General features: G+C 68.6%; 46 protein-coding genes and 1 pseudogene. 25 read left to right on the forward strand and 22 right to left on the reverse strand.

Features of this window, described 5'->3' with window-relative positions; translation table 11 throughout:
* The coding region (locus tag AC1D2E_RS16025) for an acetyl-coenzyme A synthetase N-terminal domain-containing protein (protein WP_478198294.1) at positions 1 to 266 on the reverse strand (266 nt) is incomplete at its 3' end.
* A gap of 273 nt (positions 267 to 539) precedes the next feature.
* Here AC1D2E_RS16025 and adh point away from each other — a divergent pair.
* Positions 540 to 2,060, forward strand: a complete 1,521-nt coding sequence (gene adh, locus AC1D2E_RS16030; RefSeq protein ID WP_478198335.1) for an aldehyde dehydrogenase — start codon at positions 540 to 542, stop codon at positions 2,058 to 2,060.
* 11 nt (positions 2,061 to 2,071) lie between these two features.
* Positions 2,072 to 2,479 carry a DUF779 domain-containing protein gene (locus AC1D2E_RS16035; RefSeq protein WP_478198295.1) on the forward strand — a complete coding sequence of 136 codons (408 nt, stop codon included), beginning with the start codon at positions 2,072 to 2,074 and terminating at the stop codon, positions 2,477 to 2,479.
* Positions 2,480 to 2,501: 22 nt separating this feature from the next.
* Here AC1D2E_RS16035 and AC1D2E_RS16040 read toward each other — a convergent pair whose 3' ends face one another.
* Positions 2,502 to 3,344, reverse strand: coding sequence for a substrate-binding periplasmic protein (locus AC1D2E_RS16040; protein WP_478198296.1), 843 nt, complete (start codon positions 3,342 to 3,344; stop codon positions 2,502 to 2,504).
* 9 nt (positions 3,345 to 3,353) lie between these two features.
* Positions 3,354 to 3,893 (reverse strand): cytochrome c-550 PedF, encoded by a 540-nt coding sequence (gene pedF / locus AC1D2E_RS16045; RefSeq protein ID WP_478198297.1) that lies wholly within the window; start codon positions 3,891 to 3,893, stop codon positions 3,354 to 3,356.
* Positions 3,894 to 4,139: 246 nt separating this feature from the next.
* Between pedF and AC1D2E_RS16050 the strand changes: the two genes are divergently transcribed.
* The 13 genes from AC1D2E_RS16050 (at position 4,140) to AC1D2E_RS16110 (ending at position 17,965) form a co-directional block, all read left to right on the forward strand.
* Positions 4,140 to 6,269 (forward strand): sigma-54-dependent Fis family transcriptional regulator, encoded by a 2,130-nt coding sequence (locus tag AC1D2E_RS16050; RefSeq protein WP_478198298.1) that lies wholly within the window; start codon positions 4,140 to 4,142, stop codon positions 6,267 to 6,269.
* A 267-nt stretch (positions 6,270 to 6,536) separates the two neighbouring features.
* Positions 6,537 to 6,611, forward strand: coding sequence for a pyrroloquinoline quinone precursor peptide PqqA (pqqA, locus tag AC1D2E_RS16055; protein ID WP_081781751.1), 75 nt, complete (start codon positions 6,537 to 6,539; stop codon positions 6,609 to 6,611).
* A gap of 82 nt (positions 6,612 to 6,693) precedes the next feature.
* Positions 6,694 to 7,626 carry a pyrroloquinoline quinone biosynthesis protein PqqB gene (gene pqqB / locus AC1D2E_RS16060; protein WP_478198299.1) on the forward strand — a complete coding sequence of 311 codons (933 nt, stop codon included), beginning with the start codon at positions 6,694 to 6,696 and terminating at the stop codon, positions 7,624 to 7,626.
* Entirely contained in the window at positions 7,623 to 8,405 is a 783-nt protein-coding gene (gene pqqC / locus AC1D2E_RS16065) for a pyrroloquinoline-quinone synthase PqqC (RefSeq protein WP_478198300.1), read from the forward strand. The genes pqqB and pqqC overlap by 4 nt, the downstream gene beginning before the upstream one ends.
* Positions 8,402 to 8,677 carry a pyrroloquinoline quinone biosynthesis peptide chaperone PqqD gene (gene pqqD / locus AC1D2E_RS16070; RefSeq protein ID WP_478176763.1) on the forward strand — a complete coding sequence of 92 codons (276 nt, stop codon included), beginning with the start codon at positions 8,402 to 8,404 and terminating at the stop codon, positions 8,675 to 8,677. The genes pqqC and pqqD overlap by 4 nt, the downstream gene beginning before the upstream one ends.
* Positions 8,674 to 9,861 (forward strand): pyrroloquinoline quinone biosynthesis protein PqqE, encoded by a 1,188-nt coding sequence (pqqE, locus tag AC1D2E_RS16075; RefSeq protein WP_478198301.1) that lies wholly within the window; start codon positions 8,674 to 8,676, stop codon positions 9,859 to 9,861. The genes pqqD and pqqE overlap by 4 nt, the downstream gene beginning before the upstream one ends.
* Positions 9,855 to 10,568, forward strand: coding sequence for an ATP-binding cassette domain-containing protein (locus AC1D2E_RS16080; RefSeq protein ID WP_478198302.1), 714 nt, complete (start codon positions 9,855 to 9,857; stop codon positions 10,566 to 10,568). The genes pqqE and AC1D2E_RS16080 overlap by 7 nt, the downstream gene beginning before the upstream one ends.
* Positions 10,569 to 10,593: 25 nt before the next feature.
* Positions 10,594 to 11,571, forward strand: a complete 978-nt coding sequence (locus tag AC1D2E_RS16085; RefSeq protein ID WP_478198303.1) for a PQQ-dependent catabolism-associated beta-propeller protein — start codon at positions 10,594 to 10,596, stop codon at positions 11,569 to 11,571.
* Between the two features lie 299 nt (positions 11,572 to 11,870).
* On the forward strand, positions 11,871 to 13,061 hold the full coding sequence (locus tag AC1D2E_RS16090; RefSeq protein WP_478198304.1) for a type 1 periplasmic-binding domain-containing protein: 1,191 nt from the start codon (positions 11,871 to 11,873) through the stop codon (positions 13,059 to 13,061).
* On the forward strand, positions 13,043 to 13,897 hold the full coding sequence (locus AC1D2E_RS16095) for an ABC transporter permease (RefSeq protein WP_478198305.1): 855 nt from the start codon (positions 13,043 to 13,045) through the stop codon (positions 13,895 to 13,897). The genes AC1D2E_RS16090 and AC1D2E_RS16095 overlap by 19 nt, the downstream gene beginning before the upstream one ends.
* The gene (locus AC1D2E_RS16100; RefSeq protein ID WP_478198306.1) at positions 13,894 to 14,871 is read left to right on the forward strand and encodes a Bug family tripartite tricarboxylate transporter substrate binding protein; all 978 of its coding nucleotides are present in this window, start codon (positions 13,894 to 13,896) and stop codon (positions 14,869 to 14,871) included. The genes AC1D2E_RS16095 and AC1D2E_RS16100 overlap by 4 nt, the downstream gene beginning before the upstream one ends.
* 5 nt (positions 14,872 to 14,876) lie before the next feature.
* Positions 14,877 to 16,979 (forward strand): 4Fe-4S binding protein, encoded by a 2,103-nt coding sequence (locus AC1D2E_RS16105; RefSeq protein ID WP_478198307.1) that lies wholly within the window; start codon positions 14,877 to 14,879, stop codon positions 16,977 to 16,979.
* Complete coding sequence (locus AC1D2E_RS16110; RefSeq protein WP_478198308.1) at positions 16,976 to 17,965, forward strand: FAD:protein FMN transferase; 990 nt, start codon at positions 16,976 to 16,978, stop codon at positions 17,963 to 17,965. The genes AC1D2E_RS16105 and AC1D2E_RS16110 overlap by 4 nt, the downstream gene beginning before the upstream one ends.
* Before the next feature lie 10 nt (positions 17,966 to 17,975).
* Here AC1D2E_RS16110 and AC1D2E_RS16115 read toward each other — a convergent pair whose 3' ends face one another.
* From AC1D2E_RS16115 to AC1D2E_RS16135, 5 genes are all read right to left on the reverse strand, one after another.
* On the reverse strand, positions 17,976 to 20,510 hold the full coding sequence (locus AC1D2E_RS16115; RefSeq protein ID WP_478198309.1) for a TonB-dependent receptor: 2,535 nt from the start codon (positions 20,508 to 20,510) through the stop codon (positions 17,976 to 17,978).
* A gap of 112 nt (positions 20,511 to 20,622) precedes the next feature.
* Positions 20,623 to 21,258 (reverse strand): response regulator, encoded by a 636-nt coding sequence (locus AC1D2E_RS16120; RefSeq protein WP_478176773.1) that lies wholly within the window; start codon positions 21,256 to 21,258, stop codon positions 20,623 to 20,625.
* On the reverse strand, positions 21,255 to 22,148 hold the full coding sequence (locus AC1D2E_RS16125) for a sensor histidine kinase (RefSeq protein WP_478198310.1): 894 nt from the start codon (positions 22,146 to 22,148) through the stop codon (positions 21,255 to 21,257). Before AC1D2E_RS16125 ends, AC1D2E_RS16120 begins: the two co-directional genes overlap by 4 nt.
* An 8-nt stretch (positions 22,149 to 22,156) precedes the next feature.
* A complete protein-coding gene (locus AC1D2E_RS16130) occupies positions 22,157 to 22,498 on the reverse strand; it encodes a high-potential iron-sulfur protein (RefSeq protein ID WP_478198311.1) in 342 nt (113 codons plus the stop codon).
* 10 nt (positions 22,499 to 22,508) lie between these two features.
* The gene (locus AC1D2E_RS16135; RefSeq protein ID WP_478198312.1) at positions 22,509 to 24,305 is read right to left on the reverse strand and encodes a PQQ-dependent methanol/ethanol family dehydrogenase; all 1,797 of its coding nucleotides are present in this window, start codon (positions 24,303 to 24,305) and stop codon (positions 22,509 to 22,511) included.
* A 253-nt stretch (positions 24,306 to 24,558) separates the two neighbouring features.
* Here AC1D2E_RS16135 and AC1D2E_RS16140 point away from each other — a divergent pair, with 253 nt between their 5' ends.
* Positions 24,559 to 26,514 carry a dipeptidyl-peptidase 5 gene (locus AC1D2E_RS16140; protein WP_478198313.1) on the forward strand — a complete coding sequence of 652 codons (1,956 nt, stop codon included), beginning with the start codon at positions 24,559 to 24,561 and terminating at the stop codon, positions 26,512 to 26,514.
* A 61-nt stretch (positions 26,515 to 26,575) separates the two neighbouring features.
* Here the strand turns inward: AC1D2E_RS16140 and AC1D2E_RS16145 are convergent, their stop codons facing one another.
* The 9 genes from AC1D2E_RS16145 to AC1D2E_RS16185 all read right to left on the reverse strand — a co-directional run bounded on the left by AC1D2E_RS16145 (position 26,576) and on the right by AC1D2E_RS16185 (position 38,713).
* Positions 26,576 to 26,905 (reverse strand): cupin domain-containing protein, encoded by a 330-nt coding sequence (locus tag AC1D2E_RS16145; protein WP_478198314.1) that lies wholly within the window; start codon positions 26,903 to 26,905, stop codon positions 26,576 to 26,578.
* Between the two features lie 39 nt (positions 26,906 to 26,944).
* Positions 26,945 to 27,442 (reverse strand): VOC family protein, encoded by a 498-nt coding sequence (locus AC1D2E_RS16150; RefSeq protein ID WP_478198315.1) that lies wholly within the window; start codon positions 27,440 to 27,442, stop codon positions 26,945 to 26,947.
* 144 nt (positions 27,443 to 27,586) lie between these two features.
* Complete coding sequence (locus AC1D2E_RS16155; RefSeq protein ID WP_478198316.1) at positions 27,587 to 28,999, reverse strand: MBL fold metallo-hydrolase; 1,413 nt, start codon at positions 28,997 to 28,999, stop codon at positions 27,587 to 27,589.
* A 2-nt stretch (positions 29,000 to 29,001) separates the two neighbouring features.
* Entirely contained in the window at positions 29,002 to 31,017 is a 2,016-nt protein-coding gene (locus AC1D2E_RS16160; RefSeq protein WP_478198317.1) for a hypothetical protein, read from the reverse strand.
* A gap of 57 nt (positions 31,018 to 31,074) precedes the next feature.
* Positions 31,075 to 32,457, reverse strand: coding sequence for a ComEC/Rec2 family competence protein (locus tag AC1D2E_RS16165; protein WP_478198318.1), 1,383 nt, complete (start codon positions 32,455 to 32,457; stop codon positions 31,075 to 31,077).
* A gap of 14 nt (positions 32,458 to 32,471) precedes the next feature.
* A complete protein-coding gene (locus AC1D2E_RS16170) occupies positions 32,472 to 36,068 on the reverse strand; it encodes a hypothetical protein (RefSeq protein WP_478198319.1) in 3,597 nt (1,198 codons plus the stop codon).
* A gap of 5 nt (positions 36,069 to 36,073) precedes the next feature.
* Complete coding sequence (locus AC1D2E_RS16175; RefSeq protein WP_478198320.1) at positions 36,074 to 37,099, reverse strand: patatin-like phospholipase family protein; 1,026 nt, start codon at positions 37,097 to 37,099, stop codon at positions 36,074 to 36,076.
* Positions 37,100 to 37,195: 96 nt separating this feature from the next.
* Entirely contained in the window at positions 37,196 to 37,693 is a 498-nt protein-coding gene (locus tag AC1D2E_RS16180) for a flavodoxin family protein (protein ID WP_478198321.1), read from the reverse strand.
* 39 nt (positions 37,694 to 37,732) lie between these two features.
* On the reverse strand, positions 37,733 to 38,713 hold the full coding sequence (locus tag AC1D2E_RS16185; RefSeq protein WP_478198322.1) for an alpha/beta fold hydrolase: 981 nt from the start codon (positions 38,711 to 38,713) through the stop codon (positions 37,733 to 37,735).
* Positions 38,714 to 38,827: 114 nt separating this feature from the next.
* Here AC1D2E_RS16185 and AC1D2E_RS16190 point away from each other — a divergent pair.
* Both AC1D2E_RS16190 and AC1D2E_RS16195 read left to right on the forward strand, forming a co-directional pair.
* Positions 38,828 to 39,175, forward strand: a pseudogene (locus tag AC1D2E_RS16190) (pirin family protein); the annotation flags it as partial.
* A gap of 141 nt (positions 39,176 to 39,316) precedes the next feature.
* Positions 39,317 to 39,547: a pirin family protein gene (locus tag AC1D2E_RS16195; protein WP_478198336.1), complete on the forward strand. Its 231-nt coding sequence runs from the start codon at positions 39,317 to 39,319 to the stop codon at positions 39,545 to 39,547.
* Positions 39,548 to 39,586: 39 nt separating this feature from the next.
* Here AC1D2E_RS16195 and AC1D2E_RS16200 read toward each other — a convergent pair whose 3' ends face one another.
* Positions 39,587 to 40,378 carry an IclR family transcriptional regulator gene (locus AC1D2E_RS16200; RefSeq protein WP_478198323.1) on the reverse strand — a complete coding sequence of 264 codons (792 nt, stop codon included), beginning with the start codon at positions 40,376 to 40,378 and terminating at the stop codon, positions 39,587 to 39,589.
* 93 nt (positions 40,379 to 40,471) lie between these two features.
* Here AC1D2E_RS16200 and AC1D2E_RS16205 point away from each other — a divergent pair, with 93 nt between their 5' ends.
* Genes AC1D2E_RS16205 through AC1D2E_RS16225 form a run of 5 tightly spaced genes read left to right on the forward strand, consistent with a single transcriptional unit; the run spans position 40,472 to position 44,906 of the window.
* A complete protein-coding gene (locus AC1D2E_RS16205; protein ID WP_478198324.1) occupies positions 40,472 to 40,672 on the forward strand; it encodes an SDR family NAD(P)-dependent oxidoreductase in 201 nt (66 codons plus the stop codon).
* 34 nt (positions 40,673 to 40,706) lie between these two features.
* A complete protein-coding gene (locus AC1D2E_RS16210; protein WP_478198325.1) occupies positions 40,707 to 42,038 on the forward strand; it encodes a flavin-containing monooxygenase in 1,332 nt (443 codons plus the stop codon).
* An 11-nt stretch (positions 42,039 to 42,049) separates the two neighbouring features.
* Positions 42,050 to 42,970 carry a bile acid:sodium symporter family protein gene (locus tag AC1D2E_RS16215; RefSeq protein WP_478198326.1) on the forward strand — a complete coding sequence of 307 codons (921 nt, stop codon included), beginning with the start codon at positions 42,050 to 42,052 and terminating at the stop codon, positions 42,968 to 42,970.
* Between the two features lie 5 nt (positions 42,971 to 42,975).
* On the forward strand, positions 42,976 to 43,950 hold the full coding sequence (locus AC1D2E_RS16220; RefSeq protein ID WP_478198327.1) for an SDR family oxidoreductase: 975 nt from the start codon (positions 42,976 to 42,978) through the stop codon (positions 43,948 to 43,950).
* Between the two features lie 5 nt (positions 43,951 to 43,955).
* Positions 43,956 to 44,906, forward strand: a complete 951-nt coding sequence (locus AC1D2E_RS16225) for an EamA family transporter (RefSeq protein WP_478198328.1) — start codon at positions 43,956 to 43,958, stop codon at positions 44,904 to 44,906.
* On the opposite strand, the gene AC1D2E_RS16230 is transcribed toward AC1D2E_RS16225, so the two are convergent.
* Positions 44,897 to 45,799, reverse strand: a complete 903-nt coding sequence (locus AC1D2E_RS16230; RefSeq protein ID WP_478198329.1) for an SDR family oxidoreductase — start codon at positions 45,797 to 45,799, stop codon at positions 44,897 to 44,899. The genes AC1D2E_RS16225 and AC1D2E_RS16230 overlap by 10 nt on opposite strands.
* Before the next feature lie 110 nt (positions 45,800 to 45,909).
* On the opposite strand from AC1D2E_RS16230, the gene AC1D2E_RS16235 reads away from it, so the two are divergent.
* Positions 45,910 to 46,791 carry a CoA transferase gene (locus tag AC1D2E_RS16235; RefSeq protein WP_478198330.1) on the forward strand — a complete coding sequence of 294 codons (882 nt, stop codon included), beginning with the start codon at positions 45,910 to 45,912 and terminating at the stop codon, positions 46,789 to 46,791.
* Between the two features lie 298 nt (positions 46,792 to 47,089).
* Here AC1D2E_RS16235 and AC1D2E_RS16240 read toward each other — a convergent pair whose 3' ends face one another.
* The 3 genes from AC1D2E_RS16240 to AC1D2E_RS16250 all read right to left on the reverse strand — a co-directional run bounded on the left by AC1D2E_RS16240 (position 47,090) and on the right by AC1D2E_RS16250 (position 50,172).
* On the reverse strand, positions 47,090 to 48,382 hold the full coding sequence (locus tag AC1D2E_RS16240; RefSeq protein ID WP_478198331.1) for an NTP/NDP exchange transporter: 1,293 nt from the start codon (positions 48,380 to 48,382) through the stop codon (positions 47,090 to 47,092).
* The gene (locus AC1D2E_RS16245; protein WP_478198332.1) at positions 48,379 to 49,122 is read right to left on the reverse strand and encodes an NADPH-dependent F420 reductase; all 744 of its coding nucleotides are present in this window, start codon (positions 49,120 to 49,122) and stop codon (positions 48,379 to 48,381) included. The genes AC1D2E_RS16240 and AC1D2E_RS16245 overlap by 4 nt, the downstream gene beginning before the upstream one ends.
* Before the next feature lie 69 nt (positions 49,123 to 49,191).
* Positions 49,192 to 50,172: a Bug family tripartite tricarboxylate transporter substrate binding protein gene (locus AC1D2E_RS16250; RefSeq protein WP_478198333.1), complete on the reverse strand. Its 981-nt coding sequence runs from the start codon at positions 50,170 to 50,172 to the stop codon at positions 49,192 to 49,194.
* 157 nt (positions 50,173 to 50,329) lie between these two features.
* Here AC1D2E_RS16250 and AC1D2E_RS16255 point away from each other — a divergent pair, with 157 nt between their 5' ends.
* Positions 50,330 to 51,304, forward strand: coding sequence for a LysR family transcriptional regulator (locus AC1D2E_RS16255; RefSeq protein ID WP_478198334.1), 975 nt, complete (start codon positions 50,330 to 50,332; stop codon positions 51,302 to 51,304).
* The last annotated feature ends 128 nt before the right edge of the window (positions 51,305 to 51,432 follow it).

Consider the following 51,432-nt stretch of genomic DNA (forward strand, 5'->3'; position numbering starts at 1 on the left):
GAGGCGTTGAGCTCGCCGTCCTCGAACCACTTGTAGAAAGGCGCATCCGACTCGTCGAGCGTGCGCGTGAAGGGCTTGCTCCACACCACGTTGGCCCTGGCCTGGCGGGCCCAGAAGCCGTCGAAGTCGTCCGCCGCCTCCTTGCAGAGGGCGTCGTAGGCCGCCATGCTGGGGATGCGCGCGCCTGCGCTGGCAGTGGCGTCGGGGGGAAACACGCGGGTCTCGATCAAGACCGATTCGATGCGCTTCGATGTGTTCGTCGTCATTGCTTCGTCTCTCTTTCTTCAGTCGATTGAATCGAACAAAGCGCGCAAGTTCGATGCCCATGCGCGAGCGCGCGGCATTGGTTCAATCTGCAACACCTTGCTCCGCTTCGGCACAGCGCCTGGCGCAGTGCGGCCACGCCGCCGTGGAGCACTCCGATCGAAATCCATTGCCTGACAACGACTTGCATCTGCTGGCATGCGCTGGCACGCGCTGGCCCGCCGATTGCGAAGCAGTCCATGCGTTCCTTCCTCAACTTCAACGGAGATGATTTCATGGACATGGCAGAAATGCGCAATCTCGGCATTGCGAACCCCTACAAGCAGCAATACGGCAACTACATCGGCGGCCAGTGGGTCGCGCCGATCGACGGCCAGTACTTCGACAACCTGACGCCGGTGACCGGCCAGCCCTTCACGAGCATTCCGCGCTCGAACGCCAAGGACATCGAGGCGGCGCTGGATGCCGCGCACAAGGCCAAGGCCGCCTGGGGCCGCACCTCGCCAACCGAGCGCGCCAACATCCTGCTGAAGATCGCCGACCGCATGGAGCAGAACCTGCGGACGCTGGCCGTGGCCGAGACGCTCGACAACGGCAAGCCGCTGCGCGAGACCCTGGCCGCCGACATGCCGCTGGCCATCGACCACTTTCGCTACTTCGCATCGTGCGTGCGGGCACAGGAAGGCGGCATCAGCGAGATCGACCACGAGACCTACGCGTACCATTTCCATGAGCCGCTCGGCGTGGTGGGCCAGATCATTCCGTGGAACTTTCCGATCCTGATGGCGGTGTGGAAACTGGCACCGGCACTCGCCGCGGGCAACTGCGTGGTGCTGAAGCCGGCCGAGCAGACGCCGGCGTCGATCCTGGTGCTGATGGAGATCATCGGCGACCTGCTGCCTCCGGGCGTGCTCAACGTCGTCAACGGCTTTGGCCTGGAAGCCGGCAAGCCACTCGCGTCGAGTCCGCGCATCGCCAAGATCGCCTTCACCGGAGAGACCACCACCGGCCGGCTGATCTCGCAGTACGCGAGCCAGAACCTGATCCCGGTCACGCTGGAGCTCGGTGGCAAGTCGCCCAACATCTTTTTCGAGGACGTGCTGGCGGCCGACGACGCCTTCTTCGACAAGGCGCTGGAAGGATTCGCGATGTTCGCGCTGAACCAGGGCGAGGTCTGCACCTGCCCGAGCCGCGCGCTGATCCAGGAATCGATCTACGACCGGTTCATGGAACGCGCGATCAAGCGCGTCGAGGCGATCACGCAGGGCCACCCCCTGGACACCGCCACCATGCTGGGCGCGCAGGCCTCGCAGGAGCAGATGGAAAAGATCCTCACGTACATCGACCTCGGCAAGCAGGAAGGCGCACAGTGCCTGACCGGCGGCGAGCGCAACGTGAAGAACGGCGAGCTGGCGGCGGGCTACTACATCAAGCCGACCGTGTTCAAGGGCCACAACAAGATGCGCATCTTCCAGGAGGAGATCTTCGGGCCGGTGGTGTCGGTGACGACCTTCAAGACCGAGGAGGAGGCCCTCGAGATCGCGAACGACACGCTGTACGGCCTGGGCGCCGGCGTGTGGAGCCGCGACGGCGCTCGTGCCTTCCGCATGGGCCGCGGCATCCAGGCCGGCCGCGTGTGGACCAACTGCTATCACCAGTACCCGGCCCATGCGGCCTTCGGCGGCTACAAGCAGTCGGGCATCGGCCGCGAGAACCACAAGATGATGCTCGACCACTACCAGCAGACCAAGAACCTGCTGGTGAGCTACAGCCCGAACAAGCTGGGCTTCTTCTGAGCGGGCAGCCCATGGCGTCCGGCACGCAATCGCACGAACCGGCCACGGCCCGGGTGGGTCGCGTGTCCGTGACGCCGGCCGCGCAGGCGCTCATCGAGCGCCTGCGCGCGCAGCATGGCCCGTTGATGTTCCACCAGTCGGGGGGCTGCTGCGATGGCAGCGCGCCGATGTGCTTCGCCCTGGGCGAGTTCATCACGGGCGATGCCGACATCTGCCTCGGCGAGATCGCGGGCACGCCCTTCTACATGAGCCGATCCCAGTTCGAGTACTGGGAGCACACGCACCTGATCATCGATGCGGTGCCCGGCAACGGCGGGATGTTCTCGCTGGAACGCCCGACCGGACTGCGCTTCCTGACGCGCTCGCGGCTGTACGAAGACGCCGAATGGCAGGCCCTGGAGGCGCAGGGCCGGCCGTAGCCGGACCCTGGCCCCTGTCGCTTCAAGGCGCCAGCCAGGCGACGTTGGCGCGTTCGAACATCTTGCGCAGCCGCCCGCTGCCGGCGAGCTCGTCGACTGCGGCTTGCAGTGCCTGCGCCAGGTCTGCCGCGTCCTTCTTCACCGCCATTCCCACCGCCCAGCCATTGCGTTGGGCGCGCGGCGACGGCAGGGGCGCGATCGCGAAGCGCGCATCGCCACGCAACACCGACTCCATCTCCGACGCCAGACCCGCGGCCGCGGCCACCTCGCCACGCTGCAGGGCGCGCGCGGCCTCGGTGCCGTCCTTCCATTGCGTGCTGAGCTGGTTGCGATAGGCTCCGCCATCGGCGCCGATCATCAGCCAGCCGGCCAGCGTCTGCCCAGGAACGGCCACCTTCGCATCGCCCAGGGCCGACAGGGAATCGAGTTGCGGCAGGCGATCGAGCTGCCGTGCCAGCACGACGCGCYCGCGCCAGTACGGCGCAAGGATGCGGGCCTGCGGCGTCTCGTCGATCAGCGGCTTGTCGACCGGCACGTGCATGAGCACGTCGGCCGGACCGAAGCCCAGGTAGTGCCCGCGCCACACCATGTTGCGCAGGTCGTCACCCATGTTCTCGTCGGCGTTGAAAGGCAGCACCGACAGCTTGACGCCAAGCGCGTCCGCCAGCGCCTGGGCCAGCTCCACGTCGATGCCCTTGCCGTCGACGTGGAACGGCGGCATGTCCTTGTAGAGCGCCACGGTGAGCGTCCCGCGCTCGCGGATGCGGTCCAGCGGCGCGGCGCTCGAGACCCCTGGAGCGCCGGCCAGGCCGGCCGCACCGAGCCAACGCAGGCAGTCGCGTCGCGACGGCAGAGAGGCGTGCATGGTCGGCTCCTACATCGGCTTGTCGCGACGGGTCTCGAGGTAGGCCTTGATCGACCAGATGGCCTCCTGGCTCATCATGCCTTCGAACGGCGGCATGTAGACCGCGCCGTTGCGCGTGCGGCCGTGGCGCACGGTGTTCAGGAAGTAGTCGTCGATCTCCTTGATGCAGGCGGCCTTCTTCGCGGCATCCTTCAGCGCCGCGCAGTCGTTGTCGATCTTGCGCAGATCGGGAGCGATGCCGCCGGAGATCGCCTCGATGCCATGGCAGCGCGCGCAATTCTGGTTGTAGGCGGAGGTACCGATCTTGATGGCGGACCCATTTCCGCGATAGGGGTTCTCCGGGCGCCACTCCTTGCCCAGTTCGGGCAGCCCGGTGGTGTCCACGGCTTGCGGCGTCACGTCGCCATGCGACCAGGCCAGGGTGGCGCCGGTCATGCAGGCCGCTGCAGCCAACAGCGCGCCGGCCTTGCGGGCCGCCCGGCTCCATGGTGCCTTCTGGCGACGCAGGCTGCTCAGGGGCCGCCCTTCCTTCGGATCGAAACTCGTCATGTCAGTCTCCGTTCATCAAAATGTAGAAACATGGCCGAATCCGCAAACGCCGTGCCACGCCGAGTTGTTGCAGGCAGGTACACAAATTGCGTGGAAAGTCCCGGCATGTGGCATCCTTGCCGTCTGGCAGCCGGCGTGTAACAGCGGGGTTCGGCTTGCGCTGTATCAAAACGGGACACATTGGCCGACGACACAATGCTTTTCGAACGAGACAAGCTGCTCGCATAGAGGCAGAGGAGACAGACAATGGTTGACACCCACCGTGCGCTGGCCACGAGTGCCAGGACCTGGACCACGCCCGCAGTGCTACCCGTCCCCCAGCAGCCGGCGCGTACGGAGTTGATCGAGCAGTGGCATCAACGCTGCTCGGCGCTCGGCCTGACGCGCATCGAGCGGCCCGACTTCGAGCCCTTGACGCGCAGCGATCTCACCGTGGCGCGGGAACGAAACCAGCGCCTGTTCACCCACGCCGCGCCGGTGATGGAAATGCTGTTCGAGCAGATCGTCAACACCGAAAGCATGATCGTGCTGGCCGACGTGACAGGCACCATCCTTCATTCCGTCGGCGACGACAAGTTCCTGCAGCGCGCCGACAAGGTCGCCCTGACGCCGGGCGTCAACTGGGCGGAACACTCCAAGGGCACCAACGCCATCGGCACCGCGCTGTTCGAGGAGGCTCCCACCGTGGTCCACGGCGGCGAGCATTTCATCCACGCCAACCACTTCCTCACCTGCTCGGCGGCGCCCATCTTCGACCCGCGCGGCAACATGCTCGGCGTCCTCGACGTCACCGGTGACCAGCGTTCCTACCACCAGCACACGATGGGCCTGGTGCGCATGTCGGCGCGCATGATCGAAAACCAGTGGTTGTCCGACGACTATGGCAACCGGCTTCGCCTGCACTTCCACAGCCGCGTGGAGTTCATCGGCACGCTGCTCGAGGGCATCATCGTGGTCGGCGCGGACGGCAAGATCCTCGGCGCCAATCGCAGCGCGCTCGACCAGCTCGACATGAGCAGCGCCGCGCTGCGCATGCACAGCCTCACCAGCCTGTTCGGCACGACCGCTTCGGCGGTGTTCGACCACTTCCGCACGCCCTTGCCCGTGCCGATGATGCTGAGCCTTGCCGGCGGGCGGCAGTTTCATGTCAACGCACGGTTCAACGGGCCCCAGCGTTCGATGGTCATGGAGCCGTCCTTTTCCCAGGCTGCAGCCGAGGTCGTCGACCACCGGGCGGCCGCGGGCGACAGCAGCAGGCGCTCCGGCACGCTGGCGGGCGACACGGCGAACTCCGCGGACGGCACGCTGTTCTCGGGCCTGCACTATCTGAACACTGGCGATCCGCAGATCGGTGCGCTGGTGCGGAAGGTGCAACGCGTCATCAACCGCGACATTCCGCTGCTGATTCTCGGCGAGACAGGCACCGGCAAGGAGTTGCTGGCGCGGGCCGTCCACCAGGATTCCAACCGGGCCAAGYAGCCCTTCGTGGCCGTCAACTGTGCGTCGATTCCCGAGTCGCTGATCGAGGCCGAACTGTTCGGCTACGAAGACGGCGCCTTCACCGGCGCGCGCCGCAAGGGCGCGGTCGGCCGAATCGTGCAGGCCAATGGCGGCACCTTGTTCCTCGACGAGATCGGCGACATGCCGCTGGCCCTGCAGGCCCGTCTGCTGCGTGTGCTGCAGGAGCGCAACGTGACGCCACTGGGCAGTCTCAAGTCGATTCCAGTGGACATCGCCGTGATCGGCGCGACGCACCGCAAGCTGCGCGACATGATCGAAGCGGGCTCGTTCCGCGAAGACCTCTATTACCGCCTGAACGGCCTCGTGGTGAAGCTGCCTGCACTGCGCGAGCGTTGCGACCTCGACGTGGTGGCGCGCCGCATCCTGCTGGCCGAGTGCCCGCACGGCACACCGGACATCAGCGCGCCGGTGATGTCGCTTTTCAAGGCCTACGCCTGGCCGGGCAACGTGCGCCAGCTCGCCAACGTCCTGCGCACGGCGTCCGTCATGGCCGCCGGCGAAGGCCAGATCGCCGAGCACCATCTTTCGGATGACTTCCTGGAGGATGTGCGGTGCTTGCGACAGGGGCGGGAGCCCGCCGCTTCGGTGGCGATGCCTGTCGCGTCACCCGCGGCCCAGGCTGCTGTCCCTGTGCATTCCCCGGCCCTGCCCGAGGAGCGCGCAGCGCAGCCGATCGTCGCGCCGGCGCCGCCAGCCACCATGGCCGAGGCCGCCGCGCCCCGCACGCTCGGCGAGTCCGAGGTCGAGCTGATCCGAAACGCCCTTGCCGCTGCCAACGGGAACATCTCGGTGGCGTCGAAGCATCTCGGCATCAGCCGCAACACCATCTATCGCAAGCTTCGCTGGGCCAAGTGAAGCGCGCGGGCGCACGGCGGTCCTTCAGGGATTACCCTGTACCGCCGTCGCACGGGCGGTGTACCAGCCTGGAACACCACGCGTCGGCGCCTGCCATCGCAGGCCTGCCGACGGCGCAAGCACGCCCTCCCAAGCCTTCGGCATAAGGGCAATCCCGAGTCTTTTCGCGCGCGCTGCGCCATGCCGCCGCGGGCACGCGATTTGCGGAACAGCACCGGCACCACAAGGCAATTCCGCCTGGGCCTGTTCCGCAACGAAGGAGACTCCATGCAATGGTCGCAACCCGCGTTTGAAGACATGCGCTTCGGCTTCGAGATCACGATGTACATCTCGCACCGCTGAGCTGTTCAAGCCGGCGGCGGTACGGCCTCTGACCGCCCTGCCGCCGGCCCGAATCTTCTCTCTCTCTCTCTCTCTCTTCATCATGAAAATACTCGTGCTCGGATCCGGCGCCGGCGGCGGATTTCCGCAATGGAACTGCAACTGCCGGCAATGCGCCGGCCAGCGCCTTGGCGGACTCACCGCCCATGCGCGCACCCAGAGCTCGATCGCCGTGTCGAGCGACGGCGAATCGTGGGTGCTGCTCAATGCCTCGCCCGACATCGGCCAGCAGTTGCGCAGCCATCCGCAACTGCATCCGCGCCAGGGCCTGCGCAACACGCCGATCAAGGCGGTGGTGTTGATGGATGCGCAGATCGACCATGTCACCGGCCTGCTCGGCATGCGCGAAGGCCCGTGCATCGACATCTATGCGACGCCCTGCGTCTTCGAGGACCTGACCACCGCCTTCCCGGTGCTCAGCGTGCTCGAACACTATTGCGGCACCCGCTGGCACATGCTGCCGGTGGCCGGCACCGAGACAAGTGCCGCCTTCACGGTCGACGGGTTTGCGTCGCTGCGCTTCACCGCAGTGGCCATTCCGGGCAAGGCCCCACCCTACTCGCCACACCGCCGCGAGCAAACGGTCGGAGACAACATCGCGCTGCTGATCGAAGACCTCGATGAGGGCGGGCGCCTGTTCTATTCGCCGGGCCTGGCGGAGGTCGGCGCGCACGAACTGCAGTGGATGCACGGGGCCGACTGCCTGCTCGTCGACGGCACCTTCTGGGTCGAGGACGAGATGCAGCACGCCGGCCTCAGCAGCAAGACGGCCAGCGAGATGGGCCATCTGCCGCAGATCGGCAGCGACGTCCGCATCGGCATGGTCGACGTGATGCTGGCCACCGCCGCGCGCCGCAAGGTGCTCATTCACATCAACAACAGCAACCCGATCCTGGACGAGGCGAGCGTGCAGCGCCGCATGCTCGAAAGCCATGGCATCGAAGTGGCCTACGACGGCATGGAGATCACGCTATGACGGAAACAACACTGGCGGCCCACCTGAACCCGCGCGAGGCGGCACGATACGAACTGCAGCGCCTGTGGGCCTCCGACGAGTTCGAGGCCCGCCTGCGCGCCTGCGAGTCGCGCTACCACATCCACCATCGCTTCAACCAGCGGCTCAATCGCGGCGAACTGCAACCGTTCCAGGTACGCGCCTGGGTGGCCAACCGCTTCTATTACCAGGTGAGCATTCCGCGCAAGGACGCGGCGGTGATGTCCAACTGCGACGACCGGGCCGAGCGCCGTCGCTGGATCCTGCGCATGCTCGACCACGACGGCCGTGGCGACTACACGGGCGATGACGCCGGCGGCATCGAGGCCTGGGTCCGCCTCGGCGAGGCCGCGGGCCTGGACCCGATCGACCTCTGGTCGCATCGCCACGTGCAACCGGCCGTGCGCTTTGCGGTCGACGCCTATGTCAACTTCGCGCGGCAGCGTCCGTGGGAGGAAGCCGCCATCTCGTCGCTGACCGAGATGTTCGCGCCGAAGATCCATGCCGACCGCCTGGCCGGCTGGCCTGCGCTGTACCCGTGGATCGACGCCCGGGGTCTGGCCTACTTCCGCAGCCGCATCCCGCTCGCCACGCGCGATGTCGAACACGGACTCGACGTCGCGCGGCGCTGGTGCACCACGCGCGCGCGCCAGGAGCGCGCGCTGGCCATCCTGCACTTCAAGCTCGACATCCTCTGGTCGATGCTCGACGCCATCGAGCGCGCCTATCCCGACGACATGCCCGAGGCCCAACGACCATGATCACGCCCGACGCCCACCCCCGCATGTCGGCGCTGTACCGGATGCAGTTCGAGCCGACGCAGGACAGCTGGGTCCTGCTCTATCCTGAGGGGATGGTGCGCCTCAACGGCCCGGCCGCCGAGATCCTGCAGCGCTGCGACGGTCGGCGCAGCGTGGACGAGATCGTCACCGAGCTCGAGATCGCCTTCGCGCCGACAGCTCTGCGCAACGACGTGGTCGACTTCCTGAGCCAGGCGCTGCAACGCGGCTGGCTGCAGGAGGCGCGACCATGACATCCCCGGGCCACGGCACGGTACGGCCGCCGCTCTGGCTGCTGGCGGAGCTGACCTATCGCTGCCCACTGCACTGCGCCTTTTGCTCGAACCCGGTCGACTATGCGCGTCACGATGAAGAACTCGACACCGCGAGCTGGCGGCGCGTGCTGGCCGAAGCACGCGCGCTCGGCGCCGTGCAGCTCGGCTTCTCGGGCGGCGAGCCGCTGCTGCGCGACGACCTCGAGGAACTCGTGGCGCACGCACGTGGGCTCGGCTTCTATACCAACCTCATCACGTCCGGCGTGGGCCTCACCAGCGCGCGCGCCAAAGCCCTCAAGGCGGCCGGCCTCGACCATATCCAGCTTTCGTTCCAGGACTCGACGCGCGAGCTCAACGACTTCCTGAGCTCCACGAAGACATTCGAACTGAAATCGAAGGTCGCCGGCATCATCAAGGCCGAGGGCTACCCGATGGTGCTGAACTGCGTGATGCACCGCTTCAACCTGCAGCATGTCGACCGCATCATCGAGATGGCCGAGCGCATGGGCGCGGACTTCCTCGAACTGGCCAACACCCAGTACTACGGCTGGGCCTGGCTCAACCGCGCCGCGCTGATGCCGACGGCGGCCGAACTGCGCGAGGCGGAGGCCATCGTCCAGACGTACCAGGCAAGGCTGGCCGGCCGGATGAAGATCATCTGGGTCTCGCCCGACTATGCGGACGCCAAGCCCAAGCCCTGCATGGCCGGCTGGGGCACGGTGTTCATGGTCGTCGCGCCGGATGGTGTTGCCATGCCTTGCCACAGCGCCCGCATGCTGCCCGGTCCGGCGCTGCCGAACCTGCAGTCGATGTCCGTGCGCGAAGCCTGGCACGACACCGAAGCCTTCAACCGCTACCGCGGCCAGGCCTGGATGGACCCGACCTGCAGCGGTTGCGACGAACGGCATCATGATTTCGGCGGCTGCCGCTGCCAGGCCTTTCTGGTCACGGGGGACGCGGCGGCGGCCGACCCCGTATGCCCGAAGAGCGCGCATCGCGGCCGCATTGACGACATGCTCGACGCGGCCGCCGTGGCGCGCGCCGACGGCGCGTCCACGCACACCTTGCGCTTCGTGCCGGGTGCCAGGCGCGGCGCGGGCCTGGTGTTCCGCAGCGACGAGAACTCGCTCGCCTGCAGCGCGGCGGGGGCCCTCGCTTGCTGAAGATCCACGGCCTCACGCAACGCTACGGGACGCGCGTCGCGCTGGATGCGCTGAGCCTGTCGATCGCACGCGGCGGCTTCGTCGTGCTTCTGGGGCCCAATGGGGCGGGCAAGTCGACGCTGTTCCAGGTGCTGACCGGCCTGTTCGCGGCCGATGAGGGCGATGTCGAGGTGGCCGGCCTGTCGATGCGCACCGACGCCCGCCGGGCGCTGGCGCACATCGGCGTGGTGTTCCAGCAGCAGTCGCTGGACCTCGACCTGAGCGTTGCGCGCAACCTGCAATTCCATGCCGAGCTGCAAGGCCTGCCGTCGCATGTGTCGCGCGAGCGCATTGCCTTCGAGGCGGCGCGCTTCGGACTCATGGCGGACATGCAGCGCAGCGTGCGGGAACTGTCGGGCGGCAACCGGCGCAAGGTCGAGCTGGTGCGCGCCCTGCTGCACCGGCCCGATCTGCTGCTGATGGACGAAGCCACGGTCGGGCTCGACCCCCAATCGCGCCGCGATCTGGTCGACGGCTTGCAGGACGAGGTCGGCCAACGCGGCCTGACAGTGCTGTGGGCGACGCATCGGGTATCGGAAGCCGAGCACGCCGACCGCGTGCTGGTACTGCACCGCGGCCGCCTGCTCGCCAATGGCCCCCCCGCCGACGTCAAGGCCGCCCTGGGCGGCGCGACGCTGGAGGCGGCGTTCCTGAACGCCACGCGATAGCCCTCCCCCTTCGAGACAAGACCGCATGATCAAGCACATCCTCGCCCTGCTGACGCTCGCCGCCGCGCTCATCACGCTGCCTGCGGCAGCCAGAGACAGCCAGCTCGCCTTCGTCTCCAGCGAGAAGGACCACGCGATCACCATGGTGGACCTGAAGACGCTGGCCGTCGTCGGCGTCATCCCGACCTGCAAGCGTCCGCGCCACATGCAAAGACTGAACGGCGACACCCAGCTGATGGTGGCCTGCAGCGACTCGGGCCGCGCCGACATCATCGACCTGGCGACGCGCAAGTCGGTCGCGAGCGCGCCGCTCGGCGACGATCCGGAGGTGTTCGACCTCTCGGCCGACGGCAGCACCGCCTATGTGTCGGCCGAGGATGACGGCACGCTCAACGTGTTCGACCTGAGGACGAAGAAACGGGTCAAGGGCGTGCCCGTCGGCAAGGAACCCGAAGGTGTCAAGGTGTCGCCCGACGGCAAGCGCGTGTACGTGAGCTCGGAGGTCGCGAACATGGTGCATGTCATCGACGCCGGCACGCTCGAGGTGATCCGGAACATCCCGGTCGGCCAACGCCCGCGCCGCTTCGCCTTCTCGGCCGACGGCAGCGAGCTGTGGGTGACCAACGAGCTGGGCAGCAGCGTCAGCGTGATCTCGACCGGCGAGCTGAGGGTGCTGGCCACCGTCCCCTTCGCGGTCAAGGGCCTGCGGCCGGACGACATCACGCCGGTCGGCATCGCCTTGTCGCGGGATGGCAAGACGATGTACGTCGGGCTGGGCCGTGCCAACCAGGTGGCCTTCGTCGACGTGGCGTCGCGCACCACGAGGGCCCTGGCGCTGGTGGGCAAGCGGGCCTGGGGCGTGGCGGTCAATCGGGAGGGTTCACGGCTCTTCGTCGTCAACGGCTTGTCGGACGACATGACGGTGGTCGATGCCGCCACCGCGAAGCCGATCAAGACCATCGCCGTCGGACGCGTGCCTCACACGGTGGTCGTCGATGACTGAAATGAAACACCCCCCGAAGCGCCTACGGCGCCTCCCCCCTCAAGGGGGGCGATACCGGCGGCCCGGCAAAGCCGGTTCCGCGGTATCCCTGGTATCGAACTGCGCCGGTTTCATGCGTCGTGGGTCGCGCACCGCGCGGTGGAGCAACTAGGATGAAACACCCCCGAAGCGCCTGCGGCGCCGCCCCCTCGAGGGGGCGATACCAGCGGCCCGGCAAAGCCGGTTCCGCGGTATCCCTGGCATTGGCTGCGCCGGTTTCATGCGTCGCGGGTCACGCGATCACGTGGTGGAGCACTGAGTTGGCTCGGCGCACGATCGCGGCGCTGGCCCTGGCACTGGCACTGGCGCTGGCCGGCGCCTCGGCCTGTGCCGCAACCTTGACGCTCGGCATCGTGCAGCGCGCCGATGACGATCGCCTGGAGCCGGCGCGCGTCGCGCTCGCCTACCCGGGCCAGCCCGGCGGGCGCGCACGCGACGGCGTCGACCTGGCCATCCAGGAGCGCCGGTTCGAGCTGGACACAGCGGGCTTGCAGGTGGCCGTCATCGTGCGCGCGGCCCGATCGGCGGACGATGCAGCCATGCAATTGCGCCAGCTCGAAGGGACCGGCACGGCGGCTGCCCTGCTCGACCTTCCTGCGGCATGGATCGCCGGCGCGTCGGCCGCGACCGCCCTGCCCCTGCTCAATGTCGGCGACAGCGCCGATGCGTCGCGCCAGCAAGGCTGTCGAGCCAACCTGTTCCACACGCTGCCGAGCGAGCGCATGCGCGCGGATGCCCTGGCGCAGGCCTTGCTCGCCCGCAAGTGGATGCGCGTGCTGCTGATCTCCGGTCCGCGACCCGAGGATGCCAGCCGGCTTGCCCTGGCGCAGGCCGCGCTGAAGCGCTACGGCCTGAAGGCCGTGGCGACCAAGGCCTTCACGCTCTCCGCCGACCCGCGCGAGCGCGAATCGGCCAACCCCTTGCTGCTGACCGGCATCGCGGCCGTGGGCGGCGACTATGACGTCGCCTGGGTGGTCGACAGCGATGGCGAGTTCGCGCGCACATTGCCCTGGCGCATCGCACTGCCGCGCCCGGTGGTCGGCGATGCCGGCATGAGCGCACTGGCCTGGGCGCCGCATTTCGAGCGCTATGGCGCGCCGCAGCTCGCGCGCCGCTTCGTCCGGGCGACGCAACGCCCGATGACCAGCCACGACTGGGCGGCCTACATCGCCACCAAGGCTTTGTTGAATGCCGCGCTGGAACAGCCCGCGGCACCCACGGCCGCGAGGCTGAACGCTTCGCTCAACCAGCCTGGCCTCACGCTCGACGGCTTCAAGGGCGTTCGCCTGAGCTTCCGTGCCTGGGACCATCAGTTGCGCCAGCCGATGCTGCTGAGCGATGGCGTCGCCGTGATCGGCACCGCACCGGTCGACGGCGTCATGCACGCGAGGAACGTGCTCGACACGCTCGGCACCGACGCGCCGGAATCGCCATGCAAGGGCGCGCCATGACGCGCGCCGGGCGCCAAGTCGACATCGGCCACGCGCTGCAGGCGATGCGCGCCATCGTCATGCGCGAGCTGCTCAAGTTCTGGCAGCAGAAGGCGCGCCTCGTCTCGGCGCTGGTGCGGCCGGTGCTGTGGCTCGCGGTGTTCGCGGCCGGGTTTCGCAATGTTTTCGGCGTCGCGATCGTCGAGCCCTACGACACCTACATCCCCTACGACGTCTACATCGCCCCGGGGTTGATCGGCATGGTGCTGCTGTTCAACGGCATGCAGTCTTCGCTGGCCATGGTGTACGACCGCGAGATGGGCCTGATGCGGCTGCTGCTGACTGCGCCGCTGCCGCGCTGGTGGCTTCTGCTGTCGAAGATGCTCGCCACCGCGCTGCTCAGCCTGGTGCAGGTGCTGGCCTTCGTCGCGGTGGCCGCGCTGCTCGGCACCACCCTGCCGATGGAACCGCTCGCGTTGCTGCATGCCCTCCTCGCCACGCTCGCCTCGGCGCTGATGCTGGCTTCGCTCGGCCTGCTGCTCTCCGTCCATGTGCGGCAGCTGGAGAACTTCGCCGGCACGATGAACTTCGTGATCTTCCCGATGTACTTCCTTTCCACCGCGCTCTACCCGCTGTGGAAGCTCGAGGAGTCGGGCGCGACCTGGGTGTATCGGATGGCGCAGTTCAACCCGTTCACGCATGCGGTCGAGTGGATCCGATTTGCGCTCTACGACAAGGACCCGGGCAGCGCGCCGCTGGTCGTGCTGGGCACGCTCGCCGTGTGCTTCCTGCTGGCCTGCCGGGGCTACGACCCGCAGCGCGGCTTCGGCGGGCTGACGCAGCGGGGCGCCCCATGACGACACGGCGCAGCCTGCTGCGCCTCGGCGCATCGTGGGCGGCTGTCACGGCCTCTCCGTGGGTTCGTGCGCAGCCAGCGGACGCCGCGTTCCCGCAGCGTCCCCTGTTCCTGTGGGTGCCATGGTCCGCCGGCGGCGGCACGGACCTCAGCCTGCGCGTGCTGGCCGAACTGGCGGGTCGCCGACTGGGCCAGCCCGTCGTCATCGAGAACCGCGGGGGTGCCGGCGGCACGCTCGCCATGCCGATCCTGCAGCAGTCCCTGCCCGACGGCTACACGCTGGCGCAGATGCCGCAGCCGGTATTTCGCGCGCCCTGGACGCAGAAAGTTGCCTGGGACCCGATCCGCGACACCACGCCGATCATCCAGGTGAGCGGCGTGACCTTCGGCTTGCTCGTTCCCGCGGCCAGCCCGCTGCGCAGCGTGGCCGACCTGCTGGCCGATGCAGCGGCGAACCCGGGCCGGATGACGATCGCGACCAATGGCGTCGGCACCACGCCCCACGTCGTGCTCGACGCGCTGTTCGCCGGACACGGGCTGAGCTTCATCCACGTGCCGTACAAGGGCGCGGCCGAGCAGTTGATCGCGCTCTCGTCCGGCCAGGTCATGGCCGGCGTCAACGCCAACGGCTTTGCCCCTTTCGTCGATTCGGGCCGCCTGCGCCTGCTGGCGACCTTTGGCGCGGCCCGCTCGCGGCGCTGGCCCGATGTGCCGACCATGAGCGAACTGGGCCACGGCATCGTCGCCATGTCGCCCTATGGCCTGGCCGGGCCGCGCGGCGTGCCCGAGCCCATCGTGCGACGGCTGCACGACGCCTTCAAGAGCGCGCTGTTCGACCCGCGGCACATCGCCGAACTGGCCAAGAACGACCAGGAGGTCGTCTACCTCGACAGCGCCGACTACGGCCTCAGCATGCGCGAGGCCTATGCCGCCGAGAAACGCACCGTGGAGCGCCTGGGTCTCGGCCCGACGTGACGACGATGTCGCGACTGTGGGTCGTCTGGCTCATTGCATTCCTGCAAGGCCTCGCGAGCAATGCACAGGCCGGGGTGATGACGCGCGCCACCCTGCAGCAACGCCTCCCCGCGCCGCTGGTGGTCGGCGAGCAGGACGCGCAGCTCCCGGTCTGGCCCATCTTCAAGCAGGATGCGACCGCGACGGCGCTGGCAGGCTATGTGTTCGAGTCGATCGACTTCGCGGCCATCCCCGGCTTCTCCGGCACGCCGTTCAACCTGCTGGTCGCGCTCGACCCCAAGGGCGGTTTCCTCGACGTGCAGGTGCTTTCGCAGCACGAGCCGGTCTTTCTCGAAGGGCTGGGCGAAGCGCCGCTCATTCGCTTTGCCGCCCAGTACCAGGGGCTGTCGCTGCAGCAGAACATCAAGATCGGCTCGAACGCCAATCGTGGCGAGGAGCGCGGCAGCGCCAACGTCTACATCGACGGCGTGGCCAAGGCGACGGCCTCGGTGCGGATCCTCAACCAGAGCCTGCTGTCGTCCGCGCTGCACGTGGCGCGCGCCAGGCTCGGCTTTGCGCCCGGGCGCGACCCGGAGCTGGTTGCGCGGGTGCGGCGCGACACCTTTGCACCGATGCAGTGGGACGCGTTGCTGAAGGCCGGCCTGATCCGGCACGCGCGAATCACCCTGGGTACGGTCGAGAAGGCATTCGAAGGCAGCGGTGTCGAGCAGCCCATCGCCGGCGCGGCGGGCGACACTTTCTGCGACCTCTACGTCGCCTACCTCAACGCGCCGCCGGTCGGCCGCAACCTGCTGTCGGATGCCGGCTGGCAGCACTTGCTCGGGCGCATCGACGACGGCGACCATGCCCTGCTGGTGATCGCCTCAGGCCCCTACACCTTCGTCGGCGACAAGTTCGTGCGCGGCGCGGTGCCCGACCGGCTGACGCTGAAACAAGGCGACCTGCCCCTGGAGTTGCGTGACCTCGACCTGGACGACGCGCTCGCGTTGCCGGCGAGTCTGCGCGGTGCCGAAGCGAAAGTCTTCCGCGTGATCGGCCCGGCCGGCCTCGACCCGGCGCAGACGCTGGATTTCTCGCTGCGCGTGACGCGCGACAAGGGCATGGTCTACCCCGAGCGCATCAGCCGCAGCTTTGCGCTGCCCTACACGCTGCCTGCCAGCCAGCTGACCCTGCCCGACACCGACAGCAAGGGCTGGCACGGGATCTGGCGCGCGCGCGCCTGGGAGCTGGCGGTGCTGGCCGGTGCACTGGCATTGCTGACGGTGGTCCTGGCCCGGCCGCGATGGATCGTCGCCACGCCGACACGGCTGGCGCGCTTGCGCACCGGCTACCTCGTCTTCACGCTCGGCTTCATCGGCTGGTTTGCGCAGGGGCAGTTGTCGATCGTCAACCTCACGGCGCTGATCCAGGCGGCCCGGGCCGGGCGCGACCTGGCCTTCTTCCTGCACGACCCGATGACGGTGGCGTTGTGGGCGTTCGTCGCGGCGACGCTGGTGGTGTGGGGACGCGGCACCTTCTGCGGCTGGCTCTGCCCGTTCGGCGCCATGCAGGAACTGGTGGGCCAGGCTGCGCGACGCGCCGGCATCCAGCGCTTCAAGCTGCACCGCGAACTCGATGCGAAGCTCAAGGGGGTCAAGTACGTGGTGCTGGCGGCCATCATCGGGCTGGCCGTGGTGTCGCCGACATGGACCGACCGGGCGGTGGAGATCGAACCCTTCAAGACCGCGATCACGCTGAACTTCGTGCGTTCATGGCCCTTCGTGGCGTGGGCGCTTGGCTTGTTGCTCGTGAACGCCGTTCTCTACAAGGGATTCTGCCGCTACCTGTGCCCGCTGGGTGCAGGGCTGAGCCTGCTCGGCCGCCTGCGCCTGCTGCGATGGATTCCACGCCGCAGCGAATGCGGCACGCCGTGTCAGACCTGCCGCCATCGCTGCGAGTACCAGGCCATCCGGCCCGGCGGCGCGATCGTCTACGAAGAGTGCTTCCAGTGCCTGGACTGCGTGGCGATCCACGACAGTCCCGAGCGCTGCGCGCCGCTGATCGCCCTTCGACGCGACCGGGTCATCGCGATCCGCCCGTTGCCGGCATCGATCCGGAGCGACGCATGAAGCGGCGCCAGTGGCTGCGCGCCACGCTGGGGCTGGGTGCGTTGGCCGGTGTCACGGGCCTGGCACCTGCGCTGAGCTCGCTGCACTGGGGCCGGCGTTCGATGCTGGGCTTCGGCACCACGCTCTCGTTGCAAGCCGGGCATGAAGATTCGCAGGTGCTGGACCGCGCGCTCGATGCGGGGACGCAGGCGCTGCGCCGCATCGAGCGCCAGATGAGCCTCTTCGACCCCGGCAGCGCCCTCTCTCTGCTCAACCGCGATGGCCGGCTGCACGCGCCGCCCGCCGAGCTGGTCGACATCCTCGACATTGCCCATGCCGTCTCCCGGGACAGCGATGGCGCCTTCGACGTCACGGTGCAGCCGCTGTGGCTCGCCTTCGACGGGGCGCGGCGCGCAGGACGCCTGCCTGCATCGCGCGAGGTGGACACGGCGCGCGCCAAGGTGGACTGGCGCGCGCTCGACGTCACGCGGCGCCTGATCCGCTTCGACATGCCCGGCATGGGCGCAACGCTCAACGGCATCGCGCAGGGCTATGCGGCCGATCATGTGCGCGCCGTGCTCGCTTCGCACGGCATACGCCATGCGCTGGTGGATGCGGGCGAGTTCGCACCGCTGGGCCGCAACAGCGAGGCAAGGCCCTGGACGCTCGGCATCGCCGACCCGCATGAAGCGTCTGCGTGGATCGCGCGGCTGATGACGGATGGTCGATGCATCGCCACCTCGGCCGACGCCCTCACGAGCTTCAGCGCCGACCGCCGTCATCACCACATCTTCGACCCGCACACCGGCTATTCGCCGCCCGAGCTCTCGGCCGTGACTGTCGCGGCCGACACCGGCGCCATGGCCGACGCCCTCACCAAGGTGTTCTTCGTGGCCGGCCCGTCGCAGGCGCGTGCGCTCGCGCGCCGGTGGAAGGTCGACGCCTTGTGGGTCGACAAGGCCGGCCGCTGGGAAGCCACGCCCGGCCTTCGGCTCGACCGGGCTTGAGCTTCGGCTTTCAGGCGCCGAAGGTGTAGCGCACGCCCAACCAGGCCGCGCGCGGTGCGGCGGGCGACACCAGGCTGGCCCGGGTCACCGGGTCATCGCCGTTGGCGTTGCGCGGCAGCCCGCGCGCGATGTAGGCCCCGCTGGCCGTGAAAGCATCGGTGCCAAGCTGGCCGCCGGTCGCGTACTTGCGGTCGAACAGGTTGGCGACCTGCACGAAGAACTTCAGCCCGGGCCGCGGCTTGTAGTCGATGCCGAGGTTGAACACCGCATAGCCCGAAGTGCGCCCCGGTCCGGTGTAGTACACGCCGTCAGGCATGTGCAGGCCGTTCTCGTTGCCGCGCAGGTTGGCGCCGCTCGACGCGACCATGTCCAGGCCGATGCGCCATTGCGCGTTCGGTTCGAGGTCGGCGGACAGCTTGAGCACTTGCCGCGGCAACATCGGGATGCGGTCGCCCGGCCGGATCTGGATATTGCCGGTGGTTCCGGGGAAGCCGGCCAGTGCCTGGTCGTTGCTGCTGTTGCCCGACCCACCGACCGTTTCCGCGCTGCGGTAGGTCGCGTCGAGCAGCATGAAATTGCCGCCCAATGTCAGGCCGCCGGCGGGTTGCGCGTTCAAGCCCAGTTCGATGCCCTGCCGGCGTGTCTTGCCGAAGTTCTTGAAGTAGCCGAAGCCGCTCGAATCATCGGCCACGAACAACAGGTCATCGCGGTTGTCGGAACGGAACACGCCGAAGTTCCATGTGGTATTCGGCTGCACCACCCCGCGAAGGCCGGCCTCGTAGGTCGTTGTCACCACCTGCTTGAGCGGGGGGTCGCCGGCAAAGGAATTGGGCAGCTTGCACGGGCTCGCCGGATCGGCGCAACCCAGCTCGATCGCCGTCGGCGCGCGGCTGCCCTGGTTGGCCCCGGCATAGAGGGTGACGGCTTCGTTCGGCGCGAAGGTCAGCCCGATCGCGGGATTGAGGCGGCTGAAGGTGTAGCGGCCATCCAGCGAGCCCGGGCCGCCACCGGGCGTCAGGCCATCGGTATTGTTGACCGAAGTACTGTTGTAGCGGCCCGAGAGCGTGAGGTGCGTCTTCGCATCGAGCGCCATGGTGTCGGTGGCATACACGCTGTAGGTGCTCGACCGGCTCGACAAGGCGACGCGCGCATCGAAGGCGTTCTCTGAATCCTGCGTGCCATCGGCAAAGGCGCCGGGGCCGAACACCGGCGTCACGCTGCGGTCGGGGTTGATGTAGCCGAACTGCGTGCTCTGGCCGAAGCGCACGCGGCTCGCATCGTAGGCTGCGCCCAGCACGACCAGGTGTTCGACGCTTCCCGTCTTCGCTGCCGCGGAAAATTGTCCCGCGAGGCCCTGGTTCTGCTGCTTTGTCTCGGTGCGGTTGATCAGGCCGTTGCACTTCTCGTTGGGTTCGGTGTTGAGCAGCGCGTTGGCGATGCAGCGCCACTTCGGAAACGGCGTATTGGAGGCGTTGGCGCCGCTCGTCGGCACGCCCGTGAAGCCCGCGGCGGCGAGTGCCGCGCGCTCGGCCGGGCTGGGTTGGTAGACCGATTCGCTCAAGGCATCGTCGTTGACGTCGCCGTTGAAAGTGTTCGTCCTGATGTTGCGATAGTAGGCGTTGCCCGACAGTGTCCAGGTGTCGTTCAAGGCCTGGGTCATCGCGAGGTTCAGGAAGGTCGACTTGTTCGTGGTGTTGTCGGGAATCGTGCGCACGCTGGCCCAGTCGCGCTGCAGTGCGCCCAGCGCCTGCGTGCCGTTGCCGGTGAGGTCGTTGTCGGCGAAGGCCGCGGTGAGCGAGATGCTGCCGTCGCGCGTCACCCGTCCGACCTTGGTGAAGAGCTGGCTCACATCGGTGGGCGAAGCGACGCGCCAGCCATTCTCGTGAAAGCGGTTGCCGGCGATGAACCAGTTCCAGCCGCTGTCCTTGTCGCTGCCGCCGGTCTCGAACTCGGCGGCGGCGCGGCCCCACGAGCCGCCCACCACCTGGACCGAAGTGCCGGGGTCGTGCAAGCCGTCCTTGGTCTGGATGGCCAGCGCGCCGCCGAGCGTGTTGAGGCCGAACAGCGGGTTGCTGCCGGGCATCAGGGCGATCGTCGAGATGACCGAGCGCGGAATCAGGTCCCAGCTCACGACGTCGCCGAAGGGTTGATTCAGGCGCACGCCATCCATGAACACCGACAAACCCTGCGGCGTGCCCAGCAGCGGCGACGCGGTGAAGCCGCGGTAGTTGATGTCGGGCTGGAACGGGTTGCCTTGGGTCTCGTTCACCGTCACGCCGCCGACGGCGCGCAAGAGGAAATTCGTCAGGTCGGGCGCGTGAAGGCGCTCGAGGTCGGCACCAGTGGCCGTTTGCACATTGGACGGCAGATCGTCGCGCGGCACGTCGAGTCCGGGCAGCGGCGTCGGCGCGACGACCTCGATGGTGGCCAGCTCGCCCGATGCAGCCGCCTCTTGCGCGACGGCGCCGGTCGATTGGCACAGCATCAGCCCGGCGATGGCGGGCGCCGCCATGGAAAAGGCGCGAAGACGATCGCGATGGTTCATGGGTTGGGCTTCCTCGGGCGATGGACTTCGTTGTGGATCGAGCGCGTGTGCGCCCATCGCCCAAGGTATGCGGAACCGCTGCGCCGCGACAGGGAAAACTTCCCGCTGTGGCTCAGCAGGCTTCCGGCTGGATGAGGCCGTGACGAATCGCGAGGTGCGCCATCGCCGCCGTGGTGGCGATGCCAAGCTTGTCCTTGATCAGGCTCTGGTGGTTCGACACGGTCTTGGGACTCAGGTGCAGCGAGCGAGCGCAATCGGCGAGCGATTCGCCCCGCGACAGCAGGCGGAAGATCTCGAACTCCCGCTGCGTGAGCGATTCGACGCCCGGCGCTTCACCGGGACCTTGAAGCAAGCGCTGCGGCAGTCCCGGGCTCAGGTAGCGCCGCCCTTCGATCGCTGCATGCACCGCGTCGATCAGGCATTCGGGCGCACTGCTCTTCGACACGAAACCGAGCGCGCCGAGTTCCAGCGCACGGCGCACCAGCATCTCGCCATCGTGCATGCTGAACACCAGCGTGCGCGCATGGGGTACGCGCTCGCGCAAGCGACGCACCAGTTCGAGCCCGCTGCTGCCGGGCATCGAGACGTCGGTCACGGTGATGTCGGGCTCATGCTTGAGGTACAGCGCACAGCCTTCATCGACATGGCTGGCCTGCGCGACCACGGTCATGTCGCCGTCCTGCTCGAGCAAATGCCGGTAGCCGGCGCGCACCACCGGATGGTCGTCGACGAGCAGCAGGCGGATCATGCGCGGCTCCCGGCCTTCAGGACTCRCGCATCGGGCAACTCCAATTGCACGCGCGTGCCCTGACCCGGCGTGCTGAAGGCGCCGAACACGCCGCCGAGTGCCGCCGCGCGCTCGGCCGCGCCCATCAAGCCGAGGCCGCGCGTCTTCCGGCTCGACGCGAAGCCATTGCCATCATCTTCCACGCGCAACGCGAGGCCGCTCGGCGTCGATGCCAGCTCGACCCACACGTGCGTGGCATCCGCATGCCGGAACACGTTGGCCAGCGCCTCCTGCGTCACGCGGAAGACCGCGGTGTCCACGGCCTCGCCGAAGCCGCCGAGATCACCTGCGCACTGAAACTCGCAGGCGGTGCCGGTGCGCATCGCCCAGTCCCTGCACAGCGATTCCAGCGCCGCGGCGAGCCCCAGGGCATCGAGCTCGGCCGGCCGCAACCGGCGCAGCAGCCGGCGCACGCCGTCCTGCAGCAACTCGGCCGACGACGCCACGCGTCGCGCGGCCTGCCCGGCCTCGGCGAGCGAGCGCGAGCGCTGGATGCAGGTGGCCTCGACGCGGATGGCGGTGCAATGCTGGGCCAGTTCGTCGTGAAGCTCGCGCGCCAGGGCCAGCCGTTCACCTTCCTGCACGGTCATGAGTTGCTGGGTCAACTCGCGGTTGTGCAGCAGCAGCCCTGCGACCTCGCCGAGGCGCCGCCAGGCGTACCAGGCCAAGCCGAGCGACAGGGCCACCAGCGTCAGCGGCAGTTCGTCGGCCTGCCATGCCTCGTGGCGCGCGAACATCGCGGCCAGTCGTTCATGCAGCTCGAGCGCGCTCGACAGTGCAAACGTCCCCCCGGTGATCGCCAGCACCCAGGCCAGGTCGCCGCGCCATGCGGTGCCGCCGGCTCGCTTCATTGCCACGCTCAGCCCGGCTTGTTCACCCAGGCCGTGCACCAACCGTCGGCCGCGATCTGCTTGCGCCCGAACATCGCACAGCCAGCCCATGGGTCGGTGGCCGCGCCCTGCCACATCGCGCAGTTCGCGCAGCGCTGCGTCGCCGCATGCTTGGGATACTTCTTGGCGTCGACGCTCTTGGTGTCGTGCCTGTAGCCCAGGGCCGCCGCGGTCTCATCGGACTCCTCGACGTGCGCGGCGGCCGATACCGCGACGGGCATCAGCGTCGCGACGCAGGTGCCACCCACCAGGCAGCCCGCGAAGGCCCTCCGGGTCACCCCGACGGCCAGGCCTTTGTTGATCTCGTTCATGATCTCGTCCTCAGTTGGATGCGAGCTTGGCCGCGCCACCGGCCTGGACCGTGCGCGACGCGCCCGCGGCGCCGGGAATCTTGAAGACCCAGACCATGCCGCCCTGCTCGAGCAGGTTGATCTTCTTTGCAACCTCGCCGCCCCACAGCGGCACCGCTCCGCCCCAGCCCGACACCACGCCGATGTATTGCTCGCCACCCTGCATCCAGGTGATGGGCGGCGCAACGATGCCGGAGCCGGTCTGGAACTGCCAGACCACCTTGCCGGTCTTGGCGTCGGCCGCCTTCAGGTAGCCCTCCGGCGTGCCCCAGAAGACGAGGTTGCCACCGGTGGTCAACACGCCGCCCCAGAGCGGCGCGCCGTTCTTGACTTCCCAGGCCATCTTGCCGGTCTTCGGGTCGAAGGCGCGCAGCGAACCGATGTAGTCCTCGTTGAGCGGCTTGATCGTGAAGCCGGCGCCGAGGTAGGCCGCGCCCTTTTTGTACGCGACCGGCTCGTTCCAGATGTCCATTCCCCATTCGTTGGCTGGCACGTAGAACATCTTCGTGTCGGGGCTGTAGGCCATCGGCATCTGGTTCTTGCCGCCGAGGAAGCCGGGCGCGGCGAACACGGGGCTGCCCTTCTTGCCATCGGACGCGGCGGTCGGGTCGCCGGGACGGTTGTCCGCAATGAAATTGGGCCGCCCGGTCTTCAGGTCGATGCTGCTGGCCCAGGTGATCTTCTTGACGAACGGAAAGGCATTGATGAGCTGGCCGGTGCTGGCGTCATTGACGTAGAAGAAGCCGTTGCGGTCGGCCTTGCCGCCGACGCGCTTGCCGTCCATGTCGAAGGTGACGAACTCGTTGACGCCGTCGAAGTCCCAGCTGTCATTGGGCGTGCTCTGGTAGCTCCACTTGATCTGGCCGGTCTTCACATCGATGGCCACGGTCGAACACGAGTAGAGGTTGTCGCCCTCTCGAAGATGGCTGTTCCAGGGCGCCGGATTGCCGGTGCCGAAATAGGCCAGGCCGGTCTTGGCGTCGTAGGTGCCGCCGAGCCAGGTGGCCGCGCCGCCGGTCTTCCACAGGTCGCCGGGCCAGCTCTTGTTGGTCGTGCCGGAGATCCCGTTCTCCTTCTTGTTTCCGTCCTTGTCGAAGGTGTAGCCCATGTGGCCTTCGACGGTGGGCCGGATCCACAGCAGCTTGCCGGTCTTCGGGTCGCGCGCCTCGACGCGGCCGACCACGCCGAACTCGCCGCCCGATACGCCGGTCAGCATCACGCCGTCGGCAATGATCGGCGCCGCGGTGGCCGAGTAGCCGGCGGCGTAGTCGTCGAACTTCTCCTTCCAGACCACGTCGCCGGTGTTCTGGTCGAGCGCAACGAGTTGCGCGTCGAGGGTCGCGAAGATCACGAGGTTGTCGTAGAGCGCGGCACCCCGGTTGACCACGTCGCAGCAGGGCATGATGCCCTCGGGCAGCCGGTGCTCGTACTTCCACAGCTTCTTGCCGGTGGCCGCGTCGAGCGCGAAGATGCGCGAGTAGGACGCGGTGACGAACATCTTGCCATTCATGATCACCGGCTGAGACTCCTGCCCGCGCTGCTTCTCGCCGCCGAACGAGAAGGCCCACACCGGCAGCAGCTTGGCGGCGTTGGTGGCGTTGACCTGCTTCAGCGGCGAGTAGCGCTGGCCCTGGGTGTTGATGCCCCAGGTCAGGACGTTGCCTGTGGCAGTGGCTTCCGACTGGATCATCTTGTCCGTGACCTGCGCGTGGGCGGCAGCAGCGGCCAGGCCGGCCGAGATGAGTGCGGCTAAGAGCTTCAATTGCATGGTGTCTCCTGAGGGTGGAACATGGGTCGAGGAAGCGCGCGAAGCGCGCGCCCGCCACGCTCCAGAGGGGCAAGTGCCATGCCATGCATCCAGACCCGGCGCTGTCGCAATACGGATCGATCCGCGGTCCTTGGCATGCGGGTTTTCCCGTTGGACTGCTACAAGGTTGAACAGTCGAGGTACTGAAGAGCGTGACATCGCGTCACAGTGGCCGGATGCTGCGGCGGGCCATGGCCGGTGGAACAATCAGCGCATGTCCGATCCCATCACTGCACCGTTCGGCACCTGGGTGTCGCCGATCACCCCCGAACGCGTGGCTGCGGCCCAGACCACGCTGGTCGACGTGTTGCTCGACCGCGGCGAGGTGTACTGGATCGAAGGAAGGCCGCTGGAGGCCGGGCGCCAGGTGCTGGTGCGGCTGGGACCGGACGGCGTGGGGGTCGACGTCACGCCGACGCCCTTCTCGGCGCGCACGCGGGTCCATGAATACGGCGGTGGTGCGGTGCTGGCGGCGGCGGGCACGGTCTGCTTTTCGAACTTCTCCGACCAGCGGCTCTACCGCATCGATGGCCCCGGCGCCGCCGCGGTCGCTTTGACCCCGCCGTCCGACGCTGCCGCCCTGCGCTACGCCGACGGGCTGCTCGACGCCCGCCGCCAGCTCTGGATCGGCATTCGCGAAGACCACCGCGTACCGGGCAAGGAAGCGATCAACACGATCGTCGCCGTGGGTCTGGGCGGAGGCGACGCCGGCGAGGCGCTCGTGCAGGGCAATGACTTCTATGCATCTCCGCGTCTCAGCCCCGATGGAACAAGGCTCGCATGGCTGACATGGAATCATCCCGACATGCCGTGGACCGCCGCAGCGCTGTGGGTCGGCGATTTCGACGGCACTGCGGTCACTCACGCGGCGCACATTGCAGGCGGGCCGGGCGAATCCGTGTTCCAGCCCGAGTGGTCTGCCGACGGCCTGCTGCACTATGTGTCGGATCGATCGGGCTGGTGGAACATCTACCGGTGCGACGCGAGCGGCTCCAGCACCAACCTATGCCCGATGGCCGCGGAGTTCGGCCGCGCGCAATGGGCTTTCGGCATGTCGACGTACGCCTTCCTGTCGCCGCATCGGCTGGTGTGCGCCTACATTGAAGACGGGATGGGCAAGCTCGCACGGCTGGACCTGCGCGACAGCACGCTCGTACCCTTCGATCTTCCGTACACGGACTTCTCCGCAGTGCGGGCGAACGGCGGCAAGGTGGTGTTCAAGGCCGGCGGGCCGGGTGTTGCGAGCGCGGTCGTCGTGCTCGAAGCGAGCTCCGGCGACGCGACCGTGGTCAGGAGCGTTTCGGACCTGCGGCGCGACGCCGCGATGCGCGACCACATCTCGGTGCCCCGACGCTTCGCGTTCCCCACGCCACGAGGCGAAGTCGCGTTCGCATTGTTCTATCCGCCTGCCAATGCGCACTACCAGGGCCCGGCCGGCGCGCTGCCGCCGCTGGTGGTCAAGTGCCATGGCGGCCCCACCTCCTCGGCCTCCAGAAGCCTCGACCTGCGCACGCAGTTCTGGACCAGTCGCGGCATCGCCGTCGTCGACGTGGACTACGGCGGCAGCACCGGCTACGGCCGCGCCTACCGCGATCGCCTGCATCGGATGTGGGGCATCATCGACGCCGAAGACTGCGCGGCCGCCGCGTCGTACCTGGCTGCGGATCAGTGGGTCGATGCGACGCGGATGGTCATCACCGGCGGCAGTGCCGGGGGCTTCACGGCACTCCGCTGCCTCACGCATGCAGACCCGGCGATCCGGATGCTCTTCAAGGCGGGCGCAAGCCACTACGGCGTGAGCGATCTCCTGGCGCTGGCGCGCGAAACGCACAAGTTCGAGTCACGCTATCTGGACTGGCTGGTCGGACCGCTTTCCGACCCGCAGGCCTACTTCGACCGCACGCCGGTGCGCCACGCGGACCGGTTGAGCGCGCCGGTGGCGTTCTTCCAGGGCGCGGAAGACAAGATCGTGCCGCCCAGCCAGACCGAGCAGATGGTGGCGGCCCTGCGTGCACGAGGCATCCCGGCCCTCTACCTGCTCTTTGCCGGGGAGCAGCACGGCTTTCGACAGGCCTCGAATATTCAACAAGCGCTACAGGCTGAAGCCGCTTTTTTTGATGCACTGGCGTTCGGTGTCAGCACCGATGCCATGCCGATCAGCAGCCGGTGAGCGGTGCCGGTGGACAACTGCGGGAGCGGTTGGTGGGACCCGGCTTTTTCGACAGGCAACTTCAGGATTTCAGGGCGATGGTCACCAGCGCGCTGGTGTCGGTCACTGCGTTGACGCCGTGCGTCGCGTTCCCGGTGAGGAACAGCATCTGCCCTGCCGCCAGCCTCACGGTGGCCTCATCGAGCGCAACATCCAGGCTGCCTTCGAGGCAGTGAATCGTGATTTCGCCGGGCACCTTGTGCGGCGGCAGCGACTTCCCCGCAAGCAGCACCAGGCGCATGACCTCAAGGTCTGCCGACTTGAACAGCGCCGACGTCTTGTCGGTCGAAAGACGAGCACCCAATGGTCGTATGTCGAGCGCTTGGCCGGGAGAAGCGTGCTGGAGTGCCATGTCGGTATGAAGCTCTGGGATGGCCCCGGTCAGTTTCCATCAACTTGAGGACAAGTTCCGGCCCAGCCGTGCCGCCTCTATCGCGGCGATGTCGATCTTCTTCATGGTCATCATCGCGTCGAACGCGCGCTTGGCCGCCGCGCCATCGGGGTCGGACAGCGCCGCGATGAGGGCGCGCGGGGTGATCTGCCATGACAATCCCCACCGGTCCTTGCACCAGCCGCACTCGCTTTCCTGGCCGCCATTGCCGACGACTGCGTTCCACAGGCGGTCGGTTTCGGCCTGGTCGTCGGTCGCGATCTGAAAAGAGAAGGCCTCGTTGTGCTTGAAGTGCGGGCCGCCGTTCAGCCCGATGCAGGGGATGCCGACGACGGTGAACTCGACCGTCAGGACGTCGCCCTGCTTGCCGTCGGGATAGTCGCCCGGTGCGCGGAAGACGGCGCCGACAGCGCTGTCGGGGAATGTTGCGGCATAGAAGTTTGCGGCGTCAACGGCGGCGCCCTCGTACCACAGACAGATCGTGTTCTTGCTGGTCATATCGTGTCTCCTGAAGCGTTGAGCACCCGGCATCCGCCACCGTCCAGACAACTCCGATCGTCCGCATCGCGCCACCTCGGTTTGTCGGCCGGGACGGATGCCATTGTAGGGATCCGCCGATTGTTCCCGGTGTCACCGGCCCCGTCAGTCCGGAAACACATAATCGATGTAGATGTCGCCCGTCTCGAAGTCCGGCGGCAGCCGGTCCAGCTGCTTGTGCGCCTCGGGGGATGCCTTCGCGAAGGTCGTGGCCAGCCAGTCGCTGCGCACGAGCTTCTTGCCGGTCTGCTTCTCGAGTGCCTCCATCAGCGGGATGCGCGGGACTTCGGTCTGCTTGTCGATGCTGCCGTAGGTGCGCTTGGCGCTCGGGAAGCCCGTCTCGGTCGAGCACATCGCCACGCATTTCATCGAGAGCGCGCCGACCGCCGGGATCGGCGTGGCGTTGGTGCTTCCGTGGTGGCCGACCTTGTAGAAATCGATCGACGACAGGATCCGTCGCGCTTCGGCCGAGAGGCCCGGGTCGGCGCCCTTCACTGGCTTGCCGTAGAGCCAGTACGCCCAATTGCCCCATTGAGCGTCGCCGACGAACAGCAGCTTCTTGCCCCGGCAGGTGAAGAGCACGACGAGGCTCTGGTTGTTGAGCGTGCCGTCGATCGCCGTCGCCGCGGCGGCCAGCACGTCGGGCTGCACGTCGTGCAGCGCCTTCTCCATCATGGCGGGCGATGCCCATGGCCGGAAGGCTTCCGGCGGATAGTCGGCTGCTGTCGCCGGCCACCGGCGCTCGAAGGGCTCGAAGCCTTCCGCATCCGGAAGGCCCTGCGCATCGACCGCCGCGAGATACTGCTCCGCCTTGTTGTCGCTGGCGGTGAAATCGGCGACCGCGTGTTTCGGCGCCGGCCCGAGGATCTGCGCCGTCAGTGTGCCGCGCAGCGAGGGCGGCAGCTCGGCCGTGTCGCCGGCCTCGTAGTAGTGCACGGGCGGCGAATTCCTGAAGCCGCGGGTGACCAGCGCCATGGCCTGGTCGTTGCTGCCGCCCGCGACGCCGAGGGCGTTTTCCGCCATGGCCAGTGCCTGCGCGCCATCGAGGTCCTGGCGCGCCGCGAGCTGCAGGCGCAGGTGCATGGCGAGCGAGTGGATCTGCGACTTGATCTTCATCGCCCCACCATCCTTCGGGTCCAGGCGATTGGTGATCCAGACCGCCTCGACCTCGAATTGCTCGAACTCCCTGGCCTGCGTCGCGAAACCGGACAGATGGTCCGCGTGGTAGTGGGTCACGATCACGAGCGCCAGCTTGCGGCCGGTGGCCTCGATCAGATCCTGTACGCAGGCCGGCATGCTCTTGATGTTGCCGGCGTGCACGCCGCAATCGATGAGGATGTGCCGCGGGCCGTGGCGCGTCGGCACGGTCACGAGGAAGAAGTCCCCGAAACCCACGCGGTACATGCGCACGCGCAGCCCGCTGCGGTCCGCGGTGGCGTTCGTCCGGGTCGCCTTCTTCGCCGGCGCCGTCTTCCTGGCCGTTGCCTTCCTTGCCGGTGCAGTCGTCTTGGTCGCCATGGTCATATCCCCTGATGCAGAAGTCCGAAGTCGACCTGGAAGTGGCTGTCCTTGCCGGTGTCGCCGTTGACGAGGCCGGTGGCGAACGCATACCGCCTTTGCCTCGCCTCCCGCATGTCGGCCTCGGACCCGACGAGCGGCTTGCGTACCGCGAAGCGAACCCTGGGTGGAATGTGGTGGCCGTAGTGGTCGCGGTCGGGCGCCGCGATGATCAGCGTCACGCCGCCGCGCAGGGGGAACGAGCCAGCCTCCGGATAGTCCTTGTCGAAGGGCACACGGCGCGTCTGGACCAGCTCGACCACCATGTCGATGCGCATCCTGCCGTCCGGCGCCATGCGGAACACCTGGTGGAAGGACGGCGCATAGGGCAAGCGCTCCGGCGCAAGGCCCGGATCGTCGTCGAAGCCGAGCCGGGCCGCATTCTGCCGTGCGTACGCGCGCAGGATCGCTCCGTTGAGGTCCTTCTGCGCCCGCGTCAGGCCGCCTGGAAGTCCGAACTGCAGTTCCTGCGCCACGCGCTCCCGGGTCTCCGGATCCTCGATCTCCGCCACCACGGACGGCAGCGCCTCGGGGACGGGGCTCTTCGTCCAGTCGGGCACCCGTGTCCAGCAGAGCGCGTCTTCGGAGAAGAAGCTGGCGCCGTCGGGATAGATGCCGCGCACGCGGAAGGCCTGCATCAGCGCCTGCCGCAGGCCACGATCTTCTTCCGGGCGCAGGTCGACGCTCGCGGTGATGAGCGCGCGCAGGAAGTCGCCGAAGGTGATGTCGATCGGCGGGCAATAGTCCAGCGCACGGGCGCAGAGCTGGAAGAACGCGTCGGCGGTCTTCGATGCGTGCTCCGTCAGCAGGGTTGCCAGCGAGCTCGGCAACTCGGGCGACGACATCGACGCGCCGCCCGCGCGGTAGATGCGAAAGAGGTCGGCGGAGGCGCTCAGGTAGGTCGAGAAGTAGGCGTCGAAGACCGCCGCCACGAGGATCGAGCCGCGGTAGTGCGGATCGTTGACGCGCTGGCTCAGCGCGCCGGGATCGGGCCGCTCCTCGAGGGCGGCGCGCAGGCCGTGGCCCATGCCGGAAGCCTGCCCGAATTGCTGTGCGAGTTCGACCAGCGGATTGCGCACGGATGATTCGGCACGGATGCGGGCCCCCGTTTCGGTCGGGGCGCCGCTCATGTGCGCCGACCCCTCCGCCGGCGCGGCATCCGGCGTCAGCTCGAACGGATACAGGCGCCCGCCCGTCTTGCGAATCGTGTCGAGCAGCGCATCCTTGTGCGAGAAGTGCAGGAAGAGCGCCGTGAGGTCGGCGAAGGCTTCATGAAACGCGAGCACGTCCGGATTGGTCGGCTCCGTGAAGAAGGTGCGGATGCCGTCGATGACCGCATGCGTGACCTCGTGCGCGATGATGTCGTGCGACAGGCAGGTGAAGACACGCTGGCCCGGCAGGTTGTTGCCCTGGTTCTTCTCCGCCGCGCGAAAGTAGCCGAAAAGAATCCCCTGCGCCTCGCGGCTGTAGAACGCGTTGGCCTGCACCATCGCATGCGGATAGAGCTTGAGCACCCAGATGTCGTCCGCCGGGTCCGTGGGCTTCTCCTGCCCCGCGGGCCGATCGGCGCGGCGCCAGTGGACCGTGCGGCCGAGCGCCGCCTCGAACTTCTCGACCGTCTGCGACGCAACGGCATAGACCATCTGCTGGTGGAACCTCGGATCGGATTCCGAGGGATCGAGCCCGTTGCGCGAGAGGATGCGATAGTCGTTGAGATCGACGGGCGGGTAGTAGCACTTGTTCGCGCCGTCATAGTCGATCACCGCGAACCGGCGCCCGACCGGGCCGGGCTTGAGGTTCCTCTCCCAGCGGATATCGACCGACATCACGTTGCCGACGAAGTTGCCGGCGCTCGGGTCCAGCGCGTAGACCCGCAGCTTGCGCGTCGCAGGTTCGGGGATCTTCATCCAGGGCGGCTGCGCGGTGCTTCTGACCGCCCGCTTGCGCGGCACTGCGGCGCGTGTCGTCTTGTCTGCCATGCGCGGGTCTCCGTTTCTTCTTGAGTTGTCGGTGCCGGTGGCATCGCGTCGCCGTCGTCACAGCGGCAGCCGGTAGTCGATCCAGTCTTCCTTCACATCCACCCTGTCGAGGAACTGCCCCCATTCGGCGTCGGACACGGCTGCCGGCTTCGCGGGGATTCCAAGTTCGAGGTCGAGGATGCGGCCCTTGCAACGCTCGCCGAGGCGCTCGTAGAGCGACGGGAAAGGCATGTTCCATTCCATCTTCGCCGCGGTCTTGCGGTCGAGCGGCAGCATCGCGACCAGGCCTTCGTCGGTCATCCGCTCCAGGCCGTTTTCTCGCAGCGTCGCGTTGTGGCTGCCGTGGTGGCCGATCTTGTAGAACACGGTGCGTGCGAGCAGTTGCGCCGCCTTGACCTTGCGCGTGGCGCCACCCGAATCGACGGTCCATTCGATGCCGTCCCACGACAGCCAGTTGCCGACCTGCGCATCGGCGGGAAACAGCAGCACCTCGCCGGTCGCCTCGAGCTCGAAAGCCAGCACCAGGCTGGTGTTGTTGGTGTCGGAATCGAGCTGCAGGGCGAGCGCGCCCGCGGGGCCGAGCCAGTCGTTCTCGATGCGCCGCCATGCGGGCCCCTGCTCGTAGCGATCACTGAAGAAAGGCGTGGCACGCGCCTTGTCTTCGCTGATGCGGAACCACTCGTCGAAGGGTTGCATCGCAGGTGCGACGCCCTGCTCGATCGCATCGATGGCCGCGAAGAGGCCGAACTCCGCGCCGCTCGCGGCGGCCAGCTGGTAGACCTCGCTCGCGCCTTTCGTCGGATCGCTCTTCTTGATCCACTTCCTGTCGTGCGGCGGACCGAGCACATAGACCCGGACGCCCTTCGCGCCGGGCAAGGTGAAGGTTTCGCCGGGAAACAGGTAGCGCGGCGGGCGCGGCGCCGTGCGCGCCTTGACCCAGTCCATGGCCGACCGGGTGGTGGCGCGCGCGGCGGCGCCGGGGCCGCCAAAGAAGGCCAGGATCGCGTCCAGGCGCGCCGCCGTCTTCTGCGCCGCCGGCTCGTTCACCGCCGCGAACTGCCGGCTCGCCGCCGCGATCCGGTTCAGGGCCGACGCGCGCCGGCCGCGAAGCTCGTCGGCCAGCGCCTCGCCGGGCTTCTCGGTCCACGCGACCCAGGCCTCGCCGACTTCGAGCTGTTCCTTCTCCAGCATCGGCTGGGCCTGCGCGAAGCCCGAGACGTGGTCCCAGTGCTCGTGCGTGGCAACGATGACGTCGAGCCTGGGCTTCGTCGCGGCCACGATATGGCCCGCGACCTTCTGCATCCTGGCCTTGGCGTCCGAGGTTCCCAGCAGCACGCCGAAATCGATCAGCACATGCACCTCGCCGGCGTCGCCCGGAAAGCTCAGCAGGAATGAATCGCCCAGACCCTGGCGGAACATGCGGATGCGAACGGAGTCCATGTCGCGCTCCTGACTCAATGCCGGTGCAGGACCGCGAAGGGCTCACGCTCCTCCGCGCCGGGCGAGCCGAAGTACGTCGCGGCGAGGCTGCGGCTGCCCTCGTCGACGAAGAAGCGGCGCTGCCGGTTCTTGCGCTCTTCGGTGAGCTTCTTCTTGATGCTGTAGCGCACCTCTCCGGTCTCCGCATCGACCAGCAGCGTGCATCCGCCGCGGAAGTAGTAGTCGGGCTTGCGACCGGCGTGATCGCCCTCGCCGCCGACATGCTGCGGGATGCGCTGCGTCAGTTCGATGACCCACTGGAAGTTCGGGCGGCCCTCCCAATCCATGCGAATCGACGGACGCAGCGAATGCACCTCGAACGGCAGCTCGGGATCGATGCCCGCCAGCACCACGCTTTCCTTCGAGAGCCGGGGCTTCAGGTGGGCGTGCAGCGCGGCGCGGCGATCGCGGGTCAGCTCGAAGAGGGCCTGGCGATCCTTGGAGAGCCCCCAGGAGCGGATGTCCTTGGCCCATTCCTTGACGATGCCGACCACCACGTGCTCGTCCTCGTCGGGCGCCGCCGTCGCCGCGCGCCAGAGCAGTCCTTCGACCGAGAAGGCCTGGACGGTCTCCGCCACGATGCCGCGCCGCCGGAAGGCCTCGATGAACGCCACCCGGCGGTGCTCCTCGTCCACCGGGTCGTTCTCGAAGTCCGCGGTGACGAGGGCGCGCAGGTAGTCGCCGAAAGTGATGTCCACCGGCGGGCAATAGTCGAGCGCGCGGATGCACATGTCGAGCACCTGGCGCGCCGATTGCGAAGCCTCGTCGGTGAGCCGGTCGACCAGATCGGGCTGCAGGCTGCCCTCGGGCGTCACGCCGGTGCCCTCGCTCGCGATCCGGAAGAGATCGGCGACGCGGCTCTTGTAGATGGAGAGGAAGGCATCGAACACGGCGGCCACCAGCACCGCGCCGCGTTCGTGCGGCTCGGAAGATCGCTGGTAGTCGCCGGGCTGGCCTTCGAGGCGCGTCCAGCGGCCGGTCTGCTCGTCGATGCTGCCGATCGCGCTTCGGAGCGCGCCCCGGCTGCCGATCGCCTGGCCGAATTCCTGCGCCAGCTGGCCGAGCTGGCTCTGGCCGGCGAGGTCTCCGCGCGTCGATGCGATCTGGTGCCGCAGCACTTCCGGCAGGGAGAAATGCTGGAACAGCGCGACGATGTCCGCGAAGGCCTCATGGAAGGCGAGCACGTCCGGATTGCTGGGCTCGCTGAAGCGCCGGTGCATGCCGTCGAGCAGCGCGTGCGTCACCTCGTGCGCCACGATGTCGTGCGAGAGGCAGCTGAAGACGGTGAGCCGGGCCGCGCTCTCCTGCGCCGACGCCGGCGCCGAGAAATAGCCGAACAGCAAGGCCTTCTTGTCGGGGCTGTAGTAGGCGTTGGCCTCGCGCAGCGCGTGCGGATAGATGCGCAGGCGCTGGACGTACGCCTCGCCCAAGCGGCCTTCGGCGTCCTTCGTGCCGTGCGAGCGCCACAAGGCCAATCGCCCGAGCGCGCGCTCGAAGGTGCGGATGGTCCGCATCGCGACCGCATACACCATCTGCTGGTGGAACTGCGGGCTGCTTTCCGAGGGCGGCAGCCCATGCTGCGCCACCACGTAGCGGTCGTTCAGGTCGACCGGTTCGTAGAAGCACCGGCTCGCGGGATCGCGGTCCACCACCTCGATGTATTCGCCGGCCGGCCCCGGCTCGAGGATGTCGGCGCCGGCGGCGTCGCGCTCCCAGGGAACGCGGATCAGGGTCTCGTTGATGCCGGCGGTCTCGCGCTGGCGGCCCATGCTGGGGTCGAAGGCAAAGACGCGCACCAGACGTTGCGTCGCCGGGGCGATCGGGGGGGCATCGACTTTCGGTGCCGCAGGGGCCGTGCCCTTCTTCGCCGTCGCCTTGGGTGTCTTGCGCTCGATCTGGTAGCGGACCTGGCCGCTGTCGGCGTCGACGATCAGCGTGACCCCGGCCCACGGCCGGACGTCGACTTCGACTTCCAGTTCGAGCGCCCTGGCCTTCGGCTTCGCGCGCGCCCTGGTGGACACCTCCTGGACCAGCTTGATGACCCACTGGAACGCGAAGTTGCCGGACGCGTCGCTGCGCTCGCGCGGATGGAAGGACTCGACCTCGAAGCGCCGGTGCAGATCGATCGGACCGATCGCGCCGATCGGACTGTCGCAGAGGCGCTTGTGCAGCAGCGCGCGCTTGTCTTCCAGCAGCTTCCACAGCGCCTCGCGATCGCGCGGCAGCGTCCACGGCGTGAACTCGAGCGACAGCTCGCGCACGAACTCGCTCACCGCGCGCGTCGCGTCGGAGTTCGCCGGCGCCCGCCAGAGGATCGTGTCCTGCGACAGAGTGCCGACTTCCGAAAGGGGAATGCCGTAGCTGCGAAAAGCGTCGACGAAAGCCAGGCGGTAGTTGCCGTCGTCGACCGGGCGGATGTCGTAGTCGGCCGTGACGATGGCGCGCAGGAAGTCGCCGCTCGTGGTTTCCACGGGCGGCATGTAGTCGAGCGCGCGGATGATCATCTCCAGCACGCGCTGCGCCGAGCGCGACGCCTCCTGCGCCAGCCGGTTCACGAGATCGGGATGCAACAGGCCCTCGGGCAGGATGCCGCTGCCCTTGGTGGCGATGCGCCGCAGGTCCGAGGTGCGCGCCTCGTAGATCTTCTTCAGGGCCTCGAAGACCGCGCTCACCACGATCGCGCCGCGATCGTGCGGTTCGAGCGTCGCGGCGTAGGCCTTCGGATCGGGTTTGCGGGGATGCCAGACGCCCGCCTCGTCGATCGATCCGAGCGCGTTGCGGATGCCTTCGGGCCGCCCGAGGGCCTCGCCGAACTGCGGGGCGATGGCGCCGAGGCGGCTCGAGTTCTCGAGCTTTCCCCGGATCGCGGCAATCTGGCCCCGGAACACGTCCGACGGCCAGAAGTGCTGCAGCACGGCGATCAGGTCCGCGTAGGCCTCGTGCAGGGCGAGGACGTCCGGGCTCTTGCCCTTGAACGAGATGCGCATCCCGCCCAGGATGGCGTGCGTGATCTCGTGCGCGATGACGTCCTGCGACAGGCAGGTGAATACCGTGGTGCCCGCGAACGCCGAGGCTTCCCCGGCGCGGAAGTACCCCAGGCACAGGCCGTCGTCGGGCTTGTAGAAGGCGTTGGTGTCCGCGATGTAGTGCGGGTAGATGGGCAGTTGCCTGCGATAGGTCACGCGCTGGCCCTTCATCGCCGGCGGCCAATGGATCGATCGTCCGAGCGCGCGCTCGAAGTTGCGGATCGTCCGCATCGCGACCGCATACGCCATCTGGTGGTGGAACTGCGGATTGCCGTCGGAAGGCGCGAGGCCGTCGTTCGCCAGGATTTGCGGGTCGTCGAGGTCGACCGGCGGATGCACCTGGCGCCCCTGGTCGTCCTTGTCCACCACGGCCACGTATTCGCCGATCGGCCCGGGCTGCAGGTCCTCCCACGGCACGAGCAGCGTCATCTCGTTCATCACCGCGGTCTCGAAGCGCGCGGTGGTGCCGGGATCGAAGGCGAAGACACGCAGCCTGCGGTAGACCGGAAGCGGAACCCGCCAGTGCCTGTCGATCCTGGGTTCCATGGCCACTAGGGCGCGACCGTCGCGAGTTCGGGCGCGTACTTGCCGACGCGCGACGCCAGCAGCGCGCCGCCGTGCCGCAGCAGGACGCGCATCTCGTCGTCGTTGAGCTTCTTCAGGTTGGTCGGGATCGCGGAAGCGAAGCTCGCGTCGCCCTGCTGCTGCTCGCCCTCGAGGCTGTCGATGGAGAACCACAGCGGCCGCGCGCCCTTGCCGGCAAGATGGCGATGCTCGATGCGGTCGAACTGCAGGCCGCGGATCTGCTCCATCATGATGTCGAGGCTCGCCTTGAGGACGATCGCACCCGATTCGGTGGGGCGGTCCTCGAAAGCGAAGGGCTTGCCGCCGTCGCTGACGATCAGGTAGTCGATCGGGTTGCGCGCCGTCCGCAGCAGCGGGTTCACGCCCATGTTGTCGTAGACGCCGCCGTCGGTGAGCGTCACGTACTCGACCGTGGCGGCGGCCGGCGGGTAGATCGAAGGCGGCAGCAGCAGCGGCGGAAACACCGGCGGGAACGCCGACGAGGCGGCCACCGCGCGGCTGATCGGGAAGTCCGGCGCGGGAACCACGCCGAGTTCGTGTTCGCCCATTTCCTCTGCCTTGCCGCCGCCGGCGACGAAGAAGAACATGTTGCCGGTGGCGAGGTTGGTGGCGTTGAAATAGATGCGCGGGCCGCCCTTGAGGCTCGACAAGGTCTTGCCCTGGAACAGGTCGCGATCGTAGGAATTGGCGAGCTTGTCGAGCCGTGACTCGAAGGGGTCGAGGATGCCGCCGACCACCGACGCCACGGCGATCGACCGGGTCCGCAGGTAGGTCTCGAGCTTGTCGAGGCAGGCCGGGTCGCCCCAGTTCACGGCGAGAGTCCCTCCCGCGATGCTCCCGCCGCTGACGCACGAGACGAGGTCCAGCTTGTCCAGCAGGTTCAGCGCCTGCAATCGGCGCATCACGCCCAGGTGGAACGCCGCCGCCCTGAATCCGCCGCCGGACAGCGCGAGCCCGATCCGCTTCTCGACACCGTCGATCTTGAATGCCATGGCGGTCCCCTCTCCAGAGGCATCGGATGCTAGACCTGTGGCGACCGAATGCAATCGGCCAGATGGGGGATGCGGGCCGCGCCTCGGCGGCCGGTGTCAGTACACGCCGAGCGCCAGTCCCGCCGCCATCGCGGCGCCCAGCGCGCGGCATTGCGCAAGGTCCTCGGCACCGATCTGCTTGGGCCGCGCAATCGCCTCGGGCGTCTGCGCATGGGTGCACACGATCAATGCCGGCGCGACGCAGCGCAGCCGCCAGCCGGTGGCGATGCGGTCGATCTGCCGCACCGCGTTCTGGCCGTCACTGCCGGCGCAGACCAACGTGGCGTAGGGCCGGCCGTTCACGCGGTCGAGCGCGGCGTAGTAGCAGCGGTCGAAGAAGTCCTTCATGAGCCCGGCCATCGCGGCGAGGTTTTCGGGCGTGGCGAACAGGTAGCCGTCGGCGCCCAGCACGTCCTCGGGCTGGGCCTCCGGCGCCCGCAGCAGACGCACCTGCACGCCGGCTTCGTCGCCCGCGCCTTCGGCGGCGGCCTGCGCCATCTGCGCGGTGCCGCCGGTCATGGTGTGGTAGACCACGAGCAGCGTTTTCGAAGTCATGCCGCCCAGCATAGCGGCCCGGCCCGATGACCGGCGCGCTCAATCGTCCTTGCCCCTGGAGCGGTCGTTCAGGAACTCGAACGTGGCCTGCCAGGTCTGCGGCGAGTTCAGGATGCCGAGGTGCCCGGTGTGCAGGATGGGGTCGTAGGCGCCCTGCCCCGTCAGCACGATCTCGCGCGTGCCGCGCAGGCTGGCGCTCCTGGAGAAGTCCGTCGGCCTGCCGAACGAATCCACGGCGGGCACCGGCGCGATCACGCCGTCCTGCACCGGGAAGTAGACGAAGCTGGCATCGCCGTTGCGGATCACCAGCAAGCGCGTCGGCCCGTCGTTCTCGTTGCGGCCATTGAGCAGGCGCAGGAAGGGCGTGTCGGGCGAGCCCAGTTCCTGGCACACGTCGCTTGCGGGCGTGAAGCCGCCCGCCGCCGGGGCCTGCCAGTAGTTGGCGGGGTCGGGCGAGCAGTTGATGATGCCGTGGTTGGGCCCGTCGATGGCGACGAAGCGGCGCACCATCTGTTGCGCCTCGTCCTGCCGCATCCATTCGCGCGCGAGCGTCACGCCCAGGCTGTGCCCGACGATGTCCACCTGCTTGGCGCCGGTGAAGTCCATCACCGCGCGCACGAAGCGGCGCAGGTCGGGCACGTTGGCCGCGTTGGTGTGGGCGATGCTCGAACGGCGTGTCTGGTCCGCGGCCAGGTCGCACTGGTCGCCCTGGTAGCCCACGCCCCAGAGTTCGCTGGTGGCATAGCCGTTGTCGGCGAGGTATTGCGCCATCGCCTGCACGCGCCCGTAGGGGTTGCAGGCGGTGGCGAACGGCGTGTCGTTGTTGCCGTGAATGAAGATCACCGGCGTTCGCGTCACCGGCCCGGCGGCACCGAAGCCGATGAGCGGCCGGGCCAGCGAGGTGTCCTCGATCGAAGGAAAGCCCGGTGGCAGCGTATTGCCCACGAGGCCCGCGGACTGCGCGGCGGCCGCAGTCACGAAGATGGCGAGAGCAGCGGCATGGCGAATCCACGGTGTCATCGGGGAGCTCCTTCTTCAGCGCCGGCGATGATGCCGACGAATGCCGGCGCTGGCAAGGACCGCCGCCCCGCGCTTGAGGAGGCGGCATCACGCGACCGCGTCAGAATTGTCGGGATGACCGACCTGTTTCACGATCGCCAAGCGCGCGGGCGGACCCGCACCGGGTGGCTCACCAGCCACCACACCTTTTCGTTCGGCTCGTTCAACGACCCTCTGAGGATGGGATTCCGGGCCTTGAGAGTGATCAATGAAGACGTCATCGCCGGGGGCTCCGGCTTTGCGGAGCATGCGCACGACCACTTCGAGATTCTGACTTTCGTCCTGGCCGGGCTCATCGAGCACAAGGATTCGGCCGGCAACGCCGGCATCTTGCGAGGTGGCGACATCCAGCTCATCAGCTCCGGCACCGGCATTCGGCATTCCGAGCGGAATCCCTCCCCGACCGAGCCCGCCCACCTGTTTCAGATCTGGCTTCATGGTGAAGCGGACGGCGCTTTGCCACGCTACCAGACCCTTGCCGGTGCGCTGAGCGGCGAACCCGGCCCCGTTCGACTGGTCGCGAGTCCGGACTCTGCAGACGGCTCGCTTGCATTGGCGGCGCCGGTGCGCATCTGGGCGGGCAGACTGCGCGCCGGACAAGTCGCGACCCAGGCGCTCGCGCCAGGGCGCTTCGGATGGTTGCAGGTGCTGGATGGCATCCTGACGATCCGCGAGAGCTCCGAAGCCGAGCCCCTGGAGCTGAGAGGCGGTGACGCCCTTCAGCTGGTGTCCGTGCGCTCACTCGATCTCGCTGCGGTGACGGACGCTCGCTGGCTCTGGTTCGACCTCGCCTGACACCGGCCTCGGCGAGCGACGGCGATCGGCCCAACGCCCTCAGCGCATCGCCCGCGCGATCCCCTGCGCCGCATGGCGCAGCTTGTCCAACTGCTGCAGCGCCTGCGGCAGCGGCATCCGCACCGCCGGCGCCTGCAGCGCCACCGCGCAGCGCACCGGGCCGTGGACGTCGTCGCGCACCGGCACCGCGACGCACACCAGCCCGTCGATGAATTCCTCGGCATCGACCGCATGGCCGTCCCGGCGGACACGCTCGAGTTCGGCCTCCAGCGCCTCGCGCGAGCGCAGCGTATGCGTGGTGTGGCGCGGGTACTGCAGCCCGTCGAGCAATCGATCGCGCTGCGCCTTCGGCAGATGGGCCAGGAACAGCTTGCCGCTGGCCGAGCAGTGCAGCGGCACGCGCGAGCCGGGCCCGAGTTCGAGGCGCAGCGGAAAGGCGGTCTCGACGCGGTCGAGGTAGATCACCTCGGCGCCCGACAGCGCCGTCAGGTTGCAGGTCTCGCCCACATCGGCCACCAGTTGGCGCAGCACCGCGTGCCGCACGCCGGTCGAGGAACTGCTGCGAAGCACGGTCTCGGCGAAGCGCATCAGGCGCGGCGTGATCGCGTAGCGCCGGCCATCGCCGCCGCGCGCCAGCAGCCCGCCGGCCTCGAGTTGCTGCAGCATCCGGTGCACCGAGGGCTTGGGCTGGCCGCTCAAGCGCACGATGTCGACCAGGGTCTGCGGCTCGTTCGCCGAGCACACCAGCTCCAGCAACTGAAGCAGGCGCAGCCCCGGCGTCGCGGCCTGTTCAAGCGCGTCGGCAAGCGACGACGATTCGGAAGATGTCATCTCTGATATCTCGAAAAACGAGACAAGACTTAAATATTTCCGAGATTTTGCAGTAATTTCTATAAAGTGCCGCACAGAGACATTTGAGTTCCGATGCATATTCCTCTTGCCAACCTGGTCATCACAGGCGCCTGCGGCGGCCTGGGCCGCGCCTTGGCCGCCGACGCGCTGGCCCAGGGCGCCAAAGTCGCCTTGGTCGGGCTGGACCGCGCCACACGCCAAGCCCTGGCCGCCGCGGCACCCGAACGCTGCGGCATCGACACGCCCGACGTCAGCGACAGCACCGCGTGCTGAACGCGTGGCCCTCTTTTCGCCGGAGTCTTCTTTCGTGAGCCAACCCGTGTCCGCACCCGTGCCCTCGCACCAGCAAATCGCCCTGATCGGCGCCGGCCCCTCGGGGCTTGCCGGCGCCCGCAACCTGCAGAAGCTCGGCATCCCGTTCCAGGGCTTCGAGGCCTATGACGATGTCGGCGGACTCTGGAACATCGGCAACCCGCGCAGCACGGTCTACCAGTCGGCGCACCTGATCTCGTCCAAGCGCACCACCGAGTTCGCCGAGTTCCCGATGGCCGACAGCGTGGCCGACTACCCGAGCCATACCGAGCTGCGCCGCTACTTCAGCGACTTCGCCGACCATTTCGACCTGCGTCGCCACTTCCGCTTCGGCACCCGCGTGATCGGCGTCGAGCCCGTGACCGAAAACGCCTCGACGCTCTGGCGCGTGAGCGTGGACGGCGGCAACGGCCGCATCGAGAGCGCCGACTACAAGGGCGTGGTCATCGCCAACGGCACGCTGTCGGAGCCGAGCATGCCGCGCTTCGAAGGCCGCTTCGACGGCGAGCTGCTGCACACCTCGGCCTACAAGCATGCCCGCTTGTTCGACGACAAGCGGGTGCTGGTGGTGGGCGCCGGCAACAGCGGATGCGACATCGCGGTCGATGCGGTGCACTACGCGAAGAGCGTCGACCTCTCGGTGCGCCGCGGCTATTACTTCGTGCCCAAGTACATCTTCGGCAAGCCGGCCGACACGCTCGGCGGCAAGCGGCCGCTGCCGGCCTGGATCAAGCAGCGGCTGGACGCCAAGGTTCTCAAGTGGTTCACCGGCGACCCGGTCCGCTTCGGCTTCCCGAAGCCCGACTACCGCATGTACGAATCGCATCCGGTGGTGAACTCGCTGGTGCTGCACCACATCGGCCACGGCGACATCGGCGTGCGCGCCGACATCGCCCGGCTCGACGGCCACACGGTGCATTTCAAGGACGGCAGCGCGCGCGACTACGACCTGATCCTGTGCGCCACCGGCTACAAGCTGCACTACCCCTTCATCGACCGCACCTGGCTCAACTGGCAGGGCATGGCGCCCAGGCTCTACCTGAACATCTTCGCGCCGGGCTTCGACAACCTGGCGGTGCTCGGCATGATCGAGGCCAGCGGCATCGGCTGGCAGGGCCGCTACGAGCAGGCCGAACTGGTGGCGCGCTACTTCAAGGCCCAGGCCGAGGGCCGCCCGCAGGCCGCCGCGCTGAAGCAGGCCAAGGCCGGGCCGACGCCCGATCTCTCGGGCGGCTACAGCTACCTGAAGCTCGAGCGCATGGCCTACTACGTCAACAAGGACGCCTATCGCCGAGCGGTGCGCGAAGCCGCCTCGGCGCTGGCCTGAGGACACCCGCCATGCTGCCTGTCGACGAGGTCCGCCTCAACTTCAATCCGGCCTCGCTGATCGCGCTCAACGCGGTGCTGGGCTTCCTGATGTTCGGCATTGCGCTGGACACCCGCATCGCCGACTTCAAGCGCGTGATGCGGATGCCGGTGGCGATGGCGGCCGGCATCGCGGCGCAGTTCGTCGTGCTGCCGGCGGTCACCTTCGGCCTGACCCTGCTGCTGAATCCGGCGCCGAGCATCGCGCTCGGCATGATCCTGGTGGCCTGCTGCCCGCCCGGCAACGTGTCGAACATCCTGACCCACCGCGCCGGCGGCAACGTGGCGCTGTCGGTGTCGATGACCGCGATCTCGAACCTGATCTCGATCGTCGTGATGCCGCTCAACTTCGCCTTCTGGGGCGGCCTGCATCCGACGGCTGCTGCGCTGCTGAAGGCGATCGCCCTCGATCCGGCCGAGATGGTGCTGCACATCGTGGCGATCATCGGCGCGCCCTTCGTGATCGGGCTGGCCTGCTCGCACTGGCTGCCGCGGCTCACCGAGCGCATCAAGAAGCCGGCCCGCATCCTCAGCTTCGTCTGCCTGATCGGCTTCATCCTGGCGGCGATCGCCGGCAACTGGCGCTATTTCCTCGACTACGTCAGCCTGGTGCTGCTGGCCGTGGCGCTGCACGACGCGCTGGCCTTCGCCACCGGCTACGCCTGCGCGACCGCCACCGGCCTGGCGGAGTACGACCGCCGCGCGGTCAGCTTCGAGGTCGGCATCCGCAATGCGGGCCTCGGGCTGGTGTTGATCTTCAGCTTCTTCGGCGGCCTCGGCGGCATGGCGGTGGTCGCCGGCGTCTGGGGCTTCTGGGACATCGTCGCGGGCCTCGGGCTCGCCGCCTGGTGGGCGCGCCGCCCCCTGTCTTCACCGGCCGCACGTTCGGCCTGACTCTCATGGATGCAGTCTTGCCCATCGCGGCGCGGCGGGTGCTCGTCACCGGCGCCGATGGTTTCCTCGGCCGCACGGTGGTGGCCGCCCTGGCCGCCCTGCCCGACATCGACTCGGTGGTCGCGCTCGACGTCCGCGAGGTGCCGCCGACGCGCCGCGTGCCGGGCGTCGCCTATGCCGTGCAGGACGTGCGTGGCGCCGAGCTTGGCGCCATGCTGAAGCAGCACGCCATCGATGCCGTGGTGCACCTGGCCTCGATCGTCACGCCCGGCCCCGGCAGCACCCGCGAGTTCGAATACTCGGTCGATGTGCTGGGCACCCGCAACGTGCTCGAGGCCTGCGTGGCGCAGGGCGTGCGCCACATCGTGGTGTCGTCCAGCGGCGCCGCCTATGGCTACCACGCCGACAACCCGGCCTGGATCGACGAGGGCGATGCGCTGCGCGGCAACCCCGCCTTCGCCTACGCCGACCACAAGCGGCTGGTGGAGGAGATGCTGGCCGAGTACCGCGTCGACCATCCGACGCTGCAGCAGACCGTGCTGCGCATCGGCACCATCCTGGGCGCGAACGTGCACAACCAGATCACGGCGCTGTTCGACAAGCCGCGCATCCTCGCGATCCGCGGCAGCGACAGCCCCTTCGTCTTCATCTGGGACGAGGACGTGACCGGCTGCGTGGTGCACGCGATCACCACCGGCCGCACCGGCTGCTTCAATGTCGCCGGCGATGGCGCACTGACCTTGCCGCAGATCGCGGCGCTGCTGCGCAAGCCGCTGCTGTCGATCCCGGCGCCGCTGCTCAGGTTCGCACTGGCGGTCGGCTCGCGGCTCGGCATCAGCCGCTACGGCCCCGAGCAGCTCGATTTCCTGCGCTATCGCCCGGTGCTGTGCAACAAGCGGCTCAAGACCGAGTTCGGCTACGTGCCGAAGAAGACCAGCCTGGAGGCCTTCATGGCCTTCAAGGCGGCCCGCGCAAGCTGAAGGCGATGGGCGCGCCCCTGGCTCTCAGCCGCGGCGACCTCGCCCGCGCGCTGTGCGTGGTGCTGATCCGGGGCCTGAATTTCGTCGTCATGAAGCTCGGGCTCCAGGGCCTGAGCCCGATGCTGCTGGGCGCCCTGCGCTTCGCGGCCGCGTCGCTGCCGCTCCTGCTGTTCGTCGCCCGGCCGGCGCTGCCCTGGCGCTACCTCGCCGCCTACGGCCTGGCGCAGGGCGTGGGCCAGTTCGGCCTGCTGTTCCTCGGCCTGCAACTCGGCATGACCGCCGGCATGGCCTCGGTCGTCATGCAGACCCAGGCCTTCTTCACGCTGCTGCTGGCCGCGCCGCTGCTCGGCGAAAGGGCGCGACGCGACCAGTGGCTCGGCCTCGCGGTCGCGCTCGCGGGCCTGCTGGTGATCGCCATCGCGCACGGGGACGGGCCAGGCCAGATGACGCTGATCGGCTTCGTCCTGACCTTGTCGGCGGCCTTCATGTGGGCCGTCTCCAACGTGGTCGTGCGCTTCGCGGTGCGGTCCACCCCGGGCTACGACCCCTTCGGCTTCATCGTCTGGAGCAGCCTGGTGCCGGTGCTGCCCTTCACGCTGCTGGCGATCGCGACGGACGGCCCCGCACAGGTGCTGCGGCAGATCGGCGGGCTCGACCTGCGCGCGCTGCTGGCGGTGCTGTTCCTGGCCTGGTTCGCGACCTTGCTGGCCTACACGCTGTGGACCCGGCTGCTGCAGCGCCACCCGGCAGGCCGGGTCGTGCCCTTCTCGCTGCTGGTGCCGGTGGTGGGCCTGGCGGCCGCCGCGTTCGCCTTCGGCGAGCGGCCGAGCCCGGCGCAATGGCTGGGTACGGCGGCGGTGCTGCTGGGCCTGGTGATCAACCAGGGCATGGCCGGCCGGGCCCGCGACCGGTGGGCGCGCCGGCCAGCCCCCGCGGGGGGCGGCGTTCAACGTTGAGCCTTGTCCTTTTGGTTCTGCGCCTCGATGCGCTCGCGTGCCGCCAGCCAGTCGGCATCGCTCCACTGCCGCAATTCGTAGAAGTTGCCGCCGGTCGCGAGCGCGTTGCCGCCGTCCATCATGATGCTCTGGCCGGTGAGCCAGTCGCACTGGCCGCGCGCCATCAGGAAGGCGGCGAGGTTCTGCAGCTCGCTCATCTTTCCGGTCCGGGCCATCGGGTTGTGGGCCTTGCTCCGAGCGCCGGGCTCCTCGCCGGGATTCAGCCGCTTGCTCATGCCCTCGGTCGGGATCTCGCCCGGGCCGACCGCGTTCAGGCGGATGCCGTAGCGCGCCCACTCGACCGCCAGCGACTTGGTCATCACCTCGATGCCGGCCTTGCTCATCGCCGAGGGCACGACGTAGGGGCTGCCGTTGTCGACCCAGGTGACGATGATGCTCATCACGCTGCGGTACGGGTCGCCGGCCTTCCACTTGCCCTCCTTCGCCTCGGCGACCCAGCGCTTGCCGACCGCCTGCGTGACGTAGAAGCTGCCGTGGAAGACGATGTTGGCGACCGCGTCGAAGGCGCGCGGCGACAGGGCCTCGGTCGGCGAGACGAAGTTGCCCGCCGCGTTGTTGATGAGCCCGGTCAGGCCGCCGGATTGCCACAGGCTGTCGACCATCTCGTCGACCGCCTGCGCATTGCGGATGTCGACGCCGAAGGCGTCGATGCGCCGCCCCGGAAACTGCGTGCGCCATTCGGCGGCGGTCTCCTCGCAGACGCTCTGGCGGCGGCCGCAGATCGCGACGTCGGCGCCCAGCGCCAGGAAACGCTCGGCCATCGCGCGGCCGAGGCCGGTGCCGCCGCCGGTCACGAGAATGCGCTGGCCGGCCATGAGATCGGTTTGGAACATGCGTGTCTCCTTGTCTTGGGTGGATGGTTCGGACTGTGCAGCACGCATCGTAGAGCGCCGGAGGCGAGCCGGTAAGCTGTGATCACTCGTCGCCCAAGGAAAATCGACCGATGCACGCCCCCTCCTCTTTCTCCGAGACCTTCGCGCCGCTGGCCGGCGTCCGCGTGTTGAGCCTCGCGCTCAACCTGCCCGGCCCCGCCGCGCTGATGCGCTGCCGCGCCATGGGCGCGACTTGCACCAAGCTCGAGCCGCCGTCCGGCGACCCGATGGCGCACTACAACCGCACCGCCTACGCAGCACTGCACGAAGGCGTGACGGTCGAAGCCGCCGACCTGAAGTCCGAGGCCGGCCGGCAGCGGTTGCACCGCGCCCTCGAAGCCACCGACGTGCTGCTSACKTCSTTCAGGCCMKCCGCGCTGGCCAAGCTGGGGCTGGACTGGGACGCTTTGCGCGCCCGGCATCCGAGGCTCTCGCAGGTGGCGATCGTCGGCGCCCCCGGCGACCGCGCCGAGGAGCCCGGGCACGACCTCACCTACCTCGCCGAGAGCGGCCTGGTCACCGACACCGCGCTGCCGCCGACGCTGTACGCCGACATGGGCGGCGCGCTGCTTGCGAGCGAAGCGGTGCTGAAGGCGGCCCTCCGGACCGGCGCGTCGCACACGGCCGGGATCTACCTGGAGGTGGCGCTGAACGCCGCCGCCGACTGGCTGGCGCTGCCGCGCACCTGGGGCCTGACCACCCCCGACGGCGCGGTCGGCGGCGCCCATGCGGGCTACCGCATCTACCCCTGCGCCGACGGCCGCGTGGCGGTCGCCGCGCTGGAGCCGCACTTCGCAGCGCGGCTCTGCGAAGCGGCCGGGCTGGCATCGACGAACATGTTCGCGTCCGGAACGCACGAAGCAATCGCACGCTGGATCGGCACGCGCACCCGCGCCCAGCTCGACGCCATCGCACGCCAGCGCGACCTGCCGCTGCTGACGCTGGCGAACTGACAAGCGCCTAGAGACTCTGCAGAAAGGCCACCCTCCGTTTGCGCTCGTCGGCATCGGGCAAGCGACCACGCATCGCGCCGAGGTTGTCGGCCATGTGCGCAGGACCTGCACGAAGTCGGGCTTCTCGCGCTGGCGCACGGTCTCGAAGGCCGGGTCGTCGCGCTCGAAGGTGGAGGTGATGCCGACGTAGCGGCACAGGCCCTGCGCCTTCCATTCCCTGAAGCGGGCCAGCGATTGCTGCGGGTCGCGCTTTGCGCAGCGGATTCGCGCGTGCGGACGTCGTCGGTGCTGATGCGGGTCATGGCGGTTCTCCTTGCGCGGTGATGGTGTCGAAAGAGGCGCGGCGCTCCTGCGTGCGTCCCAGCGCCGCCGACAGGACAAGCCACGCGAGCACCACCGGCACCGCGCAAAGCGCGATGGCGCCGATCTTGAGCCCGATCGCGTGCAGCAGGTCGTAGACCCAGCCGTAGAGCGCATCGGAGCCCCGGTAGACCACGACGTCGATCAGGTTCTTGGACTTGTATTTGTCCTCGCGCCCGACGACCGTGAAGAACACCTGCCGCGCCGGATTGGCGATGGCGAAATTCATCCAGCGCTGGACCACCTGGAACACGAGGACCACCGCCAGGCTCGGCGCCATCGCCAGCACGAGAAAGCCGATGACGTAGACCGCCGGCAGCGCCGCCGCCGCCGCACCCGTGCCGAAGCGCTGAAGGAGCCGGCCGGTGGCGAACACCTGCGTCGCCAGCGTGAGCAGCCCCACGGCCAGGTCGATGCTGGCGAAGATCCGCGTCTGCGCGCCAGCGCCCTGCACGGTGGCCGCGACCACGTTGGCTTGCGCGAAGTAGAGCATCGTCGCGCCGAAGGACAGCAGGCTCACCCAGGCGCCGACACCGAGCAGGTACGGCGAGCGCAGCAGCCCCGACAGGCCGGCGAAGGCGCCGCCGCCGACGCGGCCCCCCTGCCGCCGCTGGGCCGGGTTCACGCCGGCGCTCCGCTCGAGCCGGTGCGCGCAGAACACCGCGATCTCGAGAAACACGATGGCCGCGAGCAGCAGGTTGTGCGGCCCCAGCGGCACCGAGAGCGCGATGGTGATGACCGGTCCCAGCAGCGCGCCCGCCGTGCCGCCGGCGCCGATGAAGCCGAACAGCCGCTTGCCCTGTTCGCTCGAGAAGAGATCGGCCATGAAGGACCAGAACACGGCGACCGCGAACAGGTTGAAGACGCTGACCCAGACGAAGAACACGCGGGCCACGATCACCGGCGCGACGCCGAGCGCCAGCAGCAGCCAGAACAACGCGAGATTGACGACGAAGAAGTGGTAGACGAGCGGAATGAACCGTGCCCGCGGCAGCCTCGCCACCAGCACGCCGTAGATCGGCTGCGCGGCCAGCAGCGTCACGAAGGTCGCGGTGAACAGCCACGGCAGCGCCCGCGTGCCGCCCGCGATGCCCATCTGGTCGCGCAGCGGCCGCAGCACGTAGTAGCCCGCCAGCAGCRCGAAGAAATAGCCGAAGGACCACAGGGCCGCCGCCAGCTCCTGCGGCGTCGCCGGAACCGCGCGCCGCAGCCAGCCCTGAAGCCGCATCATGGCGCGAGCGACAGCTTCTGCCTGAGTTCGGCGGCGCTCACCGGCTGTCCGTAGCCCGGTCCGCCGCGCTGGAATCGACGGGCGTCGGCCAGCTTGCCGACCACCACGGGGTCGAAGCCGGCATCCCTCACCAGCCCCGCCGCGACCTTCACGGCTTCGGGATCGTCGCCCGCGATCGGGATCGCCAGCCTCGGCGCGGGCCGGTGGGCCTCGCGCGCGAAGATCGTGTAGGACAGGGTGTTGAACGCCCGCACCAGCCGCGCACCGGCGAGGTACTTCTGCGACACGACACCGACGCCTTCCTGCTCCACTTCGTCGGCCACGCTGCCGTCGCGCGAAGCCACGGCATTGCAGGCGTCGAGCAGGATCTTGCCCTTGAGCGCGCTGCCGTAGTCCTTGCCGATCTGCGGCAGCGCACCATAGGGCACCGCGATGAAGAGCGCGTCGCCGAAGGCGATGGCCTGCTCCACCGTGCCGGCGCCGGCGAGCGCTCCGAGACCCGCGGCCAGGTCCTTGAGTTCTTCGGGATGGCGCGACGAGAACATCACCGGATGGCCGGCCTTGACCCACAGCCCGCCGATCGTGCCGCCGATGCGGCCCGCGCCGATGATGCCGATGCGCATGCCGGTCGTCGGCTGTGCCGGGGCCGGCCCCGGCGACAGCGCCGCAAGCGCGCTCCATGCCGCGCCGGCCGCGACCAGGCCGCGCCGCGTCCGGTCGAAAGATTGATGCTGCGCCATCGAACCCTCCTGGAGTTCCGGGCGATCATCCGCCCCCCGCCGGGGCGGCGCAAGCACCCCGAAGCCCGCTCAGAGCTTGATGCCCGCCGCCTTCACCGTCGGCCCGAGCACGCCCACCTGCTCCTTGACCACGCCCTCGAAACGCGCCGTGCTCTCGGGCTTGGCGACGATCCCCAGCTCGATCAGCTTCTTCTGCACCTCGGGCATCACCAGCACCTCGTTGCAGGCGTCGTGCAGCCGCACCACCATCTCGGGCGGCAGCCTGGCCGGCCCGCTGAGGCCGAAGAAGTTCTCCAGCACCAGCTTGGGCTGGCCCAGCTCGATGATGGTCGGCACCTCGGGCATCAGCGGCGAGCGGGCGCTGCCCGTGACCGCCAGCGGCAGCAGCTGGCCACTCTTGAAGAAGGGCACGTAGGCGGTGATGACGTCGATGCCGACCGGGATCACGTTGGCGATCAGGTCGGTGGTCATTGGCGCGCCGCCGCGGTAAGGCACGTGCACGAGGTTGGCGCCGGTGGTCTTCTTGATCAGCTCGCCGTGGATGTGGCCGATCGATCCCGGGCCGCCCGAGCCGAAGTCCAGCCGCCCCTCCTTGCGGGCGCGCGCCTCGAGCTCGGCATAGCTCGTGATGCCCGAAGGCTTGCTGGCCATGATCACCAGCGGCGCCGAGCCCAGGTAGGCGATGTGGGTGAAGGCGTCGACCGGGTCGTAGGGCTGCTTGTCGAGCGTGAACGGGCCGAGCGCGATCGGCGTGGTGTTCGAGAGCATGAAGGTGTAGCCGTCGGCTGCCGCGGCCGCCACCTGGGCGCCCCCGATGGTGCCGCCGGCGCCGGGCTTGTTGTCCACCACCACCGCCTGGCCGAGCTTCTTGCCGAGCTGCTCGGCCATCACCCGCGCCAGGATGTCGCTCGACCCGCCGGGCGGGAAGGTCACGATGATCTTGATCGGCTTGTCCGGCCACTGGGCGAAGGCCGGCAGCGCGAGCGCGGCGGCGCCTGCGGCGAGCATCTGGAGTGCGCCGCGGCGCGTGGGGTGCAGAGGGGTGGTCATGTTGTGGTGCAGCAAAAGGGATGCCCGATTCTGGGAAGGCCGCCATGGCACGCCAATCGCTAGGCAGCAATCAGCGGCATAGCAAAGCGCCGCCCCGGAGCCCGCCGGCGACTGGCGCTGGTGCCCCGGGGCACCAAAGCTGTGCAGGAGACACGCCATGTCACGCGCCAACGACCCCTTCGACACCTACCTGCTGCGCGTCTTCAGCATCCTGATGAACGAGCGCAGCGTCTCGCGCGCGGCCACCCGCCTGAACCAGTCGCAGCCGGCGATCAGCACCGCGCTGAGGCGGCTGCGCGAGATCTTCGACGACCCGCTCCTGATCAAGGACAAGCAGCGCATGGTGCCGACCGAGCGCGCGCTGCAGCTCGAGGCCTCGGTCCGCGTGGTGCTCGGCGAGATCGACGCCCTGCTCTCGCCCGGCGACGTCTTCGACCCCGCCACCACGCGCCAGACCTTCCGCATCGGCACGCCCGACTACCTCGCGCCGCCCCTGATGGCGGCGGTGGTCCACTACCTGCGCACCACCGCGCCGGGGGCCCGCATGCTGCTGCAGCCGCTCGCGCCCGACTACGACTACGACAGCGCCCTGGCCGACGGCGAGATCGACGTCGTGATCGGCAACTGGCCGCAGCCGCCCGAGCACCTGCGCACCACGCTGCTGCTGGAGGACGAGATCGTCTGCCTGGTCGACCGCGACCATCCGGGCGCCGGCGGCATGCGGCCCTCGGACTACCTGCAAGGCTCGCACGTCGTGCCGCTGCTCTACAGCGGGCTGCAGCGCGGCGTGGTCGAGACCCACCTGGCGACCCAGCGCCTGACACGCGCGCCGACGGTGACGGTGCCCTACTTCGCGATGGCGCCGCACCTGCTGCCGGGCACCGACCTGATCTTCACCACCAGCCGGCACTTCGCGCTGCACTTCGCCGCCGTGCTGCCGCTGGCGGTGGTGCCGTCGCCGATCGAATTCCCGCCGATGCGCTTCTACCAGCTCTGGCACGGGCGCAACCAGCACGCGCCGGGCCACATCTGGTTCCGCTCGCTGCTCTCGGCGGTGACGCGCACCGCCAGCGCCACGCGCCATCTGCGGGTCAGCCCGCCGCCGATGCCGGAGGTGCGACTGGCGGCCTGAGCTCGCCCCCACGCTCCCTCACTTCGTGTGGTCGCTGCCCCCCGAGGGGGCCGCAGGCCGCCTTGGGGCGGCCCGGCGCCGGCCTGAGCCCCCACGCTCCCTCACTTCGTGTGGTCGCTGCCCCCCGA

The sequence above is a fragment of the Variovorax sp. P1_H2 genome, from assembly GCF_056405295.1.

Coding starts and splice junctions, on each gene's coding strand:
- AC1D2E_RS16115 (WP_478198309.1), bottom strand. CDS start 20,510: ATGAACCATCGCGATCGTCTTCGCGCCTTTTCCATGGCGGCGCCCGCC.
- AC1D2E_RS16185 (WP_478198322.1), bottom strand. CDS start 38,713: ATGACACCGTGGATTCGCCATGCCGCTGCTCTCGCCATCTTCGTGACT.
- AC1D2E_RS16200 (WP_478198323.1), bottom strand. CDS start 40,378: ATGACATCTTCCGAATCGTCGTCGCTTGCCGACGCGCTTGAACAGGCC.
- pqqD (WP_478176763.1), top strand. CDS start 8,402: ATGATCACGCCCGACGCCCACCCCCGCATGTCGGCGCTGTACCGGATG.
- AC1D2E_RS16135 (WP_478198312.1), bottom strand. CDS start 24,305: ATGCAATTGAAGCTCTTAGCCGCACTCATCTCGGCCGGCCTGGCCGCT.
- AC1D2E_RS16225 (WP_478198328.1), top strand. CDS start 43,956: ATGGGCGCGCCCCTGGCTCTCAGCCGCGGCGACCTCGCCCGCGCGCTG.
- AC1D2E_RS16205 (WP_478198324.1), top strand. CDS start 40,472: ATGCATATTCCTCTTGCCAACCTGGTCATCACAGGCGCCTGCGGCGGC.
- AC1D2E_RS16035 (WP_478198295.1), top strand. CDS start 2,072: ATGGCGTCCGGCACGCAATCGCACGAACCGGCCACGGCCCGGGTGGGT.
- AC1D2E_RS16105 (WP_478198307.1), top strand. CDS start 14,877: ATGTCGCGACTGTGGGTCGTCTGGCTCATTGCATTCCTGCAAGGCCTC.
- AC1D2E_RS16120 (WP_478176773.1), bottom strand. CDS start 21,258: ATGATCCGCCTGCTGCTCGTCGACGACCATCCGGTGGTGCGCGCCGGC.
- AC1D2E_RS16150 (WP_478198315.1), bottom strand. CDS start 27,442: ATGACCAGCAAGAACACGATCTGTCTGTGGTACGAGGGCGCCGCCGTT.
- AC1D2E_RS16155 (WP_478198316.1), bottom strand. CDS start 28,999: ATGGCGACCAAGACGACTGCACCGGCAAGGAAGGCAACGGCCAGGAAG.
- AC1D2E_RS16160 (WP_478198317.1), bottom strand. CDS start 31,017: ATGGCAGACAAGACGACACGCGCCGCAGTGCCGCGCAAGCGGGCGGTC.
- AC1D2E_RS16250 (WP_478198333.1), bottom strand. CDS start 50,172: ATGACCACCCCTCTGCACCCCACGCGCCGCGGCGCACTCCAGATGCTC.
- AC1D2E_RS16130 (WP_478198311.1), bottom strand. CDS start 22,498: ATGAACGAGATCAACAAAGGCCTGGCCGTCGGGGTGACCCGGAGGGCC.
- AC1D2E_RS16095 (WP_478198305.1), top strand. CDS start 13,043: ATGCAAGGGCGCGCCATGACGCGCGCCGGGCGCCAAGTCGACATCGGC.
- AC1D2E_RS16230 (WP_478198329.1), bottom strand. CDS start 45,799: ATGTTCCAAACCGATCTCATGGCCGGCCAGCGCATTCTCGTGACCGGC.
- adh (WP_478198335.1), top strand. CDS start 540: ATGGACATGGCAGAAATGCGCAATCTCGGCATTGCGAACCCCTACAAG.
- AC1D2E_RS16215 (WP_478198326.1), top strand. CDS start 42,050: ATGCTGCCTGTCGACGAGGTCCGCCTCAACTTCAATCCGGCCTCGCTG.
- AC1D2E_RS16085 (WP_478198303.1), top strand. CDS start 10,594: ATGATCAAGCACATCCTCGCCCTGCTGACGCTCGCCGCCGCGCTCATC.
- AC1D2E_RS16170 (WP_478198319.1), bottom strand. CDS start 36,068: ATGGAACCCAGGATCGACAGGCACTGGCGGGTTCCGCTTCCGGTCTAC.
- pqqC (WP_478198300.1), top strand. CDS start 7,623: ATGACGGAAACAACACTGGCGGCCCACCTGAACCCGCGCGAGGCGGCA.
- AC1D2E_RS16220 (WP_478198327.1), top strand. CDS start 42,976: ATGGATGCAGTCTTGCCCATCGCGGCGCGGCGGGTGCTCGTCACCGGC.
- AC1D2E_RS16245 (WP_478198332.1), bottom strand. CDS start 49,122: ATGGCGCAGCATCAATCTTTCGACCGGACGCGGCGCGGCCTGGTCGCG.
- AC1D2E_RS16110 (WP_478198308.1), top strand. CDS start 16,976: ATGAAGCGGCGCCAGTGGCTGCGCGCCACGCTGGGGCTGGGTGCGTTG.
- AC1D2E_RS16140 (WP_478198313.1), top strand. CDS start 24,559: ATGTCCGATCCCATCACTGCACCGTTCGGCACCTGGGTGTCGCCGATC.
- AC1D2E_RS16100 (WP_478198306.1), top strand. CDS start 13,894: ATGACGACACGGCGCAGCCTGCTGCGCCTCGGCGCATCGTGGGCGGCT.
- AC1D2E_RS16145 (WP_478198314.1), bottom strand. CDS start 26,905: ATGGCACTCCAGCACGCTTCTCCCGGCCAAGCGCTCGACATACGACCA.
- AC1D2E_RS16180 (WP_478198321.1), bottom strand. CDS start 37,693: ATGACTTCGAAAACGCTGCTCGTGGTCTACCACACCATGACCGGCGGC.
- pqqE (WP_478198301.1), top strand. CDS start 8,674: ATGACATCCCCGGGCCACGGCACGGTACGGCCGCCGCTCTGGCTGCTG.
- AC1D2E_RS16255 (WP_478198334.1), top strand. CDS start 50,330: ATGTCACGCGCCAACGACCCCTTCGACACCTACCTGCTGCGCGTCTTC.
- pqqB (WP_478198299.1), top strand. CDS start 6,694: ATGAAAATACTCGTGCTCGGATCCGGCGCCGGCGGCGGATTTCCGCAA.
- pedF (WP_478198297.1), bottom strand. CDS start 3,893: ATGACGAGTTTCGATCCGAAGGAAGGGCGGCCCCTGAGCAGCCTGCGT.
- AC1D2E_RS16165 (WP_478198318.1), bottom strand. CDS start 32,457: ATGGACTCCGTTCGCATCCGCATGTTCCGCCAGGGTCTGGGCGATTCA.
- AC1D2E_RS16175 (WP_478198320.1), bottom strand. CDS start 37,099: ATGGCATTCAAGATCGACGGTGTCGAGAAGCGGATCGGGCTCGCGCTG.